Origin of the sequence: Veillonella sp., from assembly GCF_032470285.1 — a bacterium.
Lineage (GTDB): Bacteria > Bacillota > Negativicutes > Veillonellales > Veillonellaceae > Veillonella.
The window spans coordinates 57,672-115,342 of sequence record NZ_JAWEKP010000004.1; the positions used below are offsets into that span (position 1 = coordinate 57,672).

General features: G+C 41.2%; 57 protein-coding genes and 1 tRNA gene (2 of these 58 cut by a window edge). 47 read left to right on the forward strand and 11 right to left on the reverse strand.

Going from position 1 to position 57,671, the window contains the following annotated elements; translation table 11 throughout:
* The 8 genes from E7B10_RS05865 to E7B10_RS05900 form a co-directional block, all read left to right on the forward strand.
* Nucleotides 1-482, forward strand: the final stretch of a protein-coding gene (locus E7B10_RS05865) for a glutathione S-transferase C-terminal domain-containing protein (protein WP_118091124.1). It extends 634 nt beyond the left edge of the window; the window shows 482 of its 1,116 coding nt (coding positions 635-1,116); the start codon falls outside the window, past its left edge; it ends in the stop codon at nt 480-482.
* A 122-nt stretch (nt 483-604) separates the two neighbouring features.
* A complete protein-coding gene (locus E7B10_RS05870) occupies nt 605-2,017 on the forward strand; it encodes an MmgE/PrpD family protein (RefSeq protein WP_118091123.1) in 1,413 nt (470 codons plus the stop codon).
* Entirely contained in the window at nt 2,010-2,849 is an 840-nt protein-coding gene (locus tag E7B10_RS05875) for a transporter substrate-binding domain-containing protein (RefSeq protein WP_004694256.1), read from the forward strand. Before E7B10_RS05870 ends, E7B10_RS05875 begins: the two co-directional genes overlap by 8 nt.
* 55 nt (nt 2,850-2,904) lie before the next feature.
* Nucleotides 2,905-3,621, forward strand: a complete 717-nt coding sequence (locus tag E7B10_RS05880) for an amino acid ABC transporter permease (protein ID WP_004694255.1) — start codon at nt 2,905-2,907, stop codon at nt 3,619-3,621.
* A gap of 6 nt (nt 3,622-3,627) precedes the next feature.
* On the forward strand, nt 3,628-4,344 hold the full coding sequence (locus E7B10_RS05885) for an amino acid ABC transporter permease (protein WP_004694252.1): 717 nt from the start codon (nt 3,628-3,630) through the stop codon (nt 4,342-4,344).
* Nucleotides 4,341-5,114 (forward strand): amino acid ABC transporter ATP-binding protein, encoded by a 774-nt coding sequence (locus E7B10_RS05890; RefSeq protein WP_118091122.1) that lies wholly within the window; start codon nt 4,341-4,343, stop codon nt 5,112-5,114. Before E7B10_RS05885 ends, E7B10_RS05890 begins: the two co-directional genes overlap by 4 nt.
* Nucleotides 5,115-5,248: 134 nt before the next feature.
* Nucleotides 5,249-5,731, forward strand: coding sequence for a GNAT family N-acetyltransferase (locus E7B10_RS05895; RefSeq protein WP_118091121.1), 483 nt, complete (start codon nt 5,249-5,251; stop codon nt 5,729-5,731).
* 199 nt (nt 5,732-5,930) lie between these two features.
* Nucleotides 5,931-6,329 carry a hypothetical protein gene (locus E7B10_RS05900; protein ID WP_004694245.1) on the forward strand — a complete coding sequence of 133 codons (399 nt, stop codon included), beginning with the start codon at nt 5,931-5,933 and terminating at the stop codon, nt 6,327-6,329.
* A gap of 54 nt (nt 6,330-6,383) precedes the next feature.
* On the opposite strand, the gene rbsB is transcribed toward E7B10_RS05900, so the two are convergent.
* The 9 genes from rbsB to E7B10_RS05945 all read right to left on the reverse strand — a co-directional run bounded on the left by rbsB (nt 6,384) and on the right by E7B10_RS05945 (nt 13,835).
* Nucleotides 6,384-7,286 (reverse strand): ribose ABC transporter substrate-binding protein RbsB, encoded by a 903-nt coding sequence (gene rbsB / locus E7B10_RS05905; RefSeq protein WP_004694244.1) that lies wholly within the window; start codon nt 7,284-7,286, stop codon nt 6,384-6,386.
* Nucleotides 7,287-7,295: 9 nt separating this feature from the next.
* Nucleotides 7,296-8,231 (reverse strand): ABC transporter permease, encoded by a 936-nt coding sequence (locus E7B10_RS05910; RefSeq protein WP_008715159.1) that lies wholly within the window; start codon nt 8,229-8,231, stop codon nt 7,296-7,298.
* Nucleotides 8,231-9,712: a sugar ABC transporter ATP-binding protein gene (locus E7B10_RS05915; RefSeq protein ID WP_118091120.1), complete on the reverse strand. Its 1,482-nt coding sequence runs from the start codon at nt 9,710-9,712 to the stop codon at nt 8,231-8,233. Before E7B10_RS05915 ends, E7B10_RS05910 begins: the two co-directional genes overlap by 1 nt.
* A 153-nt stretch (nt 9,713-9,865) precedes the next feature.
* The gene (gene rbsD / locus E7B10_RS05920; RefSeq protein ID WP_004694238.1) at nt 9,866-10,279 is read right to left on the reverse strand and encodes a D-ribose pyranase; all 414 of its coding nucleotides are present in this window, start codon (nt 10,277-10,279) and stop codon (nt 9,866-9,868) included.
* A gap of 188 nt (nt 10,280-10,467) precedes the next feature.
* Nucleotides 10,468-11,358, reverse strand: coding sequence for a ribokinase (rbsK, locus tag E7B10_RS05925; protein ID WP_004694236.1), 891 nt, complete (start codon nt 11,356-11,358; stop codon nt 10,468-10,470).
* 340 nt (nt 11,359-11,698) lie between these two features.
* Complete coding sequence (locus tag E7B10_RS05930) at nt 11,699-12,025, reverse strand: type II toxin-antitoxin system RelE/ParE family toxin (protein ID WP_004694233.1); 327 nt, start codon at nt 12,023-12,025, stop codon at nt 11,699-11,701.
* Nucleotides 12,026-12,029: 4 nt separating this feature from the next.
* Nucleotides 12,030-12,311, reverse strand: a complete 282-nt coding sequence (locus E7B10_RS05935; protein WP_004694230.1) for a type II toxin-antitoxin system Phd/YefM family antitoxin — start codon at nt 12,309-12,311, stop codon at nt 12,030-12,032.
* Between the two features lie 237 nt (nt 12,312-12,548).
* Complete coding sequence (locus E7B10_RS05940; RefSeq protein ID WP_004694229.1) at nt 12,549-13,205, reverse strand: NAD(P)H-binding protein; 657 nt, start codon at nt 13,203-13,205, stop codon at nt 12,549-12,551.
* Between the two features lie 108 nt (nt 13,206-13,313).
* Entirely contained in the window at nt 13,314-13,835 is a 522-nt protein-coding gene (locus tag E7B10_RS05945; protein WP_008715162.1) for a cysteine hydrolase family protein, read from the reverse strand.
* A 283-nt stretch (nt 13,836-14,118) separates the two neighbouring features.
* Between E7B10_RS05945 and E7B10_RS05950 the strand changes: the two genes are divergently transcribed.
* The 18 genes from E7B10_RS05950 to E7B10_RS06035 all read left to right on the forward strand — a co-directional run bounded on the left by E7B10_RS05950 (nt 14,119) and on the right by E7B10_RS06035 (nt 31,932).
* Nucleotides 14,119-14,364 (forward strand): type II toxin-antitoxin system prevent-host-death family antitoxin, encoded by a 246-nt coding sequence (locus E7B10_RS05950; RefSeq protein ID WP_021147581.1) that lies wholly within the window; start codon nt 14,119-14,121, stop codon nt 14,362-14,364.
* Nucleotides 14,365-14,366: 2 nt separating this feature from the next.
* Nucleotides 14,367-14,687 carry a type II toxin-antitoxin system RelE/ParE family toxin gene (locus E7B10_RS05955; RefSeq protein WP_008715166.1) on the forward strand — a complete coding sequence of 107 codons (321 nt, stop codon included), beginning with the start codon at nt 14,367-14,369 and terminating at the stop codon, nt 14,685-14,687.
* Between the two features lie 141 nt (nt 14,688-14,828).
* The gene (locus E7B10_RS05960) at nt 14,829-16,454 is read left to right on the forward strand and encodes a tryptophan transporter (protein WP_278467159.1); all 1,626 of its coding nucleotides are present in this window, start codon (nt 14,829-14,831) and stop codon (nt 16,452-16,454) included.
* Nucleotides 16,447-17,259 (forward strand): ABC transporter ATP-binding protein, encoded by an 813-nt coding sequence (locus tag E7B10_RS05965; RefSeq protein ID WP_287507145.1) that lies wholly within the window; start codon nt 16,447-16,449, stop codon nt 17,257-17,259. Before E7B10_RS05960 ends, E7B10_RS05965 begins: the two co-directional genes overlap by 8 nt.
* 9 nt (nt 17,260-17,268) lie before the next feature.
* Nucleotides 17,269-17,937, forward strand: coding sequence for an energy-coupling factor transporter transmembrane protein EcfT (locus E7B10_RS05970; protein WP_008603229.1), 669 nt, complete (start codon nt 17,269-17,271; stop codon nt 17,935-17,937).
* Between the two features lie 354 nt (nt 17,938-18,291).
* Nucleotides 18,292-18,792, forward strand: coding sequence for a GNAT family N-acetyltransferase (locus tag E7B10_RS05975; RefSeq protein WP_008603228.1), 501 nt, complete (start codon nt 18,292-18,294; stop codon nt 18,790-18,792).
* A gap of 100 nt (nt 18,793-18,892) precedes the next feature.
* Nucleotides 18,893-19,756, forward strand: a complete 864-nt coding sequence (hisJ, locus tag E7B10_RS05980) for a histidinol-phosphatase HisJ (protein ID WP_038125744.1) — start codon at nt 18,893-18,895, stop codon at nt 19,754-19,756.
* Nucleotides 19,757-19,999: 243 nt separating this feature from the next.
* The gene (gene hisG, locus E7B10_RS05985) at nt 20,000-21,604 is read left to right on the forward strand and encodes an ATP phosphoribosyltransferase (protein WP_024062603.1); all 1,605 of its coding nucleotides are present in this window, start codon (nt 20,000-20,002) and stop codon (nt 21,602-21,604) included.
* Nucleotides 21,605-21,676: 72 nt separating this feature from the next.
* Nucleotides 21,677-22,954 carry a histidinol dehydrogenase gene (gene hisD, locus E7B10_RS05990; RefSeq protein ID WP_008603225.1) on the forward strand — a complete coding sequence of 426 codons (1,278 nt, stop codon included), beginning with the start codon at nt 21,677-21,679 and terminating at the stop codon, nt 22,952-22,954.
* Nucleotides 22,955-23,076: 122 nt separating this feature from the next.
* The gene (hisB, locus tag E7B10_RS05995; RefSeq protein ID WP_008603224.1) at nt 23,077-23,667 is read left to right on the forward strand and encodes an imidazoleglycerol-phosphate dehydratase HisB; all 591 of its coding nucleotides are present in this window, start codon (nt 23,077-23,079) and stop codon (nt 23,665-23,667) included.
* Nucleotides 23,668-23,680: 13 nt separating this feature from the next.
* Nucleotides 23,681-24,403, forward strand: coding sequence for a 1-(5-phosphoribosyl)-5-[(5-phosphoribosylamino)methylideneamino]imidazole-4-carboxamide isomerase (hisA, locus tag E7B10_RS06000; protein ID WP_008603223.1), 723 nt, complete (start codon nt 23,681-23,683; stop codon nt 24,401-24,403).
* Between the two features lie 84 nt (nt 24,404-24,487).
* Nucleotides 24,488-25,246: an imidazole glycerol phosphate synthase subunit HisF gene (hisF, locus tag E7B10_RS06005; protein WP_038125746.1), complete on the forward strand. Its 759-nt coding sequence runs from the start codon at nt 24,488-24,490 to the stop codon at nt 25,244-25,246.
* Between the two features lie 205 nt (nt 25,247-25,451).
* Complete coding sequence (gene hisI, locus E7B10_RS06010; RefSeq protein WP_004694201.1) at nt 25,452-25,769, forward strand: phosphoribosyl-AMP cyclohydrolase; 318 nt, start codon at nt 25,452-25,454, stop codon at nt 25,767-25,769.
* A 2-nt stretch (nt 25,770-25,771) separates the two neighbouring features.
* Nucleotides 25,772-26,098, forward strand: a complete 327-nt coding sequence (gene hisE, locus E7B10_RS06015; RefSeq protein WP_004694199.1) for a phosphoribosyl-ATP diphosphatase — start codon at nt 25,772-25,774, stop codon at nt 26,096-26,098.
* 89 nt (nt 26,099-26,187) lie between these two features.
* Nucleotides 26,188-27,264, forward strand: coding sequence for a histidinol-phosphate transaminase (gene hisC / locus E7B10_RS06020; protein WP_008603220.1), 1,077 nt, complete (start codon nt 26,188-26,190; stop codon nt 27,262-27,264).
* 78 nt (nt 27,265-27,342) lie between these two features.
* A complete protein-coding gene (hisH, locus tag E7B10_RS06025; protein ID WP_008603219.1) occupies nt 27,343-27,969 on the forward strand; it encodes an imidazole glycerol phosphate synthase subunit HisH in 627 nt (208 codons plus the stop codon).
* Between the two features lie 281 nt (nt 27,970-28,250).
* The gene (locus E7B10_RS06030) at nt 28,251-30,083 is read left to right on the forward strand and encodes a carbon starvation protein A (protein ID WP_004694192.1); all 1,833 of its coding nucleotides are present in this window, start codon (nt 28,251-28,253) and stop codon (nt 30,081-30,083) included.
* Between the two features lie 223 nt (nt 30,084-30,306).
* Nucleotides 30,307-31,932: a membrane biogenesis protein AsmA gene (locus tag E7B10_RS06035; RefSeq protein WP_008603217.1), complete on the forward strand. Its 1,626-nt coding sequence runs from the start codon at nt 30,307-30,309 to the stop codon at nt 31,930-31,932.
* 167 nt (nt 31,933-32,099) lie between these two features.
* Here E7B10_RS06035 and E7B10_RS06040 read toward each other — a convergent pair whose 3' ends face one another.
* Nucleotides 32,100-32,831 carry a copper amine oxidase N-terminal domain-containing protein gene (locus tag E7B10_RS06040; protein WP_287507139.1) on the reverse strand — a complete coding sequence of 244 codons (732 nt, stop codon included), beginning with the start codon at nt 32,829-32,831 and terminating at the stop codon, nt 32,100-32,102.
* Nucleotides 32,832-33,264: 433 nt separating this feature from the next.
* Here E7B10_RS06040 and E7B10_RS06045 point away from each other — a divergent pair, with 433 nt between their 5' ends.
* From E7B10_RS06045 to dcuC, 18 genes are all read left to right on the forward strand, one after another.
* Complete coding sequence (locus tag E7B10_RS06045) at nt 33,265-33,417, forward strand: hypothetical protein (RefSeq protein WP_155086465.1); 153 nt, start codon at nt 33,265-33,267, stop codon at nt 33,415-33,417.
* Between the two features lie 486 nt (nt 33,418-33,903).
* Nucleotides 33,904-34,401: a preQ(1) synthase gene (gene queF, locus E7B10_RS06050; protein WP_060919289.1), complete on the forward strand. Its 498-nt coding sequence runs from the start codon at nt 33,904-33,906 to the stop codon at nt 34,399-34,401.
* A gap of 1 nt (nt 34,402) precedes the next feature.
* On the forward strand, nt 34,403-35,263 hold the full coding sequence (locus E7B10_RS06055) for a hypothetical protein (RefSeq protein WP_120055858.1): 861 nt from the start codon (nt 34,403-34,405) through the stop codon (nt 35,261-35,263).
* Between the two features lie 214 nt (nt 35,264-35,477).
* Nucleotides 35,478-36,392 carry a cysteine synthase A gene (cysK, locus tag E7B10_RS06060; RefSeq protein WP_195394533.1) on the forward strand — a complete coding sequence of 305 codons (915 nt, stop codon included), beginning with the start codon at nt 35,478-35,480 and terminating at the stop codon, nt 36,390-36,392.
* Between the two features lie 163 nt (nt 36,393-36,555).
* Entirely contained in the window at nt 36,556-37,167 is a 612-nt protein-coding gene (gene epsC, locus E7B10_RS06065; RefSeq protein ID WP_120055854.1) for a serine O-acetyltransferase EpsC, read from the forward strand.
* Between the two features lie 402 nt (nt 37,168-37,569).
* Nucleotides 37,570-38,004, forward strand: a complete 435-nt coding sequence (locus tag E7B10_RS06070) for a DNA starvation/stationary phase protection protein (RefSeq protein WP_128113961.1) — start codon at nt 37,570-37,572, stop codon at nt 38,002-38,004.
* A gap of 50 nt (nt 38,005-38,054) precedes the next feature.
* Nucleotides 38,055-38,145: transfer RNA gene (locus E7B10_RS06075), tRNA-Ser, on the forward strand.
* A 208-nt stretch (nt 38,146-38,353) separates the two neighbouring features.
* Nucleotides 38,354-39,103 (forward strand): hypothetical protein, encoded by a 750-nt coding sequence (locus E7B10_RS06080; protein WP_120055852.1) that lies wholly within the window; start codon nt 38,354-38,356, stop codon nt 39,101-39,103.
* A 19-nt stretch (nt 39,104-39,122) separates the two neighbouring features.
* Nucleotides 39,123-40,382, forward strand: coding sequence for an Nramp family divalent metal transporter (locus E7B10_RS06085; RefSeq protein ID WP_316055541.1), 1,260 nt, complete (start codon nt 39,123-39,125; stop codon nt 40,380-40,382).
* Nucleotides 40,383-40,688: 306 nt separating this feature from the next.
* Nucleotides 40,689-41,291, forward strand: a complete 603-nt coding sequence (locus E7B10_RS06090) for a hypothetical protein (protein WP_008603200.1) — start codon at nt 40,689-40,691, stop codon at nt 41,289-41,291.
* Nucleotides 41,269-42,015, forward strand: a complete 747-nt coding sequence (locus tag E7B10_RS06095) for a YaaA family protein (RefSeq protein ID WP_195213535.1) — start codon at nt 41,269-41,271, stop codon at nt 42,013-42,015. The genes E7B10_RS06090 and E7B10_RS06095 overlap by 23 nt, the downstream gene beginning before the upstream one ends.
* Nucleotides 42,002-43,138: a [FeFe] hydrogenase H-cluster radical SAM maturase HydE gene (gene hydE, locus E7B10_RS06100; RefSeq protein WP_229039634.1), complete on the forward strand. Its 1,137-nt coding sequence runs from the start codon at nt 42,002-42,004 to the stop codon at nt 43,136-43,138. Before E7B10_RS06095 ends, hydE begins: the two co-directional genes overlap by 14 nt.
* 403 nt (nt 43,139-43,541) lie before the next feature.
* Complete coding sequence (fusA, locus tag E7B10_RS06105; protein ID WP_316055542.1) at nt 43,542-45,608, forward strand: elongation factor G; 2,067 nt, start codon at nt 43,542-43,544, stop codon at nt 45,606-45,608.
* A gap of 282 nt (nt 45,609-45,890) precedes the next feature.
* A complete protein-coding gene (locus E7B10_RS06110; RefSeq protein WP_195213533.1) occupies nt 45,891-46,367 on the forward strand; it encodes a YhcH/YjgK/YiaL family protein in 477 nt (158 codons plus the stop codon).
* Between the two features lies 1 nt (nt 46,368).
* Nucleotides 46,369-47,313, forward strand: a complete 945-nt coding sequence (locus tag E7B10_RS06115; protein ID WP_278472867.1) for a DMT family transporter — start codon at nt 46,369-46,371, stop codon at nt 47,311-47,313.
* Between the two features lie 169 nt (nt 47,314-47,482).
* The gene (locus E7B10_RS06120) at nt 47,483-48,778 is read left to right on the forward strand and encodes an amidohydrolase (RefSeq protein ID WP_195213531.1); all 1,296 of its coding nucleotides are present in this window, start codon (nt 47,483-47,485) and stop codon (nt 48,776-48,778) included.
* Nucleotides 48,779-48,840: 62 nt separating this feature from the next.
* The gene (locus E7B10_RS06125) at nt 48,841-50,085 is read left to right on the forward strand and encodes a M20 family metallo-hydrolase (RefSeq protein WP_278472863.1); all 1,245 of its coding nucleotides are present in this window, start codon (nt 48,841-48,843) and stop codon (nt 50,083-50,085) included.
* Nucleotides 50,086-50,323: 238 nt separating this feature from the next.
* Nucleotides 50,324-51,577: a C4-dicarboxylate transporter DcuC gene (gene dcuC / locus E7B10_RS06130; protein WP_004697950.1), complete on the forward strand. Its 1,254-nt coding sequence runs from the start codon at nt 50,324-50,326 to the stop codon at nt 51,575-51,577.
* Nucleotides 51,578-51,893: 316 nt separating this feature from the next.
* Here dcuC and E7B10_RS06135 read toward each other — a convergent pair whose 3' ends face one another.
* Nucleotides 51,894-52,763 (reverse strand): LysR family transcriptional regulator, encoded by an 870-nt coding sequence (locus tag E7B10_RS06135; protein ID WP_316055543.1) that lies wholly within the window; start codon nt 52,761-52,763, stop codon nt 51,894-51,896.
* 198 nt (nt 52,764-52,961) lie between these two features.
* Between E7B10_RS06135 and E7B10_RS06140 the strand changes: the two genes are divergently transcribed.
* The 3 genes in view from E7B10_RS06140 to E7B10_RS06150 are tightly spaced (at most 24 nt apart) and all read left to right on the forward strand, a layout consistent with a single transcriptional unit that may run on beyond the window.
* Nucleotides 52,962-55,259: a hydratase gene (locus E7B10_RS06140; protein ID WP_287510532.1), complete on the forward strand. Its 2,298-nt coding sequence runs from the start codon at nt 52,962-52,964 to the stop codon at nt 55,257-55,259.
* A gap of 24 nt (nt 55,260-55,283) precedes the next feature.
* Entirely contained in the window at nt 55,284-56,423 is a 1,140-nt protein-coding gene (locus tag E7B10_RS06145) for a PrpF domain-containing protein (RefSeq protein WP_316055544.1), read from the forward strand.
* Nucleotides 56,424-56,425: 2 nt separating this feature from the next.
* Nucleotides 56,426-57,671: the 5' portion of an anion permease gene (locus E7B10_RS06150; protein WP_008603176.1), read on the forward strand. 176 nt of this gene lie beyond the right edge of the window; 1,246 of the gene's 1,422 nt are visible here — the first part of the coding sequence; the start codon lies at nt 56,426-56,428; the stop codon falls past the right edge of the window.

The following is a 57,671-nucleotide window of genomic DNA, read 5'->3' on the forward strand; positions in this document are numbered from 1 at the left end:
AGGAATTGCGTGCCGACATAGACGCATTGAATGTAATCATCTACGCTGACTTCAACTTGGCTGTAAACCTAGCAGCCCTCGTAACAAATCAAAAAGACTACGAGTACTACTACGACCGTATCTTTGCTCGCTTAGACTGGCTTGAAGAACGCCTTAGCAAGCAACGTTACTTGATGGGGGATACCATTACAGACTCAGATATTCGTATCTTCCCTACATTGGCTCGTTTTGACCTTGTATTCTACCAAAAATACTTGGTGAATAAGAAACGCCTCGTAGACTATCCCAATCTTTGGAACTATGCGAAGGACTTGTACTCCAATCCAGCCTTCGGTGGCACAACGGACTTCGACTCCATGCGCAAACGCTTCTACTATGTAGATCATACGCCATTTGAGGATCTACCACGCCTCGTTCCAAAAGGACCAGACGATTCCATTTGGTTAGAACCAAATGACCGGGCTGAAAAATTTGGTAAATAAAATAGACGGTAAATTCATATGTTGGATGAGCCGTATTTAGTACATCTTTTACTATGAAATCTGATACATTACTGACGAATCGATCAATATATTTAATTATAGATAACTGAAAGGAAGGCTCCATGGATTCCGTAACACAGACGATTGTGAACTACATAGAACAAACGGATGTGACGAACCGTGAGGACCTCCTGTCAGTGGCTCGCATTGCCTTCCTAGATTATCTAGCATCCTTAGCACCAGCAGAGAACAAACAAGCCGTTCGAGACTTGGCTCGGTTCATAGGAGCTAAGTCATCTATAGGATTGGATGTTGGCCGTCATATGAACTCCTCTGTTTTCAGTGGCAAGGTTATATCAGCGGGCAATACTGGCTTAGCAATAGAGAATGTATCTAAGGTTGATAAGGCCTTATATTATGGCTTTGCCTCCCATTATTTAGATTCTGATGACGCCCAGGCAAATCTAGCAGGTCATTTCAGTACTGTTTTATACTCTGCTTTACTGGCAGTGCTCGAGCCGACGGATACATGGCACGAATTCTTTCGGGCCTATATCATCGGTGCCGAGTTAGAAGGGATTATTGGTTCCCTTATCAATCCTGCCCATCGGACCCAAGGATGGCATTCTACGGGGACCGTTGGTGTTATTGGGGCGGCGGCCGCTATAGGCGCTTTGCGAGGCCTTCATGGTGAAAGCTTGGCTCAGCTCCTGTCTTTGGCTGCTACTCAATCGGCGGGCATGTTCTTTCAAAGTGGCACAGATGGTAAGCCGCTCCATGCGGGACTGGCGGCACGCAATGGCGTATGGGCTTACGAACTGTTACAACATACATCACTGCGAACAAGTACAAAACCATTTGACCCCGAACGGGGTTGGTTTAAAACTATCGGTAATATTACCGTTACATCAAATGACATCGCTAGCCGTTGGCTAGCACCAGGACAACTCATTGATCCTGGTTTGTGGATGAAAGTCCACCCTTATTGCTCGGCAGCCATTTGTGGCGCTGAAGCAGCAGAAATCGTGGCACATAGACTATATACATCTGATTCGTTCTTGTGGGATGAGATAAATCGAGTGACTGTTCATTTTCCACCTGGTGCTGATGCGGCATTGCGTTACACATTGCCAAAAACAGGTCGAGAAGGGCAGTTTTCTATTGAGTATGTCGTGTACCAAGTCCTCGCTTATGGGGAGGTACAGGACGAGTTGTTTAAGATAGATGCCATAGACCAATCAGTGCGAGACTGTATGTCGCGCATAGAGCGTGTCTATGACTTGCCGAAGGTATCTCAAACAGAGCGGATTACGAAAGTAACCGTTACCTTGAAAAATGGAGATACTTTCACAGAAACGGTGAATAATCCTAAAGGATCGCCGAAGAATCCTCTTACTATGGAGGATATACGCATTAAATTAGGCCTCACCTTGGAGGCTGACCAAATAGATAGAGTTATTGTGGCTTTTACCAATACAGATAAGGTAGAGTCATTCCTGCAAACATTGCGAAAAGAAGGAGTTTTACATGTTTAATACAAAGAAATTAACGAAATTATTCGCCATCGGCGCATTGGCACTAGGCGTGCTCGTTGTAGCTGGTTGTGGCGACGACACATCTAAGGAAGCGAAAGTAAATCCAGATGCTAAAGTGATTAACGTAGCTACACGCGGTACAGTTCGCCCGTATTCCTACACAGATGATAACGGCAACCTTACTGGTTTTGACGTAGAATTGTTGAAAGAAATTGAACGTCGTAATCCTGACCTTCATTTCAACTTCAAACCAATGGCCGTTGATGCTGCCTTTGTAGCGATGGATGCAGGCCAAGTGGACATGATTGCAAACCAAATGCGTCGCAACCCGACACGTGAAGCAAAATACTACTACACAAATGAGGTTAACAACTACTCTACACGTAAATTAGTAGTTAAAAACGATCGCAACGACATCTCTAAATTGGATGATTTGAAAGGCAAGAAAATCGCCGTTACTACATCCTCTGAGTTCAACGAGTTAGTAAAACAATTCAACGAAACAGCAAATCCTCAAATCGAAGTTATCTATACAGATAAAGCAGGTGCAGAAACATTAAACCTCGTTGCTACAGGCCGTGCTGATGCAGCAGGTGAGTATGAATACGTAATTAACTCTGCTATTAAAGACCGTGGCTTGCCACTCAAAGCTGTAGGTGATGTATTGGCCGTAGTACCAACTTATTTCTTGTCTAAACGTACAGATGACATGAAACAAGTAAACGAAAAAATCGATAAAACTATGAAAGAAATGCGTGCAGATGGTACGTTGAAAAAACTTTCTGAACAATATCTTGGTGGGGATTACACATTCGATCCAACACAAAAATAACGAATAGGCCGCCTTGGCGGCCTTATTCTATTATGTCTAGAAGCGAGGTGCTACTGTGGGCAAGTATTTTGATGTGTCCTACATGATTCAAGCATTTCCACAGCTCTTGAATTATGTACATGTAACGGTACTCATCACCGTTATTTCTGCCATCTTAGGTGTTATTTTGGGCTCTATCATAGCCATCATTCGCCTCAAGAAGGTACCAGTATTAAACCAATTATTTATTGTATTTATCTCCTTTATGCGCGGTACGCCGTTCTTGGTACAGCTCTTCCTCATTTACTTTGGGGTACCAGAAATCATGTCCCACATGGGGCTTAACATGAAAAATGTGCCAGGCCTCGTATTTGTGTATGCCGTGTTTACCTTACATATTGCAGCTTACAGCGCTGAAATCATGCGCTCCAGTATCGATGCGGTCTCTCCTGGTGAGAAAGAAGCCGCTAAAAGTCTTGGTATGACCGAGTTCCAAAGTTATGTGCGCATCATCTTGCCGCAGGCTTTCACCATGAGTATTCCACCGTTGACGAACCTCGTTATCGGCATGTTGAAAGGAACGGCGCTCATCTTTAACGTCGGCGTTGTGGATATGATGCGTAAGGCGGATCTTATGGGCGGCAATAGTCAGCGCTATCTTGAGTTATTCGTCGATGCGGCCATCATTTATGGCATTCTAATTATCATCGTGTCCCTCTTGGGCCGATTGCTTGAAAAACGTTTTACCGTTGCGGGCAAGGAAACGCAACGCATTTTGATCAGTGAGGAGTAGGGGCGTATGGGACATATAATCGATTCAACCTATATTTATGGCACCTTCTTTGCTGTCATTCCTTATGTGAAAGTCACCCTTATGATTACCTTCCTCAGCGTTGGTTTGGGTACAATCCTAGGGTTATTAAGTTGCGTGCTACAACAAAATAAAGTGCCTGTGCTCAGTCAGCTCAGCTACCTATATGTATTATTGTGCCGTAGTATTCCGAACATGGTTCTCTTATACCTCGTGTACTATGGTTTACCAATTCTATTCCTCGCGCTAGAGGATCAAACAGGGGTGCATGTGCCCTTTGAAAAGGTGCCAGCTACCTTTGTAGCCGTTGTAGGTTTAACCTTGCACACAGGAGCCTATTTGAGTGAAATCTTCCGGGCTGCCTTACAATCGGTACCGAAAGGGCAAATGGAAGCGGCTCAGGCCATCGGTATGACTTGGTTCCAAGCGTTCCGCCGCATCGTGTTGCCACAAGCTACAGTCTTTGCGTTGCCACTATTTACGAATCAGTTTCTTAACACCATGAAGAGTACCAGCATTGTATTCGTTATCACCGTTATTGAATTGTTCGGCGCTGCAAAGTTATATACAGAGGAAAATTCACAATATTTTGAGGCCTACATCGTGGTGGCCGGTCTATTCTGGGTGATGGGGATTGTCTTTGAATTTATCTTCCATCGTTTAGAAATCTATGCAAGCAAGTATAAACGAGGTAATGCATTATGATAGATATTAAACAAGTTCACAAATCCTTCGGGAACCGTGAAATTTTAAAGGGCATCGACTTACATGTACCAACGGGTTCTGTAACGGTTATCCTTGGCCCATCCGGCAGCGGTAAGACAACGTTCTTAAGAACGCTCAACTTCCTTGAAAAAGCCGATGCAGGGACGATGCAGTTAAATGATATTTCTGTAGACTTACATAAAGCATCTAACAAGGAAATCTTAAATGTACGCCGTAACACATCCATGGTGTTCCAGTCTTATAACTTGTTCTCTAATAAGACTGTTATTGAAAACATTATGGAAGGTCTTGTAACAGTTAAAAAGATGAAAAAATCTCAAGCTCGAGAAATCGCGCAACGCTTCCTCAAGGAAGTTGACATGGAAGACTATGATGATTACTATCCAGTACAACTCTCCGGTGGTCAACAACAACGTATCGGTATCGCTCGTGCCCTTGCGATGGACCCAGAGGTTATCCTCTTTGATGAACCTACATCTGCTCTCGATCCAGAGCTCGTAGGGGAGGTATTAGCCGTTATCCGAAAAATCGCAAAAGAATTAGAGGTAACGATGATTATTGTAACTCATGAAATTGGCTTTGCCAAAGAAGTGGCGGACCAAGTCGTATTCATGGAAGGCGGCGTTATCGTAGAACAAGGGAATCCTAAGGTTGTTCTTGAACATCCAAAAGAAGAACGAACACGCAAATTTTTGAGCCGTTACCTTACACTAGATAGCGAATTGCCTCTTGATAGCGCAGCGTTATAAGGCTCTGCTAGCTCTGTTTTAAAATACTAGTATTATATTAAAAATGTGATACTGTATTTGATATAGCTAATTCTAGTGTGCAATCTAATGACGCAGTTAGTTTATGATTAGAGCATTTTGAACGAGGTAAAGAGATGAAAGAATTTAGACAGTTAACCGTAGATGATGCGGCTGAATATCATGAGGTGTTGATTGCAGGCTATGCGGAGAATAAGAACTACCCTATATCCTTCGATGCTATTAACTTTAGCCCAGAAGAATCTCGGGCGTGGATCTTAAAATATCCTGTATTTGGTCTCTACGTAGATGGTTCCTTAGTATGCTCTATTTCATTCCGCATGCCTTGGATACCAAAGGCTACGCCAGATGTATATCCGCACATTGCACACTTTGTGACGGCCCCTGAACATAAGGGACAGGGCTATGCTCGTGAAGTCCTCGCTGAAGCAGAAGACCTATTGCGCAACGTATATAAAACACCAGCCGTAACCCTTGGTACAGCCGCAGAACATCCATGGCTTGCCAAAATGTATGAAGGCTTTGGCTTTAAAGAATATAAACGAACACAACTACCTGGAAAGGTACATACGACCATATTCTTTAAGAAAATATTGTAATGGGAACTCTAATTTTGGAGTCCTACCATACAAATAGCGACTAGTTAAGATAACCAACTAGTCGCTATTTTTTATATGTTATTGTTATGCTAGACTTTACATGCATTAGTGTTGCTTTTAAAAATTATCGATACTATTTCATTAATACATGTAATGTTATAATAAATAAAAATGTTACTGTTTGTGGGGTGTGAATAAGATGTATGAAATCGTAAATGAACCAAATTTAACAATAGCCTTTGATATGGATGTAGAGCTATCTGAATTTGGTGTATTTGGCGTATATATTAAACGAGGTTATAATATCTGTTCTGGCTATATTGATCCTAGTGATTGGTCCGGGATTCGCAAAGGCTATCAAGAATTAGTCGATTTGTATGAGAAGTGTAAAGGCAAAGCAACCTTTACCCATGTATTAACTGGAGAAGGGGATACCTTAACATTCTCGTTAGATCAAAAGGGTGCATTGGCGATAGATGTTACTATCTGTACTACTTATAATTACAAATGTAATATGACAATTGAAAGTTTAGATCAAACATATTTGCCAAAGTTTATTGAGTTTTTCAAAGAATTTTTGGAACGAGAGCCAAAATAAAAAGAGTCGCATCAAAGGATGCGACTCTTTTTTGTACCCAGTTTCTATTTACAATTATTTTGTAACAACTTTAAGATCTACAGGGATTTTAGCTTCTACAGCTTCGCCTTTGATAACTTTTTGAGCTGTATCAATAGCGATTTTACCCATTTGGTCCGGTTGTTGCGCAATTGTTGCAGCCAATGTGCCGTCTTTAACAGCTTTGTCTGCATCAGCAGTACCGTCAAAGCCTACGATGAAGATTGTTTTGCCTGCGGATTTAGCTGCTTGGATAGCGCCTAATGCCATTTCGTCGTTATGAGCGAAGATAGCTTGTACATCAGGGTTAGCTTGCAAAATGTTTGTTGCTACGTTTAAACCTTTTGTACGGTCAAAGTCAGCACTTTGTTTTGCTACTACTGTTAAGTCTTTGTCAGCTACGTTGTGGAAACCTTGGCCGCGTTCACGTGTGGCGGAAGCACCAGGGATACCTTCGATTTCTGCAACTTTTGCAGCTTTGCCTACTTTTTCAGCGATAAGTTGAGCGGCCATTTCGCCGCCTTTTACGTTATCGGAAGCGATGTGAGCTACTACTTTGCCTTTATCAGCAGAGCGGTCAACAGTGATTACAGGAATGTTTTTAGCATTTGCTGCTTCTACGGAAGTAGAGATAGCTGCAGAGTCTACAGGGTTGATGATCAATACAGAAACGCCGCTTTCAAGTAAGTCGGAAATATCGTTTGCTTGTTTTGCAGGGTCATTTTGAGCATCAACGATTTTAACTTTAAGACCAAGCGCTTTAGCTTGAGCCTCAACGCCTTCCTTCATAGTTACGAAGAATGGGTTGTTCAATGTGGAAACAGAGAAGCCGATTGTGCCGGATTTTTTGTCGCCGCCGTTATCAGCGCTTTTACCACAGCCTGCTACAAGACCGATAACCATGATAGCCATCGCCAACAGTAACAATAGTTTTTTCATAGGAACCTCCTAGGCTTTCTTGCGGTCTGCAAGAACCGCCAATAAAATGACAATACCTTTTACAACTTGTTGATAGAAACTGGAAACGTCGAGAATATTTAACCCGTTGTTGAGGGTACCGATAATGAGGGCACCAATTAATGTGCCAACAATATGACCACGACCACCAGCAAGGCTTGTGCCGCCAAGAACCACCGCTGCAATAGCGTCAAGTTCATAGCCTGCACCTGCTGTCGGTTGTGCAGAGTTAAGACGAGAGGTGATGATTGCACCCGCGATACCACAGAGCATACCGGTTAAGGCATACACGAAGATTTTAACGCGGTCAATCTTGATACCAGCAATGTAACTTACCTTTTCACTACCACCTACGGCGTATGTTTTACGGCCTAAGGATGTGCGGCTCAATACGAACCAAAGGGCGATGAAAGCTAGGAACATTGTGATCGCTGGAACTGGAAGGCCTGCAATATCCCCTTGGCCAAAGCCGTGGAATAGAGGATCTTGAGTAAGACCGGAGATTGGGTTACCGTCTGTGAATACTAGCGTCGCACCACGGTAGATTGTCATGGTCGCCAAGGTAGCGATAAATGGAGCTACGCGGCCATAGGTAATAACGAGACCGTTAATACCGCCCAATACAAGGCCGGCACCTGCGGCTAATACGATAGCTAATACAGGGTCAGTACCAGTTACGATGAGGTTTGCCATCACTGCACTAGAGAGGGCAAGGATGGAACCAACCGATAAGTCGATACCGCCAGTTAAGATGACGAAGGTCATACCGAAGGCGATAATTGCATTGATGGATACTTGGCGCAACAAGTTACGCAAGTTAGAGAATTCAAGGAAACTGTCGTTCATGACAGAGATAATTACAAATAATAGGATGAGGCCGATGAGGGGGCCTAATTTTTTTACATATTGTAGAGCTTTGCTGTCCATTATTGTCCTCCTGTGGCTAATGTCATAATCGATTCTGGTGTTGCATCGCTACGGTCCAAGATACCTGCTACGCGACCTTCATGAATGACCATAACGCGGTCGCTCATGCCGAGCACTTCCGGTAACTCAGAGGACACCATGATAATGGACACACCATCGTTCGTTAATTCGTTCATTAAATCGTAAATATCACGCTTGGCGCCGATGTCGATACCGCGCGTAGGTTCGTCCATGATGATAATAGATGGCTTTTTACCGACCCATTTCGCGATAACCACCTTTTGTTGGTTACCACCGGATAGGGATGATGCGGGTTCGTGAATAGATTGTGTTTTAACGCCTAGTTTTTTAGACAATTCGTCAGCAAAGGAATTGAGTTTGCCCTTATCAAGTACATGAGAGGGGCAAATTTCGCCAAGATTAGGCAATGTAATGTTAGAACCGATGGAGAAATCAAGAATCAAGCCTTCGCTCTTTCTATTTTCTGTGATGAAAGCAATGCCAGCCTTGATGGCATCTTCTGGTTTTTTACAGTTTAGGACGGAGCCGTTTACTGTTACGGTGCCGCCGTTGTGTTTATCTACACCGAAAATGGCGCGCATAATTTCTGTACGGCCAGCACCCATGAGACCTGCTACGCCGAGGATTTCGCCTTTGCGCAAGGAGAAGGAGATGTCGTTGTCGAAACCTTCTGGTTTGAGGTTATCCACGTTCATAACCACATCGCCCGGTGTTGTAGTGCGAGCAGGGTAGAACTCGTCGATGGAACGGCCTACCATGTGGCGTACCACTTCGTCTACAGAAATCTCAGATGTTGGTTTAGTGATAATTGTGTGACCATCACGCATAACCGTAATTGTGTCACATTCGCTAAATACCTCTTCCATACGATGAGAGATATATACGATAGCAACGCCGCGTGCTTTCATTTTGCGCATCATGTTGAACAATGTCGCCGTTTCACGCTCTGTGAGGGCTGCTGTCGGTTCGTCCATGATGACAACCTTTGCATCTAACATCAAGATACGAAGAATTTCCGTCATTTGTTGGTGACCAACGGAGCAAAGGCCTGCTTCTGTTGTGAGTGGCAATTCGATGCCTAGTTCGCGGCATGTGTTTTCAGCCTCAGTGAGCATCGCCTTTTTGTCGAGCATACCAAATTTGTTGCGCTTTGGTCTCATTAAATATAGATTTTCTAACAATGTTAGATTTGGCCAAATGTTAAGCTCTTGGTGGATGAAGGCCACACCGTTTAGCTCGGCCTCTCTCGGGTTCGGGAAGGTTCGCTCTACGCCGTCGATGGTAATCGTACCAGCATCCGCCTTGTGAATACCGGTGAGGATATTCATGAGCGTAGATTTGCCGGCGCCGTTTTCGCCCATCAAGGCGTGAACTTCGCCCTCCTTGAGGGTAATACTTACATCGCGCAGTACTTGGTTTGTACCAAATGCCTTCGCAATGCCTGACATAACAATTTCCATAACTACTCCTATATGACTGATGAAAGTATCTCTTGATATATGTAATAGATTAGATGTTTAGATAATCTTTGAAAACTAAGCTATCTAATTTACATAAACTGATTTATAGGTTCAGTTCCTTAACGTATAAACTTAGTTGGTTAATCTATTATTTTAGGGACGATCGCTGAAAATACAATCGGCACGTAAGATAATGTTCGCATACGGAGATGTTTCACCAGTTCTAATAATGCATTTGCATTGTTTCGTGGCTTCTTTGAAAGCATCGTGGCTCGTTTCAATCCATTCGTATTGATCAGATGGGAAGGTAGACTCTAAGAAGGCGTAAGCCTTAGGATTATTTTCTTTAATTTCTGTTGCCACATGAATCGCTTCGGATTTCATATGTTTAGCGATGATGGATACTACTTGCTCAAAGCTAGGTACACCAAAATCCAAGGCTAAGTCGATTTTTTGAACCCCTTCAGGTACCGGTAAGCCACAATCAGAGATACAAATTGTATCTGTGTGACCAAGATCTGCCAAAACCTTAGCAATATGGCTATTTAAAATACCGTGTCGTTGCATAAATAACTCCTTATCTATTCCGATGACTAAGGCTTTAATACCTTAGTCATTAACTCCCTTTGTTATATAGAGGACAGTTGCATTCATTGCTTGAAGAACGTATAGTTTGGATTGAATAGGCCTTTCAAAGCGACTTTGGCCCTGCGAAGGCAGACCCGGTCAGTGGAGCTTTGAAAGACCGGTTCAATCTATACGTGTTCTGCTAAGAATGCAGCGACCTCGTCTTTTGTTGGCATGCCACCTTGAGCCCCCAAGCGTTGGATGGAGAGGGCCGCTGCTGCATTGCCGTAGTGTAGAGCGTCGGCTAAGCTTTTACCATTAACGATAGCCGTTGCAAAGGCACCGTTAAATGTATCGCCAGCACCTGTTGTATCTACGGGCTCAACCTTGAAGCCAGGTACAATGTGAATTTCACCGTTATCGGCATATCCTACACCCTTGCTACCAAGGGTAACGATGATTTTGTTTTCGTTAGCTAGTAAAATCTCCTCTGTAGATTGATTAGGGTAGAGCGCAGATAACTCGTGTTCGTTTGGCGTAATATAGGTTGCTAATTCTAACCATTCCGAATCGAGGTCGGCTGCTGGAGCAGGATTTAAGAGGACTTTCACATTAGCCTCGTGACAACGACGAACGATGTATTCAATAGTTGGAATAGGAATCTCGTTTTGAACCATTACAAGATCGGCTTGCTCGATAGCAGACCAAGCGTTATCTACTACGGACTGGTCTACCTTAGCATTAGCGCCTGCAATCACGATGATGCTATTATCGCCTTCAGCTAATGTAATGTGTGCTGTACCGGTTGTAGTATTCGGTACCGTAACGATGTAATCTGTATTGATGAAATTTTCTTTTAAATTATCTATAATCATATGGCCGTATGCATCTTCACCGATACAGCCGACCATAGTGACCTCTGCACCTAGATGAGCCGCAGCCACCGCTTGGTTTGCTCCCTTGCCACCGTGAGCGATGTGCAATTCGTTGCCCATGATTGTTTCGCCTGCAGTAGGGCGTTTGTTCGCGAGGACTACAATATCCATGTTGCAACTGCCAATAACAACAATGCGATTCATAATAACTCCTTAATAAGCCTCTGCCCTAACTGGGACTAAAAATGACTATTATTTATTTTTATACATAGAATCTTGTGTATTTTATACAACGAGCTGTATATATAAATATAATTGATAATCTAAGAGGCATTTGCTTTCACATACCTATAAGTGTATATTAATCATTTATTAGTATAGCGTAAATACGTGAGTTTATCTATATAAATATCTATAAAATGTAGGAATAAAAAAGGTATACCCAAAATCTATGTTACATGAGTAAAAATGTACCGATTAGATTTAGGATATACCACTTTGAAGGGTATTTAATTTTTAAAGAAGCACTGGTTTAGTTCAAATGTTATAATCCGTTTAGTATATTTACATAATCCTGTCGTTGATCAAGTATAGAGATTAAATAAATAGTTCTAGCTTCCTCTACAACTGTGTAGAAAATAATAAGCTTTTCTAAAATCAACATTCGAAAGTCACTGTCATTAAGTGCTCTAATTTTAGGTGTAGTCCCCATATATGGATGGTTCATAAGATTTGAAATTGAATTTTGAATATTTTCTTTTACTTGTATAGCTGTTTCTTTTGAAAACTGCATAGCTATATAAAGTATTTGTTGATGTAGCTCTTTATTGAACTTTTCAGTAGGAATGATTGTGTAGGGTTGGGATTTCATAGAGTTACCCCATTTGATCTAGCATTTTATCGATACTGTTGAAAGCTTCATCAAGTGTAGTGGTGCGACCTTGAATGATATCGTTTTGTCCTTCTACAAGAGAGGATAATAATTCTATTTTTGACTTTAACATATTATATGTATTATAGCCGAGACTTACAGTATCTCCACGACCATTTACAGTAATAATGGCAGCCTCATCTTTAAGTTGTAAGGTTTTAGAAATTTCAGGATACTTATTTCGTAAATCAGAGGATGGACGAATTGTTTCGCGTAATATTCCCATAGTTATCTCCTTATAGTTTTAAAAGTATTTGTTCATCATTCTTATACTGTAATTATATCATTTAAACGATATAATTGCAGTATACAAATATATATATGAGATATTTAATTCAAATGAGGTTAACTAGATACTTTAATCATAAAATGATATATAAAAAGACTATCTTCAAGCGTATTGAAGATAGTCTTGTATTGGTATATAGTATTTTCTCTTTTTTACAAAATATTTATTTATATATTAGTGAAAGCTTGGTTTGTCATAGTGTGTACCTGGTTCACCTACGCCGATGCTTGTGCGATGGAAAGGCGTTTCATCCGCAGCATGTAAGATATCAAAAATGGCTTTTACCACAGCTTCGCGTGAAACTTGGGCATCGTTGAATTGAGCCCCTTCAGGGATGAGTTCGTAATCGGTTTTCTCTGGATCATTGTAAAGCCATGTGAGGCGCAAGATGGTGTAATTTAAGTTGGATTCGCGTAATACATTGCGTGCTTGGCGCTCACCTTGAACATAGCTAATCGGTAAGTTGTCGAAGGTCCATTTTTCAAGTGCTACAGGGAATTCACCAGAAAGTCCAGCCATGGACACACCGATAACACGGCGTATATTTTTGCGGCTCAATGCTTTCACGATGGAAGCCATATCACTGCCAGACTCCATAGCACCTACAAATACAACCTCCGCATTTGTTACAGCTTGTTCTAATTTACCAGGATTTTGGAACGAACCTTCAATCACTGTAACACGTTCATGGTCGATAATCTCTGGAGGTATACGTGTTTTCAACTGACGACCATATAATGTAATGTGCATATCTGTATATGTTAATAGTGTAGCAGTCAACTTTTGAGCTATTTGGCCCGCAGCTCCTAAAATCGTAATATACTTATACATAAAAAAGACCTCCTATGTTCGGGCATAAATATTTAATGGAATTTTAACATACATATATGACAAATACGTGAGAAAAAATTATAAAAATCTTTGTATTATTTTCGTAATTTAATTGATGCTTAACATTTCATTTGTTGTTTTTAGCTGTGCAAATCGATTCCGCCAAATCTTTTCTTTGTAAAAGGATAGGATTGTACCGGCTGGTAGATACTCATTATCAAAGGTTGAGATAGCATCTTCGACGATGGTGATATTATAACCATACTCAAAGCCTACTTTCACAGATGTATCAATGCAAAATTCCACTTGCATTCCTACAAATGTTACATCGGTAATATTTTTTCGGTTTAAATATTCCTTTAATTCAGTATCCTTGAAGATGCTATTGTAATATTTATTGAAAATCTTTTCGTTTTCTTGCGGTTTTAATTCGTGATAGATTTGCCAATTATCACTGCCCGTTGCTAATAAGCCCTCATTTTCAGAATGTCTGATATAAATGACTTCTATATTTTGATCTCTAAAATGTTGAATGATTGCTTTTGTATTTGAGATAAAGTTTTTGGCATTGTAAGGGTTTTCCTTAACTAAGCCTTCTTGAATATCGATTACGATTAATGCTTGTGCCATGATATTTCCTTTTTTAATAAATTATTTGTTCTTAAGTGAGAACTATTAGATTTTATTATATCGGTTATAAAAAATGTCAATTTATTAGTAAATAAGTATCTATGCGCATTATATCATATGTATATAACAAGAAAAGGAAGATATAAGTATCATAGATGTTGATAGTAATTTTAAAGGGTGCTGTAAAATTTAGTGTTGAATTTACGCGATAATTTAACTACAATAGTAATAAGATATTAGAAAAATGAGTAGTATATCACTAAAGTACTCTGGAGGTGATAGTATGCCGAATATAAAACCTATTTCAGATTTACGAAACTATTCTGAAGTTTTACGTGATGTTACTATAGATAGTCCCGTATTCTTAACTAAAAATGGTAGAGGCCGATATGCAATTATGGATATTCAAGATTATGAACGTCTAATGGCTACGATAAAACTTATGGGCGCTTTAGAGACAGGTCGTAAATCTGGTGAAGAACAAGGCTGGATTTCATCAGAGCAACTAAAGAGTGAATTGGGGATTTAATTATGAATAATCAAATTAGCTATGCACCAAAAGCACGAGAAGATTTGCTAGAAATAAAATCTTTTATAGAAGAAGAAACCGGTGATATTGAGTTAGCTAAGAAAACCGTTTTGGATATAGTAACTGCGAATGATTCGTTGAGTATATTTCCAGAAATGGGGCAGCGATTATTGATTAATCTAGGAAGTAAAATTGAATACAGATATTTACTTTGTCATAATTATTTAAGTTTTTACCGTTATTTAGATCGGACTATCTATATTGATAGAATATTAAACAGTAGACGTAATTATCTTAGAATATTATTAGATGAAGTACATTAGTTCTTAAAAGCACTATCATTAATAGATGGTGCTTTTTTTTATGGGCTTTACTTGAAGTCCCTTGATAGCCTCTAGGCTTTCACAAATTCTCGAAGAATGATAAAATAAATCCATATATATTTTTATAGAAATGAGGCTATTATGGAACGGATTCAGGATCTTGTGTACACACATGTGCAGGGTGGCCAGTTTAGATGGGTCACTGTCAGCACATTGATGCTCGCATTGGGCACGATTTTGCATTTGGTGAGCCCTAGTGTGGCTGGGGTAACGCCGAACTGGACGATTGCTACGTACTGCGTAGCTATTTTATTGACTCGTCCTAGTTTGAGTCAAACCTTGGGGATTGGCCTCGTGGCGGCCCTCATCAATGTATTGACGTCTAAGTCAGCGTTCCCTTATGGCAACTTGTTGTCTGAGCCAGGCGGTGCTTTGACGGCGGCTCTCGTAACGCGCGCTATGTTGTCCATGAAGTTCCGTAAAATTGGTGGTTTTGATTTAACCCCTGTCGTGTCTGGCTTCTTAGCAACTGTTGTATCTGGTGGTATCTTTGTTACCATTTTGTGGCAAGTGCTTGGGTTGCCAAATAATGTGTACATGTACGGCATGTGGCCATTGGTACTTATCGTAGGGGCCTTGAATGGTGCTATTACACCAATCTTGTATATTCCGGCACAACGTTTATTCTCTAAACGTGGCATGCTACCAAATGCGGACCAATTGACATCTGATCATAGTCGCTTGACTATCTTGCCTGAGCGCCAAGCTAAAATATCCATTGAGCACGTAAATTACTATCATCCTAAGGCGACTACACCATCCCTTGAAAATATCAATCTCGATGTAAATGAAGGTGATTTTCTCGTTGTTACAGGCCCTGCCGGTTGTGGTAAAAGTACCCTTTGTATGGCGATGGTAGGGGCAGTGCCTAAATTCTATGGTGGACGCCTAGAAGGCATGGTCTTTGTAGATGGTCATGCGACTACGCAAATGGAAATTCCTGAACTAGCGAATCATATCGGTGTAGTTCTCGCCGATTACGATACACAGCTCGTAACGATGACGGTTCGTGAAGAAGTGGCCTTTGCTATGGAAAACCGTGGTTATGACCGTGAAACTATTAAAGCTCGTTCTGAAGAGGTGTTTAAGCAAGTTGGCCTCGTAGGCTTAGAAGATCGCAAGATTACAAGTTTATCTGGTGGTCAACGCCAACGTTTAGCTATCGCTTCCGTATTGGCTACGAATCCAACCGTACTTGTTCTTGATGAACCGACAAGCTCCCTCGATCCAGATGGGACCGCTGAATTATATCGCCTCGTAGGTGATTTGAACCAAAAACACGGCATTACCGTTGTTGTTATCGACCATGACTTGCATGCCGTATTGCCGTATGCAAACCGCATGGCCCTCATGGTAAATGGTTCTATTGCTTGTGACGATGATGTACCTACTACGCTTCGTTACATGTATGAACACAATATTCACGTTGATGCATTGCCATCCGTGTTTACAACCTATATGGAATTGGAACAAGCCGGCTTTCACAGTGATGAACCTTGGCTCAGCATCGACTCTGCTATCAAGGGCTTGCACCAAATTGAAATGGCTCATGCAATTCAGACCGAGGTGCATGGTAAAAGCAACTCTCTAGCTAATCAAAGAAATACAGTAGATAATCTTGCTGATCAATCTAATATAGTAGAAAATAGACAACCAGTTCAACGCGTTGATGATGTACCAGGAAAGGACGGTGGCGCTCATGCTTAAGGTTGAAAACATCCGTTTTGGCTATGTGCCAGCCGTAGATATTTTCCGAGACGTGACTTTCACCATCGAAGGAGGCGAATATATCGCTATCGGTGGCCGTAATGGTTGCGGCAAAACGACTATTACGCGTTTGCTCGTAGGCCTCGAAAAGGCTAGGGAAGGCCACATGTATTATAACGGCAGAGATATTACGTCCATGCCGCCGTCTAAACGGGGTCAATTTATCGGCTATGTATTCCAACAGCCAGATCGCCAAATGTTCAGACCTACCGTAGCCACAGAGGTTGCCTTTGGACCTGAGTCCTTGGGGCGCAGTAAAGCCGAAGTGAAGCGTATCGTTGATGAAGTATTGGAGCGCACAGGCATCGGCCATTTGCGTGAAGCTTATCCTCCAACATTGCGCCGCGGCGAAAAGCAACGCGTTGCCATTGCTTCTGCGTTGGCTATGCAGTCTAAAATCCTCATCCTTGACGAACCAACCAGTGGTCAAGACGGTAAGGAAACTAAAGAGCTATTAGCATTATTGCGTCAGCTTAATGCAGAAGGCATTACAATCCTTCTCATTACCCATGATATGGAAATTATGGCTAGCGAATGTAGCCGTGCTATCATCATGGGCAACCAAACCGTTGCCTTTGACGGCAGTCCAGAAGAATTATTCAAGAAATCTACGGATGAATTGCAGGATTTAGGCCTTACAAAACCGCCAAGTGTGGAACTTTCACTAGCGGTACCATCCTTAGGCTATTGCAAATCTATGGATGAATTGAAATCTAAGTTAGTGGCTCAGTTGAGCGGAAAATAGGAGGGACATATGGAACGTTTAGTACCGTTAACAAAAATCTTGATGACCCTCGCTGTATCCGTATGGGCCATTCTCTTGCGCGACTGGGCATCGCTATTGGCATTAGTCGTAGTAGAACTCGGTGTACTGTTTTTGGCAGGGTTGTTATTCAAACAACGCAAAGCCGTGTTGGCATTAACTAGTTTCGCTGTATTCCTTGGCCTCATCCAATTCCTTGGCAGCGGCGATGTAACCTCTGCCATCGTATCCGGCTTACGAATGTTGGCTATGACACTTGTTTTTATAGGCCTGTTGGCAACTACAAAATTGCAAGACCTTACGGCAGCGCTCGTAACACAATGCAAAATTCCTTACGAATATGCATTTATGTTCACTGCTGCACTGCGCTTCGTGCCTGACTTCATTGCTGAAAGCCATGCTGTACAAGAGGCGCAAGCTTGCCGCGGCTTATCTCTCGAAGGCAACTTCATTAAGCGTATCAAATCCTATGCATCTGTTATCCAACCATTGCTGCTAAAATCCTTGGGACGATCCGAAACAATGGCGTTGTCTTTGGAGTTACGTGGATTCGGTGGTCCCACACACAGCTTTGCTGCATCTGTAGGATTGAAAAGAATTGACTATACTGTTGTTAGTGCTTTAATTGTTATTACAATACTTTTATTTGTTATTGTGTAATTTTCTTATATATCAAGTAAGAGTATAACTTTGCTCCTATAGAAATGTATTAGCTTTAATAGTCATAATAAAGAATATGATAAAAGTATATAAGTAAAATAAGAGCTTTTTACTTATATATGCTTCAAAACGTATATGCTGAGTGGTAAAAAACGTTGTTTTTACCACTCAGTTTTGTTGTATTGGGGATATAGATGTAAAATATGTAATTCTTACCTCAAAAGATGGATAAAAGTGAAATGGTATGTTATACGAATAGTTCGTCCTTTTTCTTGCGTATGTGGGCTATTTTTATATATTATGTTAAATAGAAATAATATTTTTTAGGATACCTACAGTTTTGAGGAATACTTTATGAGTGAATTAGTAATACGACCAATTACAAAAGGTGATATAGCCCCTTGTTTAGATATTTATAACTATGAGGTTGTAAACGGCGTAGCCACGCTTGATCTTGAACCTCACACGTTGTCAGAGTGGCAGGAGTGGCATGAGTCTCATAGCGATGAGCACCATCCTATTGTGGTAGGTACCATTGATGGGATTGTAGCAGGCTATGCATCGCTTTCACCATATCGACCTAAAGAGGCCTACAAAAGTACCGTCGAATTATCTATCTATATCCATCAAGATTATCGTGGTAGGGGAATCGCTACACAGCTGATGGCTCATATTTTAGAAATAGCAAAAAATGATCCGTTATTGCACAATGTGGTATCCGTTATTACGGCTGGCAATGAAGGCAGCACCAAGTTACACGCGCGATTTGGCTTTACCTATTGTGGTTTAACGCCTCAAGTTGGATTCAAACATGGTAAATATCAGGATACCGAAACATACGCATTATTGGTATAATAATTAGTATAGTAAAAGATAAATATTAATACGTTATACTAATGATGTATAGATTATAGATAAGGATTCGCCAGGGGTTAGGGCGAATAGGGGTGATTGAATGAACATGAAAGATGAACGGCAGTTCGTTGGATATAGTAAATATCGTAGCCGTCTCGTGGACGGTCATGTGCATACGGAGTTGTGTCCACATGGTAGTGGGGACCGAACTGCGATGATGATTGAGAAGGCCATCGAGTTGCGTATCGAAAAGGTATGCCTTACAGAACATGCACCATTGCCAACAGCTTTTGCTGCAGAATATGGTGGTGATAAAAAGGCCTATGACACAGCGTCTTTGAAATTAAATGAAGTTGATACTTACTTAGAGTTGGGTCGTCAATTACAACGTGCCTATGGCACACATATCGATATTTCTCTCGGTTTTGAAGTCGATTATATTCCAGGCTTTGAATCAGACATTCAAGAGTTCTTGGATCGCTATGGTCCGTTGACGGATGATAATATTTTATCCGTTCACTTTATGGAAGGCGTTAATAATGCCTTTTACTGCTTAGACTACAGTGCTGAAGAATTTGAGAAAGGCTTTGGGCCGTGGATTGAAAAACAATATGAGTTATATTACAAGTATTATTCTACAGTGCGCCAAGCCGTGCGTGCTGACCTCGGTGAATATACGCCTAAACGGATAGGGCATTTTGATTTAATCAAGAAATACCAACATCACTTTGGCTTTGAACGTCATTTAGATCGTCGCAATGCGCAGGTGGTGAGCGATATTTTGCATATCATGCGCGTCCAAGGTCGCGAGTTAGACTACAACATGAGCGGCTTCTTCAAACCAGATTGTCGTGAAATGTACCCAAGCCGCTTCATTCAAGGCATGGCGGCTATCATCGGTGTGCCATTTGTATTGGGGTCTGATGCACATAGCGTGGCAGATATAGAAAACGTTTGGGGCTAGTATAAAATCATTATTATAGTAAATACATGAAATATTAACGGTTCTATTGACAATTCTATAGAACCGTTATATTATGATTTCATACTTTAATAAATTAAAGCGATAAAATAGAAAAGTATCGATATAGGTAAATTTTTTCTCATAGTGTATTGGATAGCCACATAATCCCAATGATAGTACAGAAATATGGCTTTCACAGGCGTGAGAAATAATATGAATCAATTGATAGAAAGGATGTTTACGATGGTACAGCAGCAATTACCTACTGGTTTCCGCGATGATATAGGGATCGTAGCAGAGCGCAAGGATGATGTGAGTCAATATGTACTCGGTCTTTGTCGAAATCGTCAATACACAAAGATCTCTACGCCTCTCGTAGAGTACAAAGATGTTTTCAATGGCTATGCAATGGGGCGCGGTCAACATATGTACGAATTCATGGATAGTTCTGAAGTGTCCGTCGTAATTCGTCCGGATTTGACCATGCCTATCGGTCGTTTCTTGGCGACTACAAATATTGAATTGCCTCGCACGTTCTACTACTTGGGCGATGTATTTATGAAAAATAAAAAGCATCGTGGCGATGTCAACCAAGTGACGCAAGGTGGCATCGAGATGGTAGGCTATGAAGGGCTTGAGGCTGAGCAAGAGTGCTTCAAGATTATTAAAGAGGTGAACGAAGCTCAGTTGGGTAATCATTTGTTGCTCGAAATTGGGGATGCTCGTTTTTCTCGTGCTATTACCGATGCTCTTGGACTCAGTGATGATGAAAAGGCAGAGCTCTTAGAGGCGTTATTCACTAAATACTTGCCACGATATAACGAGTTGATTTCTGACTTTAAAAATAGTGCGCTATATCCTTTCTTAACTGTATGGCCTCGCTTGTTTGGTACGGTTCAAGATATAAAGGATGAGCTTAATCAAATTATCTTGCCTGCAGCGGCGCAGCGCATTTTAGATAATCTCGTAGATATGGCAAATCAAGTGGAAGCAACGGGGCAACGGGTTCGCATTGATGTTTCTACGGAACCACTTCAATCCTATTACACAGGTCTTACTTTTAGAGGCTATGTGGACGGCGTGTCTCAATACATCGTCAGCGGCGGCCGTTATGATGGCTTGCTATCTAGCTTTGATGGTACGCCGATGCCGGCAGTAGGGATGGCTTTTAATATCGACGTCTTGACTGATGTTACCTTGCAGGGTGAAAGCAAAGCTCAAGATAACGATACATTGCGTATCGCTCTTACGAAGGGGCGCGTAGAAAAGGATTTTATTCCACTCCTAGAAGCATGTGGTGTTGATTGCGAGCCATTACATAATAAGGCGCGTAAGCTCATTATCTCTTTAGGCGATTCTATGGAGATCATCCTTGCAAAGGGGCCAGATGTAACGACGTATTTGAAAAATGGCGTGGTTGATCTTGGCATCGTCGGTAGCGATGTGCTCGATGAACAAGACGATACGAGCTATGAAATGCTAGATTTACAAACGGGTAAATGCCAATTCATCTTGGCGTCCTTAGCGGGCTATGATCCTAAAGAAGGTCGTCGTCAACGAATTGGTACGAAATATCCAACCATTACAAAACAGTACTTTGGAGCTCAAGATGTGGAAATCATCAAGATTGAAGGCTCTGTTGAGCTGGCCCCACTTGTAGGACTAGCAGATGCTATCGTAGATATTACGGAAACGGGTACCACTTTGCGTGAAAACAATCTAGAAATCTTCGATTGGCTACAGCCCATATCTACACGCTTAGTAGCAAATCCATTAGCATTAAAACAAAAGCGAAATACCATTTTTAAACTCATAGATCAGCTTTCAGAAGCAATTAATAAAAATTAATAAATAAGATGTAGAGTGAATCATATATTTAACTAGCAATATGGATAGCTCAAGTAGGAAGAAGGATGACAGATGAAAATATATAAGGAATCATTAGAGGCGATGCTTGCTATCGTACGGAATTACACACAGCAAACCACAGATATGGAGATTGAACGTCGGGTGTACGATATCATTGCTGATGTCCGCACTAACGGTGATGCAGCGCTCAAATCGTATTCTGAAAAATTTGACGGTGTTTCCATTGAAGATTTCAAGGTGCCTCAAGAGGAAATCGACGCAGCTTATGAGTCTTTATCTGATGATTTGAAAGCCGCATTATTAAAGGCAAAGGCGAATATTACAGAATTCCACAGCCGTGAAATCGAGCAGGGTTTTGTGGATATGGATACACCGGGTATCATCCGTGGTCAAAAGGTCATTCCTTTGGCTCGTGTTGGTCTTTACGTTCCTGGAGGTACAGCCGCGTATCCTTCGACCATTATCATGACTGCTTTGCCCGCAAAGATTGCAGGCGTAAAAGAAATCATCATGGTTACGCCGCCTCAAAAGGATGGCATTAATCCTGCCGTATTAGGTGCTGCAAAGCTTGCCGGCGTTGATGCGGTATATCAAGTGGGCGGTGCCCAAGGTGTGGCGGCCCTCGCTTATGGTACGGAAACGATTCCAAAGGTAGATAAAATTGTAGGTCCTGGCAATATTTACGTGGCTACGGCGAAACGTCAAGTATTTGGCCAAGTCGATATCGACATGATTGCGGGCCCAAGTGAAATCGGTGTTATCGCCGATGACAGCGCAAATCCAGTTCATTTGGCAGCAGACTTGTTATCTCAAGCAGAACATGATCCTCGTGCACGCGCTATTATGGTGACTACTAGTGAAAGTTTAGCAAATGCCGTATCTGATGAGGTGGAACGTCAACTTAAATTGTTACCTCGTGAAAGCATCGCTCGTCCAGCTATTGAAAACAACAGTTACATTGCTATTATGGACAGCATTGAAGACATGTTCACGGTGATGAACGAAGTGGCGCCAGAGCATTTGGAAATCCAATTGCCGGATCCAATGAACTATATGAGCCTCGTTCAAAATGCAGGCTCTGTATTCCTTGGCGCTTATGCGTCTGAGCCGTTGGGCGATTATGTAGGTGGTACAAACCACGTATTGCCTACTAGTGGTACGGCGCGATTCTCGTCTCCGTTAGGCGTATATGATTTCGTGAAACGTACATCTTTCACACAATTTACAAAAGAACGTTTAGAAGAAGTGGCAAAACACATTACTACATTGGCTCGTACGGAAGGTCTCGAAGCGCATGCTCGTGCCATCGAAGTACGATTTGAAAAATAGATTATAAAAAATATTAGAAAATAGATTTGGCATCTATATTTATATGTGTATTTAAAATATACAGTGAAAATATAGATTAGAAATATAGATTATAAAAATAGATTTGAAGTATAGAGGTCGTTATGATACGCACAGGCACGGTGCAACGCACCACTCAAGAAACAGATATTACAGTAGAAATTACCCTTGATGGGGCACAAACAAGCTCCATCTCGACCGGAATAGGCTTCTTTGACCACATGTTGACGCTATTGGCGAAGCACGGCCGTTTTAGCCTTGTGGTAGAGGCAAAGGGAGATACATATGTGGATGCTCATCATACAGTTGAGGACGTTGGACTTGCCTTAGGGCAGGCCTTGGTGAAAGCCCTTGGCGATAAGGCTGGTATCGAGCGCTATGGCGATGCTTGGGTCCCTATGGATGAAGCATTGACGCAAGTTGTCATCGATTTGAGTGGTCGCCCGTACCTCGTTTTCCAAGGGGAATGGAGTACGCCGGTTTTAGGTGGCAACTTTGAAACAGAGCTGGTGGAGGACTTCTTCCAAGCTCTTGCGATGAGCGCTGCTATGAACTTACATGTGCGCAATTTGTATGGTCGCAATACACATCACATTATTGAAAGTATGTTTAAGGCAACGGGTCGTGCATTGCGCAAAGCAGTTACTATCAATCCGGATATCCAAGGAGTTAACTCTACAAAGGGAGTTATTTAATAAAGGAGAATGTATGATTTTTCCAGCTATAGATTTACAAGAGGGGCGCAGTGTTCGCCTGTATAAAGGCGATTTCGCACAGGAAACGGTCATCAACCCTGATCCAGTAGACCAAGCGAAACAATATGAAGCAGCTAAGGTTGGAGCCTTGCACCTCGTTGATTTAGATGGTGCCAAGGCGGGCAAGCCTGTAAATGTAGACATTGTAAAAGCAGTGCGTGCAGCTTTCACAGGTATCCTTGAAATCGGAGGCGGCATCCGAGATAAAGAGGCTGTTGACCTCTATTTGAGTTTGGGCGTAGATCGGGTTATCTTAGGATCTGTAGCGCTTAAAAATCCGGAACTTACAAAGCAAGTTATCGCTGAATACGGTGCGGAGCGCATCGTTATCGGTGTAGATGGAAAAAATGGCAAGGTCGCCGCTGAAGGTTGGCTCGACCAATCCGACGTGCCGATGACCGATTTAATCGGTGCCATGGTTGAAGGTGGGGCAAAGTATTTCATCGTTACCGATGTAGACCGAGACGGTACAATGCAGGGCGCCAATGAAGAGTTACTTGGAAATTTGCAAAACGAATTTCCTACAGCTCGCATCGTTGCTTCTGGGGGTGTTCGTAATTTAGCAGATATTAAATCCCTAGAACAAAAAGGTGTTATGGATAGTATCGTTGGTAAGGCCTTGTACGAGGGCACTATTACGTTAGAGGAAATCGCCGAGTACAATCAGCAGAAATAATAGAAATGATTGTGATGTTCTCAAATTAATTATTGACCGTAACCAATGGAATATATTGATTGACACTCGATGGAAAGGAGCTTTATGTTAGCGAAACGGATTATTCCTTGCCTAGATGTAGATGATGGGCGCGTAAAAAAAGGGGTTAACTTTGTTAATCTCGTAGACGTAGGCAGTCCAGTAGACATTGCGGCCTCCTATGAGCAGCAACAAGCTGATGAGCTTGTATTTTTAGATATTACGGCTACCGTTGATGCGCGGACTACTATGCGCGATGTGGTACAAGAAATCTCCACACAAGTATTTATGCCACTCACCGTGGGTGGTGGTATCAAGAGCGTTGATGATATGACGGCTTTGTTGAAAGCTGGTGCGGACAAGATATCTTTGAACTCTGCGGCTCTCGCTAATCCTGAGCTCATCACAGAAGGGGCTCAAAAGTTTGGCAATCAATGCATGGTGGTAGCCATCGACGTGAAAACCGATGAAGAAACTGGTGAATGGTATGCTTACACTCATGGTGGTCGCAAGCGTACAGAGTGGAAAGCTCTCGACTGGGCTAAAGAGGCCGTAGATCGTGGAGCAGGAGAGTTGTTAGTGACAAGCATGGGTAAAGATGGTACAAAATCCGGCTTTGATATTGAATTATATAAGGCTCTAGAATCAGTCGTAAATGTACCTATCATTGCATCTGGAGGGGCAGGTAAGGTTGAGGATTTTGTAGATCTCTTTAAGCAAACTAGCGTTACCGGTGCACTGGCGGCATCTATATTCCACTTCGGAGAAGTTAAAATTCCTGAACTCAAACAAGAACTACGAGCTCACGGAATTACGGTACGCTAAAACAGATTAAAAAAAATTATTATCTCTCGCAAGTTCTTTACTAGTCTATATGTTCAGAGTTAGTTAAATAGCTTGTTTATAGATAAACAGAATAGAAATAGCAATAGATAGATAAACAGAAAATAGCAATAGCAATAGCAATAGAAAGAGATACAAGCTAATATAGGATAACAGATTGGTGATTACTTTTAATAAAGGATAGAATATGAAACCGGATTTTGAAAAAGGAAATGGCTTGTTGCCGACGGTTGTGCAGGATGCGGAGACTAAGGACGTCCTCATGGTGGCTTGGATGAACGAAGAAAGCTTTCACAAAACACTAGAAACAAGGGAAACGTGGTTTTGGTCTCGGTCTCGTGAAGAGTTATGGCATAAGGGTGGCACTAGCGGTAATGTGCAGCACGTGGTGAGCATGGCCCTAGATTGTGATGGCGATACTTTGCTCATTCAAGTTAAGCCTGAAGGTCCTGCCTGTCACACAGGGCGCACAAGCTGTTTCTTTAATGAAGTAGAACGGAGTTAAACATGGCACAGCAAACACTGAACGAATTATACGAAATTATTAAAAATCGCAAGGTACAGCCAAAGGAAGGTTCTTATACGAATTATTTATTCGACAAAGGGCTCGATAAAATCTTGAAAAAAGTTGGTGAAGAGGCTACAGAGGTAGTAATCGCCGCAAAAAATGAAGATCCACAGGAGCTGATTTACGAAACAGCAGACGTGTTATATCACTTGCTCGTGTTATTAGCGGAGAAAAATATCCCATACGAAGCCATTGAAGCTGAGCTAGCGAGCCGCGAAGGGGTTGTTAGCAAGACTACGGATCGCCCAGAAATTACAAACTTATAATGTATATCCTGTTATGAGCTCGGACATATGAGCTCTGGTGGAGTTCATATGTGTTATATGAGTTAAGGAATAGATAGAAAGGATAGCCTATGAAAGAGATAATTCGCACATTGAAACCTTATATACCTGAGGAGTCGGCTGAAGCGGTGAAAGAGCGCCTTGGTGTAGAGCGATTGGTGCGCTTGTCGGCGAATGAAAATCCATACGGCACATCGCCATTGGTACGGGAGGCTATCCTTAGCTATGTAACCCATAATGATGCCAACTACTATCCGGATGGCAACGCCACCGATTTGCGCATGAAATTAGCGAATTACTGGCAGGTACAACCTGAGCAACTGGTCATCGGCGTGGGTCTAGATGAGGTCATCGCCATGGTCAATAAAACATTGATTACCGCTGGTGACTCCATCGTAGTAAGCGTGCCAGCCTTCTCGGAATATGCCTTGAATGGCCTCGTGGAAGGTGCTGAGATCCGTGAGGTGCCAGCTGATTTTGAAACGGGACAGTATGATTTTTCTGCTCTTGTGAAAGCTGTAGATGAAACGACACGGGTCGTGTGGATTTGTAATCCTAATAATCCAACGGGTACCTATGAGTCTGTTGAAAATATCCGCAAATTTGTAGCAGCTATACCAAAGGAAACCTTGGTCATCATAGACGAGGCGTATATCGATTTTGTCACTTCCGTAGCAGTTCCTACGGCACGTGCGCTCTTGGATGAATTCCCTAATGTGGCTATCATGCGTACCTTCTCGAAAGCCTATGGCCTTGCCAATTACCGTGTAGGTTACATGATGACACCTATAGAGTTGGCAAATTATATGCAAACCATTCGCTTGCCGTACAATTTGAATACCTTATCTCAAGTGGCTGCAGAAGCCGCTTTCGGTGATCAAGAATTCGTGGCGAGAACGGTCTCTCAAAATGCAGAGGAACGGTCAAAATGGGAAATCCTTTTTGACGAGCTAGGTATTCACTACTATAAGAGTGAGGCTAATTTTATTTTCTTTGCAGCGCCTGATGCGGAGGGTCTTGCAGATGCTTGGCTTAAATCAGGTTACCAAGTGCGCCGAGGTCAACGAGAAGGATGGTTACGTCTTACGATTCCCATGCCTCAAGATGGGGATGTTATGCGTAAGATATTAAGAGACTTCATGAATTGATTTGTATAGAATAACATACAATTCGTAATACGTTTTGTTTAATCTTATCGTGTTTTACCCTATAGAATGGAGTTTATTATGATTGCCATTATAGATTATGATGCAGGGAATACCTTCAATGTCCAGAAAGCCTTAGCTTACATTGGCATTGATGCAGTGCTAACGGCAGATTCGGCGACTATATTAAATGCTGATAGTGTTCTCTTGCCAGGTGTAGGCGCATATGCACCGGCGATGGCAGTTCTAAAAGAACGTGGTTTAGTCGATGTCATCTATGAAGTAGTAAAACGTGAAATACCTTTATTAGGTATTTGTTTAGGGATGCAACTTTTATTTGAAGAATCTGAAGAATACGGCCCAACGCCCGGTTTAGGCCTTATTCCCGGTAAGGTAAAAGAAATTCCTCGCAACCTTGGCCTTAGCGTGCCTCATATGGGTTGGAATAAAAATGTAGTACACCAGCCTCATAGTGCTTTTAGCAATGTAGATGATCAATATACATATTTCGTTCATTCCTATTATGTGGATACAGATCCTGAATATATCATATCTACTGCAAATTATGGTATCGATGTACCTGGCATTGTAGAACGAGGTAGAGTATATGGAATGCAATTCCACCCTGAAAAAAGCGGTGTCGTAGGTCTAAATTTGTTGCGTACATTTGGGACTATTACAAAAACTTATAGGAAAGCAGGAGAATAGGGATATAGCTATCTTTTATTACAGATAAGAATGAGTCATTCAGTAACCAATATATCTAGGATAATAACGGCATCTCATAGGTAGAGAATGCCGTTATTATGCTTTATAGTTATACTTAACTTTCAAAATGAGAAATTAATAATTGACACCTTGTTGATTAGTTATACAATAATGTTGTAAGTACTAACATTTTAGGAAGCCATTGTGGCATGGATACGATACATAAGTTTTATCAGTAATATTCATATACTCCATGTCACGTGATTATTGGAGGTGTTTATATGGTTATGAATGGTATTTACTTAGTTATTGCCTCCGCGTGTATTCTAATTTTAGCGTACCGCTTTTATGGGGCTTTTATAGCGGCTAAGGTACTGACATTGGATCAATATCGTCCAACGCCAGCTATGGTTCACAATGATGGTCACGATTACGTGCCAACCAACAAATGGGTAACCTTTGGTCATCACTTTGCAGCAATTGCTGGTGCAGGGCCACTTGTAGGTCCTGTTATCGCAGCACAGTTTGGATATTTGCCTGGGGCATTATGGATCCTAATTGGTTCCGTATTAGCCGGTGCTGTACATGATATGGTTATCTTGTTTGCTTCCGTTCGTTACGATGGTAAATCGATTGCGGATATTGCTCGTGAAGAAATCAGTAAACTTGCTGGTTTTGGTGCTATGCTCGCTACCTTATTCCTATTGATCATTACCCTTGCTGGTATGGCCGTAGTAGTAGCTAACGCATTGCATAACTCTCCTTGGGGATTCTTCTCCGTATTTGCTACCATTCCAATCGCTATTTTTATTGGTATTTATTTGAAATGGTTGCGTCCTGGTAAAATCCAAGAGGCGACTATTATTGGGGTAGCCTTAATCTTCGCAGCCATCATCTACGGTCCAAATGTAGCGGCTAGCGAATATGCATCTTGGTTCACATACGACTTGCAAACCATTGAAATTATGCTTGCTGTGTATGGTTTCTTTGCGGCTGCATTGCCAGTATGGTTGTTACTTGCTCCTCGTGACTATTTGTCCACATACCTTAAAATCGGTACAATCGGTGCATTGGCTCTTGGTATTATCATTGTAATGCCTGAAATTCAAATGCCAGCTGTAACTCCTTACATCTGGGGCGGCGGTCCTGTATTGAAAGGTTCCGTATTCCCTTACATCTTCATTACTATCGCATGTGGTGCGTTATCTGGCTTCCATACTGTTATTGCTACAGGTACAACACCTAAAATGCTTACTAATGAAAAAGAAATTTTACCTATCGGTTATGGCGCGATGTTAACAGAAGGCTTCATCGCTATGATGGCCTTGATTGCTGCCACTGCATTGCATCCAGATGATTACTTTGCGATTAACTCCACAGTTGAGTCTTTCAAAGCTTTAGGCCTTCAAGTCCATGAATTGCCAGCATTGTCTGCAATGGTTGGTGAAGACTTGATGCACCGTCCTGGTGGCGCCGTATCCCTTGCAGTAGGTATGGCTCATATCTTCTCCAGATTGCCTAACATGGCTCACTTGATGGGTTACTGGTATCACTTCTGTATCATGTTTGAAGCATTGTTCATCATGACATTAATCGATGCTGGTACTCGTGTAGGTCGTTACTTACTTCAAGAATTATTAGGTCATTTCCATCCTAAATTCAACGACCAACACTGGGCTCCTGGTGTGTATGGTTGTGCCGCTTTAATTTGTATCTTGTGGGGCTACCTAGTTCTACAAGGTAATATCGGTATTATCTGGCCTCTATTCGGCGTATCTAACCAATTATTAGGTACCATGACATTGGCCGTAGGTACTACAGTTATTATGAGACTTGGCCGCAAACGCTATGCTTGGGTAACAGGTATTCCTTGTATCTTAATGGCTATCGTGGCTATCGCTGCAGACTATGAAAATGTATTCTACAGCTATATTCCTGCTGGTAAATGGATTTTAGTAGCATTTAGTGCTGCTATGTTCTTCATGATCCTTATCGTATTGGTAGAAGCCGTACGTAGTTGGATTCGCTTGTCTAGCATTCCTCAAGACTATCGGACTCAAGCTGAAATCGAAGCTGAAAGCCTTGTAAAATACGGTAAAGAAGTAAAAGCATAAGATTGATTATTGCAATATATAAAGTGCACTCACATTTGTGGGTGCACTTTTAATCTATAAATTTGCTGTCTTTTTTATAAAATAGTTAGGTAATGGCGCCTTGCATGCAGAGTTTTCTGTGAGCAAGGCGCTTTTTGTATGGAAAAGAGTTTCTTATGGTCAATATGATTGATACAGGCAACACCACATGGATATTGTGATTTGAACATGTTATAATAGGGCTATGAAACATTATATACGTTCTTATTGGACAAAATATAAACAATTGTATAAGAAAGGCCTAAAAGGCATTGCTGCCTTTCTTGCCATTGGAGCGATTATAGTCTTTGTACTAGCAACCATTGCTAGTCGTGGAATGGGCGTTATTTTTAATGAGGTTATGGCTCGACAAACTATGATGCGCGGTACGGTTACTGTTGAAAGTTTATCTGCTACACCGTGGGGAACTTTGACTTTTACAGGCCTTGTTTGGAAGGACCCAGAAGGGCATGAGTTGCTCAATGCACCAAGTGGGAAAGTCCGCGTCAATATGTGGGATGTGGTGACACGTAATTTTAAGTCCTCCGCTATCAAGGGCATTGAATTAGATGATGCGGTTATAGTTATTGATTTAGACGATAATAATCGGTTGGATTTCGCGCCCATATCTCCAGATGTAAATAAACCAATTAATGAGGTAGAGCCTCGTCCGAAAGCACCTAAAAAGACCACACAAGAACGGCAAGAGGAACTAGGTAAGAAAGTACGTAACTTTAATTGGCAAGGTCAACATTTAGATCTTAAGATTACACTTAGAAATAGTCAGTTAGAGGTCTTTAATAGAAATCGCCATTATGTGATAAAGAATGTAAACTCAAAAATTGATCTTGATAGTAAGAGGGCCATTCGTATCGATATGGAGACGGGCAAATTTGGTGGTACCGCCATAGGGGATGGTCTTGTATTAAAAGGTCGTGTAGATTTAAAGGATGTTTTAAAGCATCGCATGCCTCAACTGGATCTACAATTTGATGTGAAAGGGGTGGATCCATCATCACTAGGCTTTGGTGAGAATATTCATGATGCCATGACCTTGCTTACAAAGGTAACAGGTGATTTTAACCGTCCTTTTGCTAAAGGTCGTGTGACGATGCCTATTTTACGCATCCCCGCACTTACCTTTGAGAATGTAGTAGGAGATGTGACGTACCAAGATGGTATTTTGAATTTTGAAAACGTTAGTGCCAATGTATACAGCGGTAAATTGGAGGCTAAGGGTGTATATAATTTGGACACTCGAGCCTATACGATTACAGGCGTAGCAAAGGATTTAGACAGTAGTGTAGCCCTCAAGGCTCCTGAGTTCCTCGTGCCTGTATCGGCAAATTTGAACTTTAAAAGTGAAGGCCAACCTCGAGACATGGAGGTATGGGGGAACTTCTGGTCTGGTGAAGGGCACTATATGCTGATTCCAATTCAAAGTATTACGGGAAACTTTCACAATAAAGGGCGACATTTATCCTTTAGCGATGTGAAAGTAAATACGAAAATCACCACTATCACTACGGATGCTCTGCGTATCGATGATGGACAGCTCACGATGGGGCCCCTTAATATTACTTCTCACGGAGGCAGTAATTTTATTCTGTATGATGAGTCATTTGATGAAATTGATGAAAATATGACTCGCATTAAAGACGATATGAAACAAGCTAGGGAAAATAGTAGGCGTGCTTCTGACTCTGCAAAAGGCATCGACAAATCTGGGCTTACAGCGCCGGACATAAAAGAATCCATGAAGGATCTGAAACGGAGTATGGATACGGCAAAAGATAGTTTAGATAATCTGTCAAAAAACAGTAAGCAATAAACTGTATTGAGCCGTAAAGGGTGAGAAGAAACAATAAAGTAATAATATAAAGTAACGGAAATAATAAACTAGCAGAAATCAAAAAAGAAGGCAATTCATCATGGTGATGAGTTGCCTTCTTTTAGTTATAAGGTGCTAAATTATATGTAGCTATACGAAAGATTTTATTATCTGTTTAATCCGTTAGAGCGTACGTATTCAGTATTTTCTGTGTCTTTAGTATCTGTTTTGGTATTAGTTCGTTTTACCGTAATAAGAGGTTTCTTTTCTTTGGCTTCCGCTTCTTCGTATGGAATTACTTTATCCCCTTGATCCGGTAAAAATGTTTCGATACCATTTCGTTTGCCTTTTTGCGTGTTTGAATCAGTGGCCAATTGACTTTGTTGTGGAACGATATATATTTCGTCTTTATTAATGGTTACATCATTTAACAAGAGTTTGAATGCGTTCGGACTTACATATAGAATTCCGTCTACCATACGTGCTGCAGGCAGTAAAGATTCGGATGTATCAAGGTTGATGATTTGCAATTTACCCTTGCGCACGACTTGTTTAGAGTCTGGTTGTACCGCTAAGGTAGCAATGTTCATATCGATTAATGCCGTTTTTGTAGGGGCATCCCAAGATACTTTATAACCTAATGCTTCTGATACTTGACGTAACGCTACGAGTGGTTGTCCGTCCACATAGATAACATTTGGTTTATTATCTATGGGCTCTAATAATATGCCATCTACATTGATATAATGCTGTGTCGTTACTGATGCAGGTCTTTTTAAACTCTGTGTCGTTGTAGCTGTCTCCGCTCCGACTGCTGCCTGGGCAGGTTGCACCATTCCACTTGTGAAAGCTAGCGCTCCAACGGCTATACCGGACAAAATCAGTTGTTTTAATTTCATGGTAACCTCCATTGTGTATAAAACGTCACGATAAATCATAATGGGTACTATAACATGGATATATGAATATTATATTATAAATTTTAATTTTATAAAACTAATAAAGAAGAAGGAATGAATTTATCGATTTTATACTTAGGCTTGATTTTAAAATATATTGCGACAAATAAAAAGACTTATATTAGAGATCTCGTGTAAAATGTAAATAACCACAAATACATGACACGGAGGTCTCTAATATGGTTGGTGGTTCTAGCTTAGAAGGATTTACGGTATCTAGTGCTAACGAAGTTATGGTACGGAGACATATCTTGTTAGGCGTGCGAATGCATGGGAAAGGAGTGGTCCTAATGTTGGTGGGCCTTCTGGAGTTGCTACATGGAGACTGGGGAAGATACAAGTATCTCTTGAGGCAGAAGGTTACGCAGGAGCTTTGGGCGGTCATTTAGAAACTTACGGAGATAGAAAAAAACGTAAACTAAAATTCAAAGTTGGTCTAGCAAAGGTTGTAGGTGATTCTATAGGAATAAATGTTGAAGAAAATGAAGATAGAAAAAAAGAACGAGAAGCGCTTGATAAGCGTTAGCATATTGTTGAGGTGAAAATGTTTTTAAAAATATTTAATTTAATCTTTTGGGTTGGAATGATTTTTTTCCTAGGAGGCATTACATTTATGTTTGTTATGGATCCTGAGGTTACTAGTGACGAGTTTTGGATATACTTTTATGGTAGTGCTTATATTATTAGTGGAGTATTTATGTTGGGATGGTATTTTATATATAAACTTTTAAAAAAATGATTATATTTGAATTAATTTTAAGGTTATGATTATTTAAATCTGATAGGACGTTATAGTCTAATATTCAGTAGCTTTAATTACTGAATGATTTAAGACTATAGCGTCCTTTTTTTATTTAGTCATTTGCAGTATAAACGAATGTTGTAGTTATGTTAGTTGCAACTTTCTATTTAATCCTATTTTACATCAAGACTTTTTTAGCACTACGTATGATATAATTTATTTATATTGAATGATTTCGCAGAATTTATATTTTATAGAAAGAGGTTCTTTATGGCATCCGGCAGATCTGAAAAAGAGTTACAAGGGGTAACGATGTTAGGTCACAAGACCGATTATCCTACTGATTATGCACCACAGGTGTTAGAGGCGTTTGATAACAAGCACCCAGAGAATGATTACTTCGTTAAGTTTAATTGCCCTGAGTTTACTAGCTTGTGTCCTATGACAGGTCAACCAGACTTTGCCACAATCTATATTTCTTATGTTCCAGATAAGAAAATGGTAGAGTCCAAGTCTTTGAAGTTATATCTATTTAGTTTCCGCAATCACGGGGACTTTCACGAGGACTGCATCAACATCATCATGAAAGATCTCGTGAAGTTGATGGATCCTAAATATATCGAGGTGTGGGGCAAGTTTACGCCGCGCGGTGGTTTGTCCATCGATCCATACGCAAACTATGGCAAGCCTGGTACAGAGTGGGAAAAGACTGCAAAAGAGCGCCTTCATTTCCACGACATGCAGCCTGAGCGCGTAGCATACCGTTAATATGGCATACGAATATTTAACAATGGTCACATCCTTTATTACTTGTTTTATGATTGGTGTGACCTTGTCTTTACAACCTGCATCGATAATCGTAGGGACTCACACTCATTTAAGAGAACAAAGTAAATGGACTCGCTGGAACGGATATATCATTTTTGTGTTGCTCCTATTTGTGCTAGATATGCTTGTAACAAATGGTATATATATTGCGTTTCACGATGTGTATGGTAATCTCTTTAACATTGGTTATCTTGATTTCGATCTGATGGACATGTTCTTTAGTGAAAGCTTTCAAATAGGTGTTATTCTAGTCTTTTCGCTCATATTGTTTCAAGTATTAGGGCTCGTTGATTTAGCTCATGGAGAACGGGATTTATCCTTTTATTATGACCAGGTAGATGCGGGTAAACAGAAGTCATCTTGGATGGAGCAGTACATGTGGAGCCAAAGAGGATCTCTTGGAGCGAGCTTGGTGGGTTTGCTCTATATGCTGAAAATGACGATAAAAACAATGTGGCCTTATACCGTGTGCCTAGTGTGGTTTAAAATCCTAGCCATACTTGCAAATGCACTAGTATCACCAAGTATTAACCGAATTATGCATGTTAATAATGAAATGACTACCCTAATCATTTTCGACCCATACATTATCACCTATACAGTTGCTGGTTTCTTATGGGGTCATGTAGCGTTACATCATGATATAACTAAAGTATCGCACTTAGCTAGTAGCATGGCTATATCTCTTATCCCTCGTCTTACAGTCTTGGTAGGAGCAATTTTCTTTATTGGATTGGCCCTCATCATTATAATGGTACCCATCACATGGGATGGGGTACTTGACGCACTTACAAAAAAATAGATAAAGCTAGTTATTTCCTGTATTTTTAGGGTTTTAAAAGTCGTTCTCATTCTCTTGACAATGAAATGATTCAAATGTTAGAGTATGGTTGTATTAATTGGAATACATAAACGGTTATACCCCGTATATGGTGAATAACAAGGTGCAATATAATATCGTCCTTGGGATGTTCCTAAGGGCGATTTTTATCATCTATCGCTAGAGGGAGGATTAGATGAGTATAGTAACAAGCCAAACAATTGAACTTATTGGTAAAACACCGATATATCAATTGCCAAATACCAATATTTATGTAAAGCTTGAAAAATATAATGTAGGTGGTTCTGTAAAAGACCGTGCCGTACTCGGTATGTTACAAGCTGCAAAAGAGCAAGGTCGCATCCATGAGGATAGCATCATTGTAGAAGCCACAAGTGGTAATACGGGGATCGCTCTTGCTATGGTAGGCGCTATTCTACATATTAAAACAGTGATTATCATGCCTGAAAGTATGAGTAAAGAACGCCGTGAGCTTATCAAGGCGTATGGGGCGCAGCTCATCTTAACACCAAAAGAAACAGGTATGAAGGGGGCTCTTGAGCGGGCCAATGAAATTTTAGAGAAGTATCCAAATGCTTTCACCTTGGGCCAATTCGTAAATCCTGCAAACCCAGATATGCATTACCGCACGACGGGTACTGAAATTGTAGAACAAGTGCCGAATGTCGATGTATTTGTAGCGGGTATCGGCACGGGTGGTACTTTCACAGGCGTTACGAGACGATTGAAAGAACATAATCCTAATCTAAAAGCCATTGCTGTAGAGCCAACGGGATCTCCTGCTATTACCGAAGGTAAGGGCGGTCCTCACAAAATACAAGGTATTGGGGCTGGTTTCATTCCTGAAAACTTTGACCAAACATTGATGGATGGCGTGCAAACGGTAAGTGACGAAGAAGCTTTTAGCGAGGTGCAAACCTTTATGCGTGAAAGTGGTATCTCTATTGGCCTTTCCGCGGGGGCGGCCATTGTAGCGGCAAAACGCATGGCTCGTGAGTTACCTAAGGCGAATATCGTTGTTATTGCACCTGATGGGGTAGAGAAATATTTATCCCTCTTGGACTTTGGCAACAACGAATACGTTAAATAATAGATTTCAAATAGATACAATACTGAATTTTAGATTGGTAAAAGAATAGGTTCTATATAGATATAAAGCCTTATATATAGGAATATAGACCAAATATGTTGTATACTAGATATATCTATATTTTTGTAGAATGTTAAGTAGAGTTATTTGAGATGGAGTCACTATGATGCAAGGTTTGCGCAAATTATGGGGCAAAATTCAATATAATATTAAGCGCGTAATGGATTCTGACCCAGCTGCCACAAGTGTATGGATGGTTATATGGACATATCCTCATATTACGGCTTTGTTCTGGCACTTCTTTGCCCACCGTTTATATAAGGCGGGGTGGCCCATCTTGGCTCGTCGTGTGGCTCTCCATTCTCGGCATGTGACGGGCATTGAAATCCATCCAGGTGCGACGATTGGTCGCGGTCTCTTTATCGATCACGGTATGGGGGTTGTTATTGGTGAAACGGCTATTGTAGGCGATAATGTAACCTTGTTCCATCAAGTAACACTAGGTGGGATGTCTTCTAAAAAGGTAAAGCGCCATCCGACCATTGAAGATGATGTACTCATCGGTACGGGTACAAAAATCTTAGGGGATATTACGATTGGGGCGCGCACGAAGATCGGTTGTAATCTCGTTATTAAACATGATATTCCTAAGGATATGGTAATCTTTGAAACAGATCCAGAAAATATGTATGTCCGTAAACCTAGTCGCAATGCAACTGCTGCACAAGCAGAGGAGAAGAAAATTCCTGATAATTACATAGAATACTATATTTAATATAAAAATGTATTTAATATATACTCATTTTAATATAGAGTCATATTGAATATAGAATCATACAAGCCTCTAATTATTAGATTAACTAGTAGTTAGAGGTTTTTATGATTCGTAGAAATATGATTCTATGAATTATTGGATTTAGATTTGGTATGGATTGTATTGTATTGGATTGGATTGGGGATATGTTTGATTTAGTATGGTTATAATGTTTTCATTAAACTTTTATACAAAAATATCTATTTATATATTGACATGGAAAATCATTATTGGTAAAATATAAACATAATCAATATTGATTATAAATTAAATAAACGAATTGATGGCGTAGAAGCCAACTGTGTTTGTTCTGCTTTTAGAATAAACTATAATTGAGAATTAAGTGAAAAAAGGAGTTTTATTATGAAAAACGTACAACAAGTAAATCAATATTTAGCAGATCTTTCCGTATGGAATGTAAAATTACATAACCTACACTTCAATGTAACTGGTCCGCAATTCAAATCTATTCATGAATACTTGGAATCCATTTATGATGAAGCCTTTGAATACTTTGATGCCGTAGCAGAACATGTGAAAATGCAAGGTCAATTTCCGTTGGTAAATTCCGGAGAATACGCAAAATTGACTAAAATCGAAGAATTGGGACAAGAAGACATTCCTCAAGCAAAGGTAATTGATATCCTTCTTAAGGATTTTAAATACATGAATGATCAAGCTGTAGCAATTCGTGCAGCAGCTGATGAAGAAGGTGATTTCTTGCTCGTAAGCATGATGGAAGATCACGTTGCATACTATGTAAAACAGATCTGGTTCATCGAATCTATGCTGAAATAAGACGATTGACAATGCCTTATTGGGTATGATATGATTACCCAGTAAAGCATGGAGGATTACTCAAGAGGCTGAAGAGGACGGTTTGCTAAATCGTTAGGGCGGGTTACCGTCGCTAGGGTTCGAATCCCTAATCCTCCGCCATGTAAAGACCTCACATCACTCGATGTGGGGTCTTTTTGTATAATAGTGATTTATTATATTATTTATATAGGCCTAATTTGTGAGGATTCGAGTGAGTCCAAGGCCTTATTAGTATTGAATGACACAGGTGTGTAAGGTTATAGAGTTGACGTATGTCTAGGGGTTTCATATAATAGATTGTATAAAATGTAATTTTAAGGAGACTCTTATGAATACAAAACATACACGTCAAATGAATCGTATCCGTCGAGCGTTAGGCATTAGTGCATTATGCCTTGTTGCGTCTGTTGGGTTTAGTCATGCTGAAAGTATTGCCATCCCAAGTGCACGTCCTATGGTGGATGGCGTAAGTGCTGATGTAGAGGCTGTTAGTAGTTCTAGTAAAGGACAACAGCATGTGAACTCAGATGTTATTACGCCTAATGATTGGACATATACAGCGTTACAAAGGCTCATTAAACATGGTGCTATTACAGATACTCACGGATTTACTTTTGATGGTGCTAGCTACACAAAGGATGAGCTTATGCCGCTTATCGATGAGGTAGTCACAAAACGTGAGCAAATGAACGACAATGATCGAGAGTATGCATTGCGTATTTACCAAGAAAATATGCGTGATGTAATGGATTACCGTATTGCTCGCGATAAAAAAGCTACTGATGAGCGCCGTCAAAAACTAGATGAAAAGCGTGCTGAAAGGGCTAAAAAATCTGGTAAGACCTATCAAGTATCCAAGGATCAACAAGAGGCCCTTGATAAGGCTGGCGATGAAGTAGCAAAACCGGAAGAACGGGCTTTAACAGATGAACAGATCAAAGATAAAATGAAGAAATTTAAAATTGATGATTCTCGCGTTAAGGTAAATAATCAAGTGCGTATTCGTTACGCTGATTCCAAGGATAAAAAGTCTAAAACAGATGCTCGTATGCAGACGGAGATGACGTTCACTCTATAACTCTTGGTAAGGGGTTATAATGATTGATTTTTTAAAGAAACAATTGTTTACTGTCCATCAAAACGGTAAGCAACAGGTAAGTGATGTCTTTAAATATATAGGACCTGGTATAATCGTAACCGTTGGATTTATCGATCCAGGCAACTGGGCCGCTAACTTGGCAGCTGGAGCCAGTTATGGTTACGAATTATTGTGGGTAGTCACACTATCTACGATTATGCTCATTTTATTACAGCATAATGTGGCACATTTAGGCATTGTACGCGGTCAATGCTTGTCGGAATGTGCCTATGAATTCTTACCGCGTTATGCATCTCGCTTTGTGCTTAGCACGGCAGGAATTGCGGCGGCAGCGACGGCCTTGGCTGAGTTTATTGGTGCCGCTATCGCCTTGAAGATGCTCTTTGGTATTCCTATCTTGATAGGCAGTAGTCTGACGGCTCTTATCTGTACGGTCATGCTCATTACGAACTCCTATCGTAAATTAGAGCGAATCATTGCTGGCTTTGTGTCCCTCATCGCGTTGGCGTACCTCGTTGAGGTAAATATGGTCAATGTGGATTGGGCAGCGGCTGGTATCGGTTGGGTGGATCCTAATATTCCTAATACATCGATGCTCGTTATTTTGAGTATATTAGGGGCCGTAATTATGCCTCACAACTTGTTTTTACACTCTGAAATCATCCAAAGTCGCCAGTTCAATACACAAGATCCAGCGATAATGAAACGGCAGTTACGCTATGAATTCCTCGATACTTTGTTATCTATGGGGATTGGGTGGATGATTAACTCCGCCATGATTATATTGGCGGCGGCTGTTTTCTTTGCTCATGGAATTGAAGTAACAGAGCTTGAACAGGCTGAGGAGTTGTTGCGACCACTCATTGGACCCGCAGCGGGTATTATTTTTGCGATAGCATTGTTATTTGCAGGTTTTGCCTCATCTGCTACGGCAGGTATGGCGGGGGCAAGTATCTTTGCAGGAATGTTTGGCGAGTCTTATGATATGAAAGACTTCCATACGCGATTAGGCTTGGCACTAACATATATTCCAGCCTTATTATTGATCGTGTTTATTACAGATTCCTTCCAAGCATTATTGTTCTCTCAAATGTTCTTGAGCTTGCAATTACCTATCACCATATTCTTGCAACTTTACATGACAAGTAGCCACAAGGTCATGGGAGAATACGCGAACCGTAAATTTACAAATATTCTCTTATGGGGCATAGGTATCATCGTTACAATTATGAATATTTACTTATTGATTGTAGGCTAAGAGCATATTCTTTGTTAGTTACCAAAAGGTTTATTATAAAATCATAATTAGAATACAGCATTAGAGTACAATATTAGAGTATAATATTAGAGTACAACATTAGAATACAAAATTAAAATGCAAAGGACCGCTATGGCGGTCCTTTTGTCATGTTACTAACGTATCTATTATGTGAAAAGCGTATCTTTGAATACCCAAGAGGGGTATAAAATATGGTACAATTAAAGATAGTATAATTAAAATTAATATAATATCTGTTGGGGATATTCCTTAGCAGTGTGATATATGGAAAACTAGGAGGCCCTAATGGCAAAGGAAATCAAAGTGCAAGAGACAATACAATCTGATTTTAGTGTTGTGGTTAACGACATTGCTGAAGAGTTATTGACGCGCCTCAATATGGATGAGGATGGTTCTGTTATCGATATGTTCCAAACAGGCTCTTTTGATCCTTGGCAGTTATTCGTATTTTTTGGCGCTTTAGAAAAAGCTCTTATTGAGTTCAGAACGGATAAACGCAAGAAAACGGTTATCGTTCATGCACAACCTGAGGCTCTTATCGGCATAGGTCGCGTAGTGACACCTGTATCTACTATGCTTGAGCATGTATTGATGTCTCGTTTGAACGACATGAGCGAAGGCCGCTTGGAAACAGGCATGCTTACAGTATCTGCTGAAAGTATCGATTATGAAGGTGTAAACCTTAAAGGGCGTCACGTGGTTATCGTATGCGACCTTGTAGATGAAGATTCTAATTATCTCAAAGAATGCATTAAATTATGTAAAGAATTGAAAGCAAGCCACGTAGTGGCGGTGCCTCTCATGTTGTGGAACCCAGAATTGATCGATAATTTGACAGAGGAATCTATTAAGGCGGAATTATCTCATGAAAATCGTCCTCTCTCCTAGTAAGACAAAAACGATTGCCGATGTTGCTAGAAATGATGAGGCAGTACATTATGCAGTCCGAGACAGACAATTTCAGCCGCACATCACACACGAAATCATAAAACATGTCCGATCTCTCGATGTAACGGCTCTTGGTAAAGCTTTAAAACTAAAGGATGATAAGGCGCAAGCTTTATATGACTTTTATCAAGCTTTTGAGTCCCAGCCAGTAGGTGTGGCTTGTGAAAGCTACGATGGCATTGCTTTTAAATATTTAGATTGGCAGAACTTGTCTGATGAGGCTAAGACCTTTGGTGAAAGCCACCTCGTTGTAATGTCTGCGTTGTACGGTGTCGTTGAACCTAATATGGGTGTGCGCGATTATCGACTCGATATGGTTGATAAGGTAGGCGTTAATTTATACGATACATGGCGTGAAGCAGTGGATGCATACTTTCACAAGGAAGATTGGATCCTAAACCTAGCATCTAAAGAATATGCAAAAATGGTGAACCATCCAAAGGTGGTAACCATTGAATTTTGGGAATTACGGGGCGACACGTTTAAGCAGATGAGTACGTCCTCCAAAATGAGTCGAGGTGTGATGGCTCACGAATGTTTAACACGACAAGTGAAACATGTGCGGGACTTGCCGCGCGAAATCAATGGATTTACCTGTGTCACTGACATTGAATCCATCACCATACCAAGCGAATCGATGACGATTCGTTATGAAAGGAAGTGATTGTTTGCAAGTGCAAGACATTCTTGCAAAAGACCTCGTCGGCGATGAATGGCTGACCGAGGAGGAACTAAGATTTCTCATGTCTGTAACTGATGAAGAACAGTTGCAGTTAATATATAAAAAGGCCTACGAAGTAAAGGCAAAATACGTAAAGCCTGTAGCGTATTATCGTGGCCTCATCGAGTTCTCGAACCGATGCATTAAGAATTGTAATTACTGCGGAATCCGCCGAGAAAATGATAAGGCGGAACGCTTTGATATGAATCGCGAAGACATCATCAAGATGGCGCAGTGGGCATATGACCATGAATATGGTTCCATTACACTCCAATCTGGTGAACGCTGTGATGATGCCTTTGTAGACTATGTTGTGGATTTAATTCGCGACATTAAAGCCATTGGTGATGGTTCTCTTGGCATAACGATGTGTGTAGGGGAACAAAGCGAAGAGGCGTACCGCCGCATGCGTGAAGCCGGTGCGAGTCGTTATTTATTACGCATTGAAACAACTAATACAGATTTATACCATAAAATTCATCCTCGTGATGAATTGCACTCCTTTGAGACGCGCGTAGAATGTTTACGTCGTTTGCGCCGCGTAGGCTTTCAAGTTGGCACAGGCGTTATGATTGGCCTACCTGGTCAAACTGAGGAAGATCTTGTGAACGATATCTTGTTCTATCGCGACATGGATATCGACATGATCGGCATGGGCCCTTATGTGGTGCATCACGATACGCCTCTAGGTCAAGAAGCATTGGCGATGGGTATCGATGACGAAGCAGGTAAATTGCGTCGTGTTCAACTGGGGCTCAAGATGATTGCGTTGACTCGTTTATTTTTGAAAGACGTAAATATCGCAGCTACTACTGCATTACAAGCACTCGATAAGCTAGGCCGTGAAAAAGGTTTAGCCGCAGGGGCGAATATCCTTATGCCTATCATCACCATTCCTGAACACCGTGCAAAATATTTGCTATATGATAACAAGCCATGCGTAGACGACAATGCAGAACAATGTAAAGACTGCTTGACGCGCCGCGTAATGTCCATCGGTGATACAGTGGGTTGGAAACAAAATGGGGACTCTAAACACTACGGCAAACGGACGGGGAAATTTTAGTATTCTATGTTTTAACTAAATTATTTAGTGAATTAATATATTTACCACTAGTATTGCCTATATATAGATGGGGCCCCGTTACATAACGACAACTTAATTAAAAAAGACGGTCTATACTTGCTTGCTCCTCGTTCCTGATGTCGCGGCACAAGTACAGACCGTCTTTTTTATAACTTTGTGAGGACACTAGTCCCATCTATATATAGGATATACCGATAAAGTCTTATTAATAATTTAATTAAGTTTAGGATCTACATAGGAATACTAAAATTTTTGTTCTAATTTAGTATTAGTATATAATCCTCTTTTTCTAAGAAATTTTTCTCAGAAAAAGAGGATTTTTTTATTGTAGTGTCGAAATGTATTAGCAAAGCCGTAATTTGCCAGTAAGGAGGCGATTCCAATGAAAGAGTACAGTAGTGATAAAATTAGAAACGTTGCTGTTGTTTCCCACGATGGTGCGGGCAAAACAGCTCTTGTTGAATCCTTGTTGTTAACTTCTGGTGCGGTTGATTTCGTAGGTAAAGGTCAAGATAATAAACATATTATGGACTTTGAACCGGAAGAAATTAAACGTAATGTAACTATTCAATTGGGCATGGCGCCATGTGAGTGGCATGAACATAAGGTTAACTTCATAGACACTCCAGGCTATAACGAATTCCATGGCGAAGTTCGTGCCGCTTTGCGTGCTTGTGATGGTATGTTGATGGTGCTATCCTCCACATCTGGTGTAGAAACTGACACAGTTCGCGCATGGGATTATGCAGTTGAATTACAAATGCCTCGCATGGCATTTATCAATAAAATGGATGTCGATGGTGCTGATTTCTTTGGCACTATTGAAAGAATGCGGGAATTATTTGGCAAAGGCATTATGCCATTGCAGATTCCTATCGGTGAAGGCGCCGATTTTGAAGGCGTTGTAGACGTAGCGAAAATGACTGCGTTTACTTATAAGGACGGCCAACCAACAGAGGTCGCTGTACCAGCTCACCTTATCGAAAAGGCTCAAGAAATTCGGGAAATGACCGTAGAAGCCGCGGCTGAAGGTAGCGATGAGTTGTTGGAAAAATATTTAGAAGGCGAAGAATTATCCTTAGAGGAAATCCGCCAAGGCTTGCGTGAAGGGATGATTAGTGGCCGTGTGTGCCCAATCATGTGTGGCAGTGCCACATCTCGTATTGGCTTAGATCAAGTATTGGATCGGATGATCCGTTACATGCCGGATGCAACTAAAAAAGTGATGACCGCAACTGATGCGGAAACCGGCGAACAATGTGTTGTACATGTAGATAAACCATTAACTGCATTCGTATTTAAAACATTGTTAGACCTATTCGCAGGCAAACAAAGCTTTGTACGTATCTTCTCTGGTGAACTGAAAGAAGGCGATCGCCTTTATGATGTAAACCAAGGTGTAGAAGAAAAATGGGGCAAGATGGTTACCCTTATCGGGAAGCAACAAATCCCTGTATCTGCTGCAAAAGCTGGCGATATCGTAGTTATACCGAAATTGGCCAATGCTAAGACCGGCGATACATTAACGGCTCCTGACTTTAAAGTGACATACGATGCTATCCGTTTCCCTCAACCTTTGTATACAGTGGCTATGGAACCAGTGAAAAAAGGTGAGGAGGAAAAATTAGCTAGTGCTGTTCTTAAAGTGGCGGAAGAAGATCCTACTTGCGTAGTAGTGAAAAATGCTGAAGCTCGCCAATTACAAATCGATTGTATGGGTGAAGTACATCTCGAGCATATCCTCAACAAAATGGACCGTAAATACGGCGTACAAGCTAAACTTGTGGCTCCATATATTCCATACCGCGAAACCATTAAAGGCTCTGCTGAAACCGAGTCTAAGTATAAGAAACAAAGTGGCGGTCATGGTCAATATGGTCACGTTAAGATTCAAGTGGATCCATTATATGATGGTAGCGAATTTGCATTCGTAGACAAAATTTTTGGTGGTGCTGTACCTAAACAATACATACCAGCAGTGGAAAAGGGTGCCAAAGAAACCCTAGATAAAGGCCTAATTGCAGGATATCCTATGATTGGCGTGCAAGTGACACTCTTGGATGGATCTTACCACAGTGTAGACTCCTCAGAGTTAGCATTTAAAGTAGCTACGTCACAGGCTATCAAGGATGTGATTCCTAAGGCGAAACCAGTCCTATTAGAACCAATCTATGAAGTCAACGTGTTTGCACCAGATGCTTTCATGGGCGACATCATGGGTGATTTGAATAGCCGTCGAGGTCGTGTATTAGGAATGGAACAAAGTGAAAGAACAGGTATTTCTGTTGTTAAAGCACAAGTACCATTGGCTGAAATGTCCGATTATGTGACTGCATTACGCTCCATTACACAAGGACAAGGTGTATTTAACCGTCAGTTCTATACCTATGAAGAGGTTCCACATAAGCAAGCGGAAGAAATTATCGCTGCTCATAAAACCCAAGAATAAGGTAATGGCCACATGCTGTATCTAATACAGTTTGAATCACTACAACTGAATAGACAATTGCATAATGTAACAATTTAATACTGTAACAATTTCATAGCGTAATAATTGACGTAAGTCATAAATTTGAATAGTATTTTACTGAGGCCCTCCATATATGTAGCGTATGGAGGGCTTTTACATAAGAGAATAGCTAGTTCTTTATGTATATATGTGCTAACATAAAAGGTAATATAATTGGTTTATTGTGGTGCCATATTCATAGATATTGTGAAAGGATTGTGTATGTTTTTCTCTAGTATTACCGCAGATTATACAAAAATGGGCTATCCTAAAGCCATTGTGCGCGCTTTGGATTTCTTGAAAAACACAGATTTGAAAGCGTTGCCTGGAGGACGTCATGCCATCGAGGGTGACATGATGTATGCTAATGTAGATGATGTAGAAACAAAACTATTTGAAGCCACAAAACCGGAATCGCATCGTAATTATGTAGATATCCAATTTATGGTGAGCGGCGAGGAAAACATGGGCTTTTTCGTAGATAAAGGTTTCATTAAACCTGTGGAGTCCTATCCGGATCGAGATTGCTATTTCTATCCTAATGAAGCTGTTGATGAAGGGCAAATCCATTGCCCAGAAGGGTACTACACTGTATTCTTCCCGTCTGATGTTCATCGGCCCTTGCTTGCTGTAAACGATAAACCTATCAAAATCCGTAAGGTGGTTGTGAAAGTTCACGTATCTTTGCTCGGTGAGTAGTATGAAACAATATGAAGTTATTGGTGTTATTATAACTCTATTGGGGGCTGTTTTATGGGGTGTATCAGGTGCATCCGTACAGTTCTTAAGCAATTTTAGAAATATGAATTTGGAATGGCTAGTAACTATGCGATTGATTACAGCAGGTTTACTAACTGTTATTTATGCATGGTTTAGATTTGGAAATTCTATCTTTAATGTATTTCATAGTGTAAAAGATACGCTAGGACTCATTGTTTTTGGCGTATTTGGAATGGCCTTATGCCAATATACATACTTCAGATCCATTGCTTTAGCGGGAGCTGGTATTGCAACGGTATTACAATATCTGGCACCATCTATGATTATTATTTATCTGCTTGTTCGCTATGGTAAACGACCATCCAAGGGAGAGATGGTTTCTGTTATACTTGCTTTAGTGGGGACCATTTGTTTAATGGGCAATGATGATGGCCTTTCTATTGAAAGCTTCCCTCTAATGGTTCTCGTATGGGGCCTTTTATCTGCTATCGGTGTAGCTGTATATAGTATTTCTCCTGTTGATTTACTCTACAAATATGGTACCTTACCTATTGTAGGATTCGGGATGCTCATTAGCGGTATTGTAGCCGCTATATTATTTCATCAACCAAACTCATATGCAGTGTGGGACGCATGGACTGTTATTGGTTGTTTCAATGTCATATTTCTCGGGACGATAGTATCTTTCAATGCCTATTTAGAAGGGGTTAAACGAATTGGGGCCGTACCAGGCTCTATTTTGTCATCTATTGAACCTATTTCGGCGGCTTTCTTTGGGTGGGCTTTTTTAGGAAATGAATTTAGTCTATTAGGACTAATTGGTATGGCTATGATTATTTCTACCGTTGTTATCATCGCTTGGGATAGACAACGAACTATTAAACGAGAAGTACTGGCAAAACTGAATAAAACAATATTAGAATAAATCGATAAGAACACATATATCACAGAAATCATTTCGTGGTATATGTGTTTTTTGTTGTAACATAAAGTATATTTTAGATACTGTATACATGCGCCATTTAGTTGACTATTTACATTTCAATTCATATAGTAAATGTATACGTGATTATTAGTTTGTTAAGGAGGTATTTATGTCTGTAAAAGATTTTGTGCAACAACGACGCGATGCGTTAATCGCTATGCGTCGCGACTTTCATATGTACCCTGAGCCTGCTTGGCTTGAGTATCGATCTGCTGCGAAAGTGGCGGATACGCTTATTTCTTTGGGCTATGATGTGGCGTTAGGCGCAGATGTACTCGATTTAGAATCTCGCATGGGCTTGCCTAGTGATGAGGTTATGAAAGCTGCTATGGATCGAGCCATCAAAGAAGGCGCAAATCCTGAGCTTGTTGAAAAGATGGGCTATGGTAAAACGGCCATTGTTGCAACTATGAAGTTTGGTGGTGAAGGCCCTGTAGTAGCATTTCGTGTAGACATGGATTCCAATGATGTCATTGAAGCTAAAGATGATAACCATGTACCCGCAAAGGGCGGGTTCCGTTCTTGTCATGATAAGGCGATGCACGCCTGTGGTCATGATGCACATATGACGATGGGGCTAGGCCTAGCTGAATACTTGGCTACGCACAAGGATGAATTCAAAGGCACTATCAAACTCATCTTCCAACCAGCAGAGGAAGGTGTACGCGGTGCTAAAGCGATGGCGGAAGCAGGCGTAGTAGATGATGTAGATTTGATGTTCGGCATGCATATTGGGTTTAACGAAAAATTATCCAATTGCTTTGCTTGTAGCGATCATGGCTTCTTAGCGACAACAAAACTTGATGCGGTGTTCCACGGTTATTCTGCTCATGCCGGGGGCTCTCCTGAAAAGGCACAAAATGCAATGCTCGCCGGCTGTACAGCAGTTCTTAACTTACAAGCCATCGCTCGTCATAGTCAAGGCGCTTCTCGTATGAATGTAGGTGTTTTTGAAAGCGGTACAGGCCGCAATGTGACGCCTGATGTGGCGGTGCTTAAACTAGAAACTCGTGGTGCTACGACAGAAATCAATGATTACATGATTGAACGGTCGAAGACTATTATTAAAGGTGCTGCAGAAATGCATGATTGTACCTTTGAAATCACAAAACAAGGAGAAACTCCTGCAGGTCGTATCAGTGATGATTTAGCTCGTGAAGTACAAGCTATCGTGGAACCACTTGGGATCTTTAAAGAGGTGCCATTCGATTACAGTGGTGGCGGCAGTGAAGACTGTGCGTACTTCTTGAATCGTGTCATCGATCGCGGCGGTAGAGCAACCTACATGGTAGTAGGTTCTGCTATTAAAGCGCCACATCACAATCCGCTCTTTGATATCGATGAAGAAGATATGCTAAATGGTATCGTTGCATTAGGTACTATTGCAGCTCACTATTTAAAATAAGCTTTATGTACTAGCATCATATGGTTTGTCAGTAATTGATGTAATAGATTGTGAGGTGTTACATGATTCAACGAGAGCGATTGGTTAAAGATTTTGAGGCTATGGCCCAATTGACGGCATCTGGTGAGGGCATTAATCGCCTTGCTTTCACCGATGCAGATTGGGCAGGACGGCAATATATTATAGACCGCATGACTGATGCGGGTTTATCCGTTGAAATAGATGATTTTGGTAATGTCATTGGCTATAAGATTGGTAAGAAACCAGATTTACCAGTTGTCATGGTAGGGTCTCATACAGATAGCGTACCCAATGGAGGTAATTACGATGGTGTGGTGGGCGTGTTATCTGCCATTGAAGTAATTCGTAGCATGACTGACGATAGTTATGAACATGACCATACCATCGCTGTGGTATCCTTCATGTGCGAAGAGTCCGGTCGTTTTGGGAATGCTACACTAGGTAGTAAGGCCATGCGTGGTGAATTAAGATTACAAGACTTACACCGATTGGTAGATAAACAAGGAGTTTCTTTGTACGAAGCATTGAAAGGTCGCAACTTAAATCCCGATGGGATTGAAGAAATGGAATATAAACGACCTGTAAAGTCTTTCACAGAAATTCATATAGAACAAGGAAAGGTACTAGAGCACGAACAGAAAACGATTGGCATTGTGACTGGTATTGCAGCGCCAGAGCGATTCTATGTGACCATTCGGGGCAATGCCGATCATAGTGGCGCTACGCCGATGAACTTGCGTCATGATGCTCTATGTGGAGCTTCAAAAATCATCCTCGGCATCGAGGAGATTGCATCCATGCAAGAGGAGCCACCCGTGGTGGGTACTGTTGGTGTTGTAGAGGTTATGCCTGGCGCGATGAATGTCATTCCTGGTGCTGTAAAGCTAGGGGTAGATATTCGTAGCATTTCTAAGGTAGCTCGCAATTCTGTAGTTACTCTCGTTAAGGAATTTATCGACATTACTGCCGAGAAACGTGGATTATCGTATACAATTGAAACAATTGCACAGGACCATCCAGTGGAGATGCACCCGGCGATGATTCGAGAAATCGAAGAGGCTGTTAAGTCTGTCGGTATAGAGTACATGACAATGCCGAGCGGTGCCGGTCATGATGCGATGCATTGGGCGGAGGCAGTTCCTACGGGAATGATCTTTATTCCATGTCGCGATGGCATCAGTCATAATCCTGCAGAATTTGCTGAAATGGATGATATCGTAACGGGTGCAGAGGTGCTTGATAAGGTGCTTAGAAAACTTAGCTTGGAAGAAACAAAGCTTGTTTAATATATTTCTTTATGTATTTATTCTTTATGTATTTATGTAGTTATATAGATAAGTAGTTATATAGTTATATGATTATACTGTATATAATTAAGTGATTACTTTTACTATTGTTAGGCCTATTAGGTGTAAGACATAGATAGGATTATTGTATTTAGTGTTGTTAGTTGTGTATTGGGTGTAAAGTGTTTATAGAGGGGATATAGCTATCTTGCATCCTATGTACACGGATAGGAGAGTTATGGTTATTACAGGTATTGTTATCGTAGTAGCGACGTTTATCGCTATTATTAAACAGTTTGAAACGCGGCTCGTTTTATTATTATCAGGCTTATTAATGTGCTTTATTGGTGGGCAGCTTGGCGCTGGTACGACGGCCTTTGTGAAAGAACTTACAAATCCAGGCCTTGTGCCTACAATCTGTACGGTGTTAGGTTTTAGCTATGTTATGGAATATACAAAATGTACGGAGCATATGGTGTATTTCATTTCTGCAGGGCTTAAAAAGATGACTAAAATCATCATCCCAGGTGCCGTTATTATTACATTCTTAATCAACATTGCACTACCTACAGCGGCAGGTTGTGCTGCGGCTGTAGGTGCACTCTTAATTCCTGCCCTCATTCGTTCTGGAGTACATCCAGCAATGGCTGGTTCTGCTATTTTTTTAGGCACATGGGGCAGCTCCTTGAGTCCAGGCCTTATGTTTAACCCTCAAGTGGCACAACTGGCGGGGGTAGACGTAATGACAGTTATTGCCAGCTTCTCCATGCAAGCAATTATCGGTATCGTAGTAGCCGCTATTTTGCTTAATATTGTAGCTATCGTTAAGAAGGAGCATACAGGGTATGTAATGAAAAACGATACTGTAGAGGAAGGCAAAGAGTTCAAAGTAAATTATTTCTATGCAATCATTCCAATTATTCCTCTTGTTTTACTTGTATTAGGTAGTAAACAGGTAGCGGTGATTCCAGAAATCTCCGTTCCTGTATCTATGCTCATCGGTACTGCTATTGGTATCATTGCCGTGCGTCCTAATGTGGCAGAAGCTGTTAAGAAGTTCTTCCGTGGTACTGGAGATGGTATGTGTGATGTAGTGGGCCTTATGGCTGCAGCAGCATGCTTTACAGCAGGGATGCAACTCATTGGACTTACAAGTGCCCTTATTGATGGAATGAAGAACTCTCAACAAATCGCCCAAATCGGGGCAGCCTTTGGTCCGTTCTTATTGGCGGTTATTTCTGGTTCTGGTAATGCGGCAGCTCTTGCCTTTAACGGTGCTGTAACACCGCATGCAGCAGACTTTGGTTATGGTATTATGCAACTTGGATCCATGGCTCAAATCGGTGCTGGTATCGGTCGAAGTATGAGTCCTGTAGCAGGAGCAGGTATCATCATTGCGGGACTTGCAGGTATCAACCCTATGGAAATGGCGAAACGCAATGCCGTCCCATGTATTATTGCGACTGTAGTCATCATGCTATTGTTACTCTAGTTCAATAAAACTATATTGTAAAAGAAAACCCGTCATGATTGTTGTGATCATGACGGGTTTTCTTTGTTATAACTTTTAATAGCCAATCAATATATTTGTATCAAAGCACCAATTCATATGATTTAAACTAGCATGGTAATCAAGATGATTGTATATAAGAGACTAATCAATTGATTATATGTAAGCGGCTAATTATATGATTTTTACGCATATATTGAAAGTTGAGATATAAGTAATATTTATGGATACCAAAGAAAAACGCAATTTGTTTTTATTGCATTTTCATAATATATTATATGTATTAAAGGAATATATACTATGCCTTTGTGTCTGCCCAGGTTTTCATAAATGAGTAAAAAGCCTGTACTGGCTTGGACTCAAGGGCGCTGTTACGGGTGTACATCCACGTATCACGAGTCATGATGTGACCATCAAGATCCTTTAAGGTTTCCTTAAATAGTTTAGGGTAATCGTTGCCACAGCTTTTGGTAAGGATGGTAAAACCAAGTCCTTGGTTGACGAGCTTCATACAGGTATCGATGTCGTTCACTTCGATGATGCGCATCGGTGGTTGTGAGTAGTGAGAATACCACCAATCATCTATAGTTTGCTGTAAATTCGGATCTGTTTGATAGTGAATATAGGGCAGACGAGGTAAATCCTCTACGGCACAAGGCGTTTTGTTGAAGAAGCAGAATGGTTCAGACCAGATATGTTCTTTCGACTCTGTCCAAGTGTGGGCACCGCGAATGATGGCAGCATGTAAGCGGCCTTCAAGGAAGTCATGGTATAGCTTATAGCTAAGTCCCGTATACATGATGATATCAATATGTGGATAAGCCTCTTTAAAGGTGGATAAGATATGGGGGATATGATACTTTGCGAATACATTTGAGCATCCTAGGTTTAATGTACCGCGTGGTTCACTACCCATAGCTAATAGCTCTTGGCGCACCGAAGTATAGGAATTGAGCAAATCTTCGGCGTATCGTACAAGGCGTTGACCTTGATAGGTAAACTCTACACCACGAGCTTGTCGGTTGATGATGGGACAGTTAAATTCCTTTTCTAATTTTTTTATCCGTTCACTCAATGCAGGTTGCGTCATAAATAGACGACGTGCCGCATAAGTAATATTATTTTCCTCTGCTAAGGTTTTTAAAATTGTACAATCTTTCGTGTCCATAAACTCTCCTTTATATATGTATTATTGTACTCTATCCCATAGAGTTGGTACAGACGAGGGGACGCTAGGGCTATACAGATTAGATATAACTAAAGACTAGGTACTAGTAAGAGTAATGGAACTTTCACCAATAAACATGGTGAAAATATAGTGTTTGTAAAGGTTTACACATGCCTGAAAGTAATAAAGGAGCAAGTCATGGTTGAGTTAATTTCAAATGGTGTATTTTTATATCACGGTACGGATATCGTTCCTGCGGATTCTAGTGCAGCCCTTGATCAGCAAGAAGTTTTTAATAAAGAGCGCGCCTATAAGGAAACGATGGCGTACCGTATTTTAATGGACCACCAACAACACGAAGGTGATCAAGATTTACGCATCAAATTCGATGCCTTAACATCTCACGATATTACCTATGTTGGTATTATTCAAACGGCTATTGCTAGTGGTCTAGATAAATTCCCAATCCCTTACATTTTGACAAACTGCCACAACAGTTTAGCCGCTGTAGGGGGCACAATTAACGAAGACGACCATGTATTTGGCTTATCTGCAGTACAACGCTTCGGCGGCGTCTATGTACCTCCTCATCTTGCAGTTATTCACCAATATATGCGTGAAACAATGGCAGGCTGTGGCAAAATGATTCTCGGTTCCGACAGTCATACTCGTTACGGTGCTCTTGGTACTATGGCGATTGGTGAGGGCGGTCCAGAGCTTGTAAAACAATTGCTTGGCCGTACGTATGATGTACAACGTCCAGAAGTTATCGCTATTTACCTCGATGGAAAACCTAAACACGGCGTAGGTCCACAAGACGTGGCACTCGCTATTGAAAAAGCTGTATTCGCAAACGGCTTTGTGAAAAATAAAGTAATGGAATTCGTAGGCCCTGGTATTGAACATTTATCCATGGACTTCCGTAACGGCATCGATGTAATGACTACAGAGACTACATGCCTTACAACTATTTGGAGAACAGATAGTACAACGAAAGAATTCTTGACACTTCATGGTCGCGGTGATGCGTACAAAGAGCTTAACCCTGGTGATGTAGCTTATTATGATGGCCTAGTAAAAGTTAATCTTAGGGAAGTGGAAAGTATGATTGCTATGCCATTCCATCCAAGCAATGTATATACAATTAAAGAAATCAACGAAGGTGGTCGCGATTTATTAGCAGAAATCGAACGTCAAGCGGTAGAGCAATTAGATAATAAATCCTTGTCTTTACAATTGCCTGAAAAACATTTTGACGGCAAATTGCATTTAGATCAAGGTATCATCGTAGGGTGCTCTGGTGGTTTATATGAAAACATTATGCAAGCGGCTAACATCGTACGCGGTAAGAGCGTAGGTTCCGGTCGTTTCGCATTTAGCGTTTATCCTTCTAGCCAACCAATTTACTTAGAACTTATGAAAAATGGTGCTCTTGTAGATCTTATGAGTGCTGGTGCCATCGTGCGTACAGCTTTCTGCGGGCCATGCTTTGGTGCAGGTGATACACCTAACAATACTGGACTCAGTGGTCGTCATGCGACACGAAACTTCCCGAATCGCGAAGGTTCTAAACCTGGTAACGGACAAATTTCTTCCGTTGCACTTCTCGACTCCCGTTCCGTAGCGGCTACTGCTATTAACGGTGGTGCATTAACTGCGGCTACTGATATCGATTATGATGATGTAGTACCAGCTTACCACTATGATGATAAACCTTATGAAAGCAAAGTATATAGCGGCTTCAATGAGCCTAAAAAAAATACTGAACTCATTTATGGACCATCCATTAAACCTTGGCCAGCTATTAAAGAATTGACCCCAAATGTATTGCTCAAAGTAGTTGCCTATATCGATGACCCTGTAACGACTACGGATGAGTTGATTCCATCTGGTGAAACATCTTCCTTCCGTTCAGATCCATATGCATTGTCTGAATTTGCCTTGAGCCGTAAGGTTCCTGAATATGTAGGTCGTGCTAAAACCGTTCGCGATTGGGAAAAATCTCGTCAAGAAGGTGAAAGTACAGTAGAGTTAGTCGCTGCATACGAAGAGGTTAAGCAAGCTCTTGGCTTGTCAGAATCTGTAGAAGATATGGCTAAGTCTACAGCTGTTTCCAGCATGGTATATGCTAATCGTCCGGGTGATGGCTCTGCTCGTGAGCAAGCAGCATCCTGTCAACGTGTATTGGGTGGCGGTGCTAATATCGCTATTGAATATGCTACAAAACGTTATCGCAGCAATGTAATTAACTGGGGCATGTTACCGTTCGTAACTAGCGAAGAAGACTCTAAAACTATGGTCGTAGGCGACTATGTATATGTGCCAAATGTGCGTGACCAATTATTCTCTGACTCCGATGATTACACAGCATATGTTATCAGTGGAGGTGCGAAGAAAGCAGAAATCACATTACATTTAGGGCACCTCAGCGATGAAGAAAAAGATATTATCGCAGCAGGGTGTCTCATCAACTACTATGCAAATTGCAAAGCGTAAGTGGTGAACATAAAGGAGTAAGTTATGAACGGGTATAAAGAAATTCCTGTTACTTATATGCGCGGCGGTACTAGTAAAGGGACGTATCTGTTAAAAGATACGCTTCCAACTGACCCAGCTGCTCGGGATCGTATGATTTTAGATTTATATGGCTCTCCCGATGCGCGTCAAATTAATGGTATCGGTGGTGCCGATCCATTGACGAGCAAGGTAGCTATCGTAAACCCTTCTGACCGCGATGATGCGGATATCGACTACGCCTTTGGTTATGTCGGTATCGCTGATGCGGTGGTAGATTACGAAGGTAATTGTGGCAATATTTCTGCTGGTGCAGGGGTATTTGCTATTATGGAAGGCTTTGTGAAAGCCGTAGAACCAGAAACAGTGGTTCGTATCTTTAACACAAATACAAATAAGGTTATCGAAGCTCACGTGCCAGTCCGAGATGGTAAACCTGTTATTGACGGTGATTTTGCTATCGATGGTGTACCTGGTACAGGTGCTCGTATTACATTATATTTCTTGGAACCTGGCGGTTCTAAGACAGGTAAGCTACTACCAACAGGCAATGTACAAGACACAATTACATTGGCTGATGGTCGCACAATCCAAGTCAGTCTCGTAGATGCAGCTAATCCAGCTGTATTTGTAAAGGCTACAGACTTTGGTTATGAAGGCACGGAATTACCGGCTTTCACAGAAACGGATGGCGGTGTATTACTCAATACACTTGAAGATATTCGCACTACTGCAGCTGTAATGATGGGACTTGCTCCATCTAAAGAGGCTGCTAGTCCTGCAGTTCCAAAGGTATGCATGGTGTCCGCACCACAAACCTACGTGGCAAGCGATGGTCGAACTATCAAGGGGAATAGTATAGACATCGTGGCGCGTACAAAGGCACTAGCTGTAATGCATAAAGCGTATGCTGTTACAGGTGGTATTTGTACAGCTACAGCAGCGCTTATTACGGGTACGGTGGCGAACGAAGTAGTGAGCGAACGTGCTAAAGAAACGAATCAAGTTACTTTAGCGCATCCATCAGGGAAATTTGATTTCGAAATATGCCTAACCAAAGATAAGGGTTGGCATGTGGAGAAGGCGGGCGTCGCTAGAACGGCGCGACCGATTATGAAAGGCATAGCTTATGTTAAAGGAGAGTAAGAATGAATAAGCTACTTAAAATTGCAATTATGTTTGCCATTCCTCTGGCAATGTGGTTCATTACACCGCCAGAAGGTTTGAGCGTTGGAGCTTGGCGACTGCTAGGTTTCTATTTAATGGCTATCGTTGGTCTTGTTGTTAAACCTTGGCCAGCACCAATTATCTTGTTATTATCTATTGCAGGTTCTGCAATTTTCTTGAATGCTACGAAAAACGTATTGTCTGGCTATGCATCTACCACAGTATGGTTAGTATTCTCTGCGTTCTCCCTCAGTGTGGCGTTCGTAAAAACAGGCCTTGGCCGTCGTATTGCGTACCTATTGATTAAATCCTTAGGTCACACTACATTGCGTCTTGGCTATGTAACTGCTTTATTAGATCTTATTATTTCCCCAGTAACACCTTCCAACACAGCACGTTGTGGCGGTATCGTGTTCCCAATCATGAACTCTGTAGCAAAAGCGTTAGGTTCTGAGCCTGGTGAAAGCGCTAAAAAAGCTGGTTCTTACCTCATGGTTAACACATACATGGTAACTAAGGTAACAAGCTTGATGTTCGCTACAGCAATGGCACCAAACTTATTGGCTGCTGACTACATGAACAAAATCCTCGGTGTAGATATTAACTGGGGCCTTTGGGCATTAGCACTCGTAGTACCAGGTCTTGTAATGCTTCTCATTACACCTGCTTTGGTATACTACTTAGACAAACCATCTATTCAACACATCGACTCTCATGCGATTGCTGATGAAGGTTTGAAAGAACTTGGACCTATGTCTGGTCGCGAGAAATCTCTTATTGCTATCTTTATTCTTGCCTTAGTTGGCTGGGCGTTGCCTTCCATCTTGACGCAAGGCTTTGGCATTAAATTCTCCCTTGATGCAACAGCAGTAGCTATCGTAGCCATGGTAGCAGCGCTTGTAACAGGCGTAATCAAATGGGAAGATATGCTTGAATCCAAAGGTGCTTGGAACACATTGATCTGGTTCGGTGGTATCATCGGTATGTCCAGTGCGTTGTCCAAGGTTAAATTCTTTGAATGGTTAGCTGACTTTATGGGGACACACTTCAACTTCGGCGACAACCCGATGCTGGCTCTTATTATCATCGGCGCTATCAGTATCGCTGTTCGTTACTTGTTCGCCTCTGGTAGTGCGTACGTTGTAGCCATGCTTCCAGTATTCCTTACTGTAGGTAAAGTAGCGGGTGTAAACCCAATGGCGTTGTCCTTGTTACTAGCTGCTACAA

What these genes read in the sequence shown, in the direction of transcription:
- E7B10_RS06040 (WP_287507139.1), bottom strand. Translation starts at nt 32,831, where the DNA reads ATGAAATTAAAACAACTGATTTTGTCCGGTATAGCCGTTGGAGCGCTA.
- rbsK (WP_004694236.1), bottom strand. Translation starts at nt 11,358, where the DNA reads ATGAATCGCATTGTTGTTATTGGCAGTTGCAACATGGATATTGTAGTC.
- hisB (WP_008603224.1), top strand. Translation starts at nt 23,077, where the DNA reads ATGATACGCACAGGCACGGTGCAACGCACCACTCAAGAAACAGATATT.
- E7B10_RS06090 (WP_008603200.1), top strand. Translation starts at nt 40,689, where the DNA reads ATGGCAAAGGAAATCAAAGTGCAAGAGACAATACAATCTGATTTTAGT.
- E7B10_RS05965 (WP_287507145.1), top strand. Translation starts at nt 16,447, where the DNA reads ATGCTTAAGGTTGAAAACATCCGTTTTGGCTATGTGCCAGCCGTAGAT.
- E7B10_RS05910 (WP_008715159.1), bottom strand. Translation starts at nt 8,231, where the DNA reads ATGGACAGCAAAGCTCTACAATATGTAAAAAAATTAGGCCCCCTCATC.
- E7B10_RS05870 (WP_118091123.1), top strand. Translation starts at nt 605, where the DNA reads ATGGATTCCGTAACACAGACGATTGTGAACTACATAGAACAAACGGAT.
- E7B10_RS06035 (WP_008603217.1), top strand. Translation starts at nt 30,307, where the DNA reads ATGAAACATTATATACGTTCTTATTGGACAAAATATAAACAATTGTAT.
- hisF (WP_038125746.1), top strand. Translation starts at nt 24,488, where the DNA reads ATGTTAGCGAAACGGATTATTCCTTGCCTAGATGTAGATGATGGGCGC.
- hisA (WP_008603223.1), top strand. Translation starts at nt 23,681, where the DNA reads ATGATTTTTCCAGCTATAGATTTACAAGAGGGGCGCAGTGTTCGCCTG.
- rbsD (WP_004694238.1), bottom strand. Translation starts at nt 10,279, where the DNA reads ATGCAACGACACGGTATTTTAAATAGCCATATTGCTAAGGTTTTGGCA.
- E7B10_RS05960 (WP_278467159.1), top strand. Translation starts at nt 14,829, where the DNA reads ATGGAACGGATTCAGGATCTTGTGTACACACATGTGCAGGGTGGCCAG.
- E7B10_RS06080 (WP_120055852.1), top strand. Translation starts at nt 38,354, where the DNA reads ATGAATACAAAACATACACGTCAAATGAATCGTATCCGTCGAGCGTTA.
- E7B10_RS06115 (WP_278472867.1), top strand. Translation starts at nt 46,369, where the DNA reads ATGAAACAATATGAAGTTATTGGTGTTATTATAACTCTATTGGGGGCT.
- fusA (WP_316055542.1), top strand. Translation starts at nt 43,542, where the DNA reads ATGAAAGAGTACAGTAGTGATAAAATTAGAAACGTTGCTGTTGTTTCC.
- E7B10_RS05930 (WP_004694233.1), bottom strand. Translation starts at nt 12,025, where the DNA reads ATGAAATCCCAACCCTACACAATCATTCCTACTGAAAAGTTCAATAAA.
- E7B10_RS05970 (WP_008603229.1), top strand. Translation starts at nt 17,269, where the DNA reads ATGGAACGTTTAGTACCGTTAACAAAAATCTTGATGACCCTCGCTGTA.
- E7B10_RS05975 (WP_008603228.1), top strand. Translation starts at nt 18,292, where the DNA reads ATGAGTGAATTAGTAATACGACCAATTACAAAAGGTGATATAGCCCCT.
- queF (WP_060919289.1), top strand. Translation starts at nt 33,904, where the DNA reads ATGGCATCCGGCAGATCTGAAAAAGAGTTACAAGGGGTAACGATGTTA.
- E7B10_RS05940 (WP_004694229.1), bottom strand. Translation starts at nt 13,205, where the DNA reads ATGTATAAGTATATTACGATTTTAGGAGCTGCGGGCCAAATAGCTCAA.
- E7B10_RS05945 (WP_008715162.1), bottom strand. Translation starts at nt 13,835, where the DNA reads ATGGCACAAGCATTAATCGTAATCGATATTCAAGAAGGCTTAGTTAAG.
- rbsB (WP_004694244.1), bottom strand. Translation starts at nt 7,286, where the DNA reads ATGAAAAAACTATTGTTACTGTTGGCGATGGCTATCATGGTTATCGGT.
- E7B10_RS06070 (WP_128113961.1), top strand. Translation starts at nt 37,570, where the DNA reads ATGAAAAACGTACAACAAGTAAATCAATATTTAGCAGATCTTTCCGTA.
- E7B10_RS05900 (WP_004694245.1), top strand. Translation starts at nt 5,931, where the DNA reads ATGTATGAAATCGTAAATGAACCAAATTTAACAATAGCCTTTGATATG.
- E7B10_RS06030 (WP_004694192.1), top strand. Translation starts at nt 28,251, where the DNA reads ATGGTTATGAATGGTATTTACTTAGTTATTGCCTCCGCGTGTATTCTA.
- E7B10_RS06110 (WP_195213533.1), top strand. Translation starts at nt 45,891, where the DNA reads ATGTTTTTCTCTAGTATTACCGCAGATTATACAAAAATGGGCTATCCT.
- E7B10_RS06125 (WP_278472863.1), top strand. Translation starts at nt 48,841, where the DNA reads ATGATTCAACGAGAGCGATTGGTTAAAGATTTTGAGGCTATGGCCCAA.
- E7B10_RS06120 (WP_195213531.1), top strand. Translation starts at nt 47,483, where the DNA reads ATGTCTGTAAAAGATTTTGTGCAACAACGACGCGATGCGTTAATCGCT.
- E7B10_RS05955 (WP_008715166.1), top strand. Translation starts at nt 14,367, where the DNA reads ATGAATAATCAAATTAGCTATGCACCAAAAGCACGAGAAGATTTGCTA.
- hisH (WP_008603219.1), top strand. Translation starts at nt 27,343, where the DNA reads ATGATTGCCATTATAGATTATGATGCAGGGAATACCTTCAATGTCCAG.
- hisC (WP_008603220.1), top strand. Translation starts at nt 26,188, where the DNA reads ATGAAAGAGATAATTCGCACATTGAAACCTTATATACCTGAGGAGTCG.
- E7B10_RS05935 (WP_004694230.1), bottom strand. Translation starts at nt 12,311, where the DNA reads ATGGGAATATTACGCGAAACAATTCGTCCATCCTCTGATTTACGAAAT.
- E7B10_RS06085 (WP_316055541.1), top strand. Translation starts at nt 39,123, where the DNA reads ATGATTGATTTTTTAAAGAAACAATTGTTTACTGTCCATCAAAACGGT.
- E7B10_RS05885 (WP_004694252.1), top strand. Translation starts at nt 3,628, where the DNA reads ATGGGACATATAATCGATTCAACCTATATTTATGGCACCTTCTTTGCT.
- dcuC (WP_004697950.1), top strand. Translation starts at nt 50,324, where the DNA reads ATGGTTATTACAGGTATTGTTATCGTAGTAGCGACGTTTATCGCTATT.
- E7B10_RS05950 (WP_021147581.1), top strand. Translation starts at nt 14,119, where the DNA reads ATGCCGAATATAAAACCTATTTCAGATTTACGAAACTATTCTGAAGTT.
- E7B10_RS06095 (WP_195213535.1), top strand. Translation starts at nt 41,269, where the DNA reads ATGAAAATCGTCCTCTCTCCTAGTAAGACAAAAACGATTGCCGATGTT.
- cysK (WP_195394533.1), top strand. Translation starts at nt 35,478, where the DNA reads ATGAGTATAGTAACAAGCCAAACAATTGAACTTATTGGTAAAACACCG.
- E7B10_RS05890 (WP_118091122.1), top strand. Translation starts at nt 4,341, where the DNA reads ATGATAGATATTAAACAAGTTCACAAATCCTTCGGGAACCGTGAAATT.
- hisD (WP_008603225.1), top strand. Translation starts at nt 21,677, where the DNA reads ATGAAAATATATAAGGAATCATTAGAGGCGATGCTTGCTATCGTACGG.
- epsC (WP_120055854.1), top strand. Translation starts at nt 36,556, where the DNA reads ATGATGCAAGGTTTGCGCAAATTATGGGGCAAAATTCAATATAATATT.
- E7B10_RS06140 (WP_287510532.1), top strand. Translation starts at nt 52,962, where the DNA reads ATGGTTGAGTTAATTTCAAATGGTGTATTTTTATATCACGGTACGGAT.
- hisI (WP_004694201.1), top strand. Translation starts at nt 25,452, where the DNA reads ATGAAACCGGATTTTGAAAAAGGAAATGGCTTGTTGCCGACGGTTGTG.
- E7B10_RS05915 (WP_118091120.1), bottom strand. Translation starts at nt 9,712, where the DNA reads ATGGAAATTGTTATGTCAGGCATTGCGAAGGCATTTGGTACAAACCAA.
- hisG (WP_024062603.1), top strand. Translation starts at nt 20,000, where the DNA reads ATGGTACAGCAGCAATTACCTACTGGTTTCCGCGATGATATAGGGATC.
- hisJ (WP_038125744.1), top strand. Translation starts at nt 18,893, where the DNA reads ATGAACATGAAAGATGAACGGCAGTTCGTTGGATATAGTAAATATCGT.
- hisE (WP_004694199.1), top strand. Translation starts at nt 25,772, where the DNA reads ATGGCACAGCAAACACTGAACGAATTATACGAAATTATTAAAAATCGC.
- hydE (WP_229039634.1), top strand. Translation starts at nt 42,002, where the DNA reads ATGAAAGGAAGTGATTGTTTGCAAGTGCAAGACATTCTTGCAAAAGAC.
- E7B10_RS05875 (WP_004694256.1), top strand. Translation starts at nt 2,010, where the DNA reads ATGTTTAATACAAAGAAATTAACGAAATTATTCGCCATCGGCGCATTG.
- E7B10_RS06055 (WP_120055858.1), top strand. Translation starts at nt 34,403, where the DNA reads ATGGCATACGAATATTTAACAATGGTCACATCCTTTATTACTTGTTTT.
- E7B10_RS05895 (WP_118091121.1), top strand. Translation starts at nt 5,249, where the DNA reads ATGAAAGAATTTAGACAGTTAACCGTAGATGATGCGGCTGAATATCAT.
- E7B10_RS06135 (WP_316055543.1), bottom strand. Translation starts at nt 52,763, where the DNA reads ATGGACACGAAAGATTGTACAATTTTAAAAACCTTAGCAGAGGAAAAT.
- E7B10_RS06145 (WP_316055544.1), top strand. Translation starts at nt 55,284, where the DNA reads ATGAACGGGTATAAAGAAATTCCTGTTACTTATATGCGCGGCGGTACT.